This window comes from Nonomuraea sp. NPDC005983, from assembly GCF_040614375.1.
Lineage (GTDB): Bacteria > Actinomycetota > Actinomycetes > Streptosporangiales > Streptosporangiaceae > Nonomuraea.
Map to the genome: position 1 here is coordinate 1 of NZ_JBEXUP010000049.1, position 56,960 is coordinate 56,960.

General features: G+C 71.5%; 48 protein-coding genes and 2 pseudogenes. 21 read left to right on the top strand and 29 right to left on the bottom strand.

Annotated features, from left to right (window positions below; all coding sequences use genetic code 11):
• Positions 1 to 89: 89 nt before the first annotated feature.
• On the bottom strand, positions 90 to 1,676 hold the full coding sequence (locus ABZ297_RS21870) for a peroxidase family protein (RefSeq protein ID WP_355348954.1): 1,587 nt from the start codon (positions 1,674 to 1,676) through the stop codon (positions 90 to 92).
• A 2-nt stretch (positions 1,677 to 1,678) separates the two neighbouring features.
• Positions 1,679 to 2,986 (bottom strand): cytochrome P450, encoded by a 1,308-nt coding sequence (locus tag ABZ297_RS21875; protein WP_355348957.1) that lies wholly within the window; start codon positions 2,984 to 2,986, stop codon positions 1,679 to 1,681.
• A gap of 219 nt (positions 2,987 to 3,205) precedes the next feature.
• Here ABZ297_RS21875 and ABZ297_RS21880 point away from each other — a divergent pair, with 219 nt between their 5' ends.
• Positions 3,206 to 4,162, top strand: a complete 957-nt coding sequence (locus ABZ297_RS21880) for an acyl-CoA desaturase (protein ID WP_355348960.1) — start codon at positions 3,206 to 3,208, stop codon at positions 4,160 to 4,162.
• A gap of 189 nt (positions 4,163 to 4,351) precedes the next feature.
• Here ABZ297_RS21880 and ABZ297_RS21885 read toward each other — a convergent pair whose 3' ends face one another.
• Positions 4,352 to 5,218 carry a neutral zinc metallopeptidase gene (locus ABZ297_RS21885; RefSeq protein ID WP_355348963.1) on the bottom strand — a complete coding sequence of 289 codons (867 nt, stop codon included), beginning with the start codon at positions 5,216 to 5,218 and terminating at the stop codon, positions 4,352 to 4,354.
• 83 nt (positions 5,219 to 5,301) lie between these two features.
• On the opposite strand from ABZ297_RS21885, the pseudogene ABZ297_RS21890 reads away from it, so the two are divergent.
• A pseudogene (locus tag ABZ297_RS21890) lies at positions 5,302 to 5,406 on the top strand (cyclase family protein); the annotation flags it as partial.
• 7 nt (positions 5,407 to 5,413) lie between these two features.
• Here the strand turns inward: ABZ297_RS21890 and ABZ297_RS21895 are convergent.
• Positions 5,414 to 6,277, bottom strand: a complete 864-nt coding sequence (locus tag ABZ297_RS21895) for a LysR family transcriptional regulator (protein ID WP_355348966.1) — start codon at positions 6,275 to 6,277, stop codon at positions 5,414 to 5,416.
• An 80-nt stretch (positions 6,278 to 6,357) separates the two neighbouring features.
• On the opposite strand from ABZ297_RS21895, the gene ABZ297_RS21900 reads away from it, so the two are divergent.
• Positions 6,358 to 7,146, top strand: a complete 789-nt coding sequence (locus ABZ297_RS21900) for an alpha/beta fold hydrolase (protein WP_355348969.1) — start codon at positions 6,358 to 6,360, stop codon at positions 7,144 to 7,146.
• 120 nt (positions 7,147 to 7,266) lie between these two features.
• Complete coding sequence (locus ABZ297_RS21905) at positions 7,267 to 8,667, top strand: FGGY family carbohydrate kinase (RefSeq protein WP_355348972.1); 1,401 nt, start codon at positions 7,267 to 7,269, stop codon at positions 8,665 to 8,667.
• A 39-nt stretch (positions 8,668 to 8,706) separates the two neighbouring features.
• Here the strand turns inward: ABZ297_RS21905 and ABZ297_RS21910 are convergent, their stop codons facing one another.
• The 3 genes from ABZ297_RS21910 to ABZ297_RS21920 form a co-directional block, all read right to left on the bottom strand.
• Positions 8,707 to 9,357 (bottom strand): TIGR04282 family arsenosugar biosynthesis glycosyltransferase, encoded by a 651-nt coding sequence (locus ABZ297_RS21910; protein WP_355348974.1) that lies wholly within the window; start codon positions 9,355 to 9,357, stop codon positions 8,707 to 8,709.
• Positions 9,354 to 10,019: a glycosyltransferase family 2 protein gene (locus ABZ297_RS21915; protein WP_355348977.1), complete on the bottom strand. Its 666-nt coding sequence runs from the start codon at positions 10,017 to 10,019 to the stop codon at positions 9,354 to 9,356. Before ABZ297_RS21915 ends, ABZ297_RS21910 begins: the two co-directional genes overlap by 4 nt.
• Before the next feature lie 89 nt (positions 10,020 to 10,108).
• Positions 10,109 to 11,113, bottom strand: a complete 1,005-nt coding sequence (locus tag ABZ297_RS21920) for an NAD-dependent epimerase/dehydratase family protein (protein ID WP_355348980.1) — start codon at positions 11,111 to 11,113, stop codon at positions 10,109 to 10,111.
• Between the two features lie 246 nt (positions 11,114 to 11,359).
• On the opposite strand from ABZ297_RS21920, the gene ABZ297_RS21925 reads away from it, so the two are divergent.
• From ABZ297_RS21925 to ABZ297_RS21945, 5 genes are all read left to right on the top strand, one after another.
• On the top strand, positions 11,360 to 12,913 hold the full coding sequence (locus ABZ297_RS21925; protein WP_355348983.1) for a glycosyltransferase family 39 protein: 1,554 nt from the start codon (positions 11,360 to 11,362) through the stop codon (positions 12,911 to 12,913).
• Positions 12,914 to 13,038: 125 nt separating this feature from the next.
• Complete coding sequence (locus ABZ297_RS21930; RefSeq protein WP_355348986.1) at positions 13,039 to 14,403, top strand: molybdopterin-dependent oxidoreductase; 1,365 nt, start codon at positions 13,039 to 13,041, stop codon at positions 14,401 to 14,403.
• Positions 14,404 to 14,411: 8 nt separating this feature from the next.
• Positions 14,412 to 14,960, top strand: coding sequence for a hypothetical protein (locus ABZ297_RS21935; RefSeq protein WP_355348989.1), 549 nt, complete (start codon positions 14,412 to 14,414; stop codon positions 14,958 to 14,960).
• 10 nt (positions 14,961 to 14,970) lie between these two features.
• A complete protein-coding gene (locus tag ABZ297_RS21940) occupies positions 14,971 to 16,776 on the top strand; it encodes a glycoside hydrolase family 15 protein (RefSeq protein WP_355348992.1) in 1,806 nt (601 codons plus the stop codon).
• Positions 16,777 to 16,859: 83 nt separating this feature from the next.
• Positions 16,860 to 17,663 carry an alpha/beta hydrolase gene (locus ABZ297_RS21945; RefSeq protein ID WP_355348995.1) on the top strand — a complete coding sequence of 268 codons (804 nt, stop codon included), beginning with the start codon at positions 16,860 to 16,862 and terminating at the stop codon, positions 17,661 to 17,663.
• A 33-nt stretch (positions 17,664 to 17,696) separates the two neighbouring features.
• Here the strand turns inward: ABZ297_RS21945 and ABZ297_RS21950 are convergent, their stop codons facing one another.
• Positions 17,697 to 18,086 carry a VOC family protein gene (locus ABZ297_RS21950; protein ID WP_355348998.1) on the bottom strand — a complete coding sequence of 130 codons (390 nt, stop codon included), beginning with the start codon at positions 18,084 to 18,086 and terminating at the stop codon, positions 17,697 to 17,699.
• A gap of 31 nt (positions 18,087 to 18,117) precedes the next feature.
• Positions 18,118 to 18,303, bottom strand: coding sequence for a hypothetical protein (locus tag ABZ297_RS21955; protein WP_355349001.1), 186 nt, complete (start codon positions 18,301 to 18,303; stop codon positions 18,118 to 18,120).
• 114 nt (positions 18,304 to 18,417) lie between these two features.
• On the opposite strand from ABZ297_RS21955, the gene ABZ297_RS21960 reads away from it, so the two are divergent.
• Together ABZ297_RS21960 and ABZ297_RS21965 are read left to right on the top strand one after the other, a co-directional pair.
• Entirely contained in the window at positions 18,418 to 19,065 is a 648-nt protein-coding gene (locus tag ABZ297_RS21960) for a TetR/AcrR family transcriptional regulator (RefSeq protein WP_355349004.1), read from the top strand.
• Positions 19,066 to 19,416: 351 nt separating this feature from the next.
• Positions 19,417 to 19,911 (top strand): hypothetical protein, encoded by a 495-nt coding sequence (locus tag ABZ297_RS21965; RefSeq protein WP_355349007.1) that lies wholly within the window; start codon positions 19,417 to 19,419, stop codon positions 19,909 to 19,911.
• Between the two features lie 55 nt (positions 19,912 to 19,966).
• On the opposite strand, the gene ABZ297_RS21970 is transcribed toward ABZ297_RS21965, so the two are convergent.
• Complete coding sequence (locus tag ABZ297_RS21970; protein WP_355349010.1) at positions 19,967 to 21,523, bottom strand: protein kinase; 1,557 nt, start codon at positions 21,521 to 21,523, stop codon at positions 19,967 to 19,969.
• Between the two features lie 165 nt (positions 21,524 to 21,688).
• On the opposite strand from ABZ297_RS21970, the gene ABZ297_RS21975 reads away from it, so the two are divergent.
• Complete coding sequence (locus tag ABZ297_RS21975) at positions 21,689 to 22,276, top strand: hypothetical protein (RefSeq protein WP_355349013.1); 588 nt, start codon at positions 21,689 to 21,691, stop codon at positions 22,274 to 22,276.
• A 128-nt stretch (positions 22,277 to 22,404) separates the two neighbouring features.
• The gene (locus ABZ297_RS21980; protein WP_355349016.1) at positions 22,405 to 24,720 is read left to right on the top strand and encodes a LuxR C-terminal-related transcriptional regulator; all 2,316 of its coding nucleotides are present in this window, start codon (positions 22,405 to 22,407) and stop codon (positions 24,718 to 24,720) included.
• A 47-nt stretch (positions 24,721 to 24,767) separates the two neighbouring features.
• Here ABZ297_RS21980 and ABZ297_RS21985 read toward each other — a convergent pair whose 3' ends face one another.
• Positions 24,768 to 26,201, bottom strand: a complete 1,434-nt coding sequence (locus ABZ297_RS21985) for an MFS transporter (protein WP_355349019.1) — start codon at positions 26,199 to 26,201, stop codon at positions 24,768 to 24,770.
• 100 nt (positions 26,202 to 26,301) lie between these two features.
• Between ABZ297_RS21985 and ABZ297_RS21990 the strand changes: the two genes are divergently transcribed.
• Complete coding sequence (locus tag ABZ297_RS21990) at positions 26,302 to 26,799, top strand: helix-turn-helix domain-containing protein (RefSeq protein ID WP_355349022.1); 498 nt, start codon at positions 26,302 to 26,304, stop codon at positions 26,797 to 26,799.
• Between the two features lie 7 nt (positions 26,800 to 26,806).
• Here the strand turns inward: ABZ297_RS21990 and ABZ297_RS21995 are convergent, their stop codons facing one another.
• Positions 26,807 to 27,484, bottom strand: coding sequence for a VC0807 family protein (locus ABZ297_RS21995; RefSeq protein ID WP_355349025.1), 678 nt, complete (start codon positions 27,482 to 27,484; stop codon positions 26,807 to 26,809).
• A 102-nt stretch (positions 27,485 to 27,586) separates the two neighbouring features.
• Here ABZ297_RS21995 and ABZ297_RS22000 point away from each other — a divergent pair, with 102 nt between their 5' ends.
• Entirely contained in the window at positions 27,587 to 28,360 is a 774-nt protein-coding gene (locus ABZ297_RS22000; RefSeq protein WP_355349028.1) for a PaaX family transcriptional regulator C-terminal domain-containing protein, read from the top strand.
• A 70-nt stretch (positions 28,361 to 28,430) separates the two neighbouring features.
• Here the strand turns inward: ABZ297_RS22000 and ABZ297_RS22005 are convergent, their stop codons facing one another.
• A complete protein-coding gene (locus ABZ297_RS22005; RefSeq protein WP_355349031.1) occupies positions 28,431 to 29,396 on the bottom strand; it encodes a glycosyltransferase family 2 protein in 966 nt (321 codons plus the stop codon).
• A 128-nt stretch (positions 29,397 to 29,524) separates the two neighbouring features.
• Between ABZ297_RS22005 and ABZ297_RS22010 the strand changes: the two are divergent.
• Positions 29,525 to 30,702, top strand: a pseudogene (locus ABZ297_RS22010) (transposase); the annotation flags it as partial.
• Positions 30,703 to 30,740: 38 nt separating this feature from the next.
• Here the strand turns inward: ABZ297_RS22010 and ABZ297_RS22015 are convergent.
• The 4 genes from ABZ297_RS22015 to ABZ297_RS22030 are packed head-to-tail and all read right to left on the bottom strand — an operon-like array spanning position 30,741 to position 34,734.
• Positions 30,741 to 31,943, bottom strand: coding sequence for a hypothetical protein (locus ABZ297_RS22015; RefSeq protein ID WP_355349034.1), 1,203 nt, complete (start codon positions 31,941 to 31,943; stop codon positions 30,741 to 30,743).
• Positions 31,940 to 32,749: a hypothetical protein gene (locus ABZ297_RS22020; RefSeq protein WP_355349037.1), complete on the bottom strand. Its 810-nt coding sequence runs from the start codon at positions 32,747 to 32,749 to the stop codon at positions 31,940 to 31,942. The genes ABZ297_RS22015 and ABZ297_RS22020 overlap by 4 nt, the downstream gene beginning before the upstream one ends.
• A 15-nt stretch (positions 32,750 to 32,764) precedes the next feature.
• Positions 32,765 to 33,784: a hypothetical protein gene (locus ABZ297_RS22025; RefSeq protein ID WP_355349040.1), complete on the bottom strand. Its 1,020-nt coding sequence runs from the start codon at positions 33,782 to 33,784 to the stop codon at positions 32,765 to 32,767.
• Positions 33,781 to 34,734 carry a GNAT family N-acetyltransferase gene (locus ABZ297_RS22030; protein WP_355349043.1) on the bottom strand — a complete coding sequence of 318 codons (954 nt, stop codon included), beginning with the start codon at positions 34,732 to 34,734 and terminating at the stop codon, positions 33,781 to 33,783. The genes ABZ297_RS22025 and ABZ297_RS22030 overlap by 4 nt, the downstream gene beginning before the upstream one ends.
• A gap of 228 nt (positions 34,735 to 34,962) precedes the next feature.
• Here ABZ297_RS22030 and ABZ297_RS22035 point away from each other — a divergent pair, with 228 nt between their 5' ends.
• The 5 genes from ABZ297_RS22035 to ABZ297_RS22055 all read left to right on the top strand — a co-directional run bounded on the left by ABZ297_RS22035 (position 34,963) and on the right by ABZ297_RS22055 (position 39,365).
• Entirely contained in the window at positions 34,963 to 35,913 is a 951-nt protein-coding gene (locus ABZ297_RS22035) for an NAD-dependent epimerase/dehydratase family protein (protein WP_355349046.1), read from the top strand.
• A complete protein-coding gene (locus ABZ297_RS22040; RefSeq protein WP_355349049.1) occupies positions 35,910 to 37,112 on the top strand; it encodes an ATP-grasp domain-containing protein in 1,203 nt (400 codons plus the stop codon). Before ABZ297_RS22035 ends, ABZ297_RS22040 begins: the two co-directional genes overlap by 4 nt.
• A complete protein-coding gene (locus ABZ297_RS22045; RefSeq protein ID WP_355349052.1) occupies positions 37,102 to 37,881 on the top strand; it encodes a hypothetical protein in 780 nt (259 codons plus the stop codon). The genes ABZ297_RS22040 and ABZ297_RS22045 overlap by 11 nt, the downstream gene beginning before the upstream one ends.
• A 10-nt stretch (positions 37,882 to 37,891) precedes the next feature.
• Complete coding sequence (locus tag ABZ297_RS22050; RefSeq protein WP_355349055.1) at positions 37,892 to 38,599, top strand: hypothetical protein; 708 nt, start codon at positions 37,892 to 37,894, stop codon at positions 38,597 to 38,599.
• Positions 38,600 to 38,714: 115 nt separating this feature from the next.
• A complete protein-coding gene (locus tag ABZ297_RS22055) occupies positions 38,715 to 39,365 on the top strand; it encodes a class I SAM-dependent methyltransferase (protein ID WP_355349058.1) in 651 nt (216 codons plus the stop codon).
• 48 nt (positions 39,366 to 39,413) lie between these two features.
• On the opposite strand, the gene ABZ297_RS22060 is transcribed toward ABZ297_RS22055, so the two are convergent.
• The 12 genes from ABZ297_RS22060 to ABZ297_RS22115 form a co-directional block, all read right to left on the bottom strand.
• Complete coding sequence (locus tag ABZ297_RS22060) at positions 39,414 to 41,255, bottom strand: APC family permease (RefSeq protein WP_355349061.1); 1,842 nt, start codon at positions 41,253 to 41,255, stop codon at positions 39,414 to 39,416.
• 10 nt (positions 41,256 to 41,265) lie between these two features.
• Complete coding sequence (locus ABZ297_RS22065) at positions 41,266 to 41,934, bottom strand: response regulator (protein ID WP_355349064.1); 669 nt, start codon at positions 41,932 to 41,934, stop codon at positions 41,266 to 41,268.
• Positions 41,931 to 44,489 carry a sensor histidine kinase KdpD gene (locus ABZ297_RS22070; RefSeq protein WP_355349067.1) on the bottom strand — a complete coding sequence of 853 codons (2,559 nt, stop codon included), beginning with the start codon at positions 44,487 to 44,489 and terminating at the stop codon, positions 41,931 to 41,933. Before ABZ297_RS22070 ends, ABZ297_RS22065 begins: the two co-directional genes overlap by 4 nt.
• Entirely contained in the window at positions 44,486 to 45,340 is an 855-nt protein-coding gene (locus ABZ297_RS22075; RefSeq protein WP_355349070.1) for a potassium-transporting ATPase subunit C, read from the bottom strand. Before ABZ297_RS22075 ends, ABZ297_RS22070 begins: the two co-directional genes overlap by 4 nt.
• Positions 45,341 to 47,377: a potassium-transporting ATPase subunit KdpB gene (gene kdpB / locus ABZ297_RS22080; protein ID WP_355349097.1), complete on the bottom strand. Its 2,037-nt coding sequence runs from the start codon at positions 47,375 to 47,377 to the stop codon at positions 45,341 to 45,343. It lies immediately after the preceding gene.
• Positions 47,378 to 47,465: 88 nt separating this feature from the next.
• Entirely contained in the window at positions 47,466 to 49,127 is a 1,662-nt protein-coding gene (kdpA, locus tag ABZ297_RS22085; protein WP_355349073.1) for a potassium-transporting ATPase subunit KdpA, read from the bottom strand.
• On the bottom strand, positions 49,127 to 49,216 hold the full coding sequence (gene kdpF, locus ABZ297_RS22090; RefSeq protein WP_355349076.1) for a K(+)-transporting ATPase subunit F: 90 nt from the start codon (positions 49,214 to 49,216) through the stop codon (positions 49,127 to 49,129). The genes kdpA and kdpF overlap by 1 nt, the downstream gene beginning before the upstream one ends.
• 365 nt (positions 49,217 to 49,581) lie before the next feature.
• The gene (locus ABZ297_RS22095; protein ID WP_355349079.1) at positions 49,582 to 50,448 is read right to left on the bottom strand and encodes a hypothetical protein; all 867 of its coding nucleotides are present in this window, start codon (positions 50,446 to 50,448) and stop codon (positions 49,582 to 49,584) included.
• Positions 50,445 to 50,786 carry a hypothetical protein gene (locus ABZ297_RS22100; RefSeq protein ID WP_355349082.1) on the bottom strand — a complete coding sequence of 114 codons (342 nt, stop codon included), beginning with the start codon at positions 50,784 to 50,786 and terminating at the stop codon, positions 50,445 to 50,447. Before ABZ297_RS22100 ends, ABZ297_RS22095 begins: the two co-directional genes overlap by 4 nt.
• Before the next feature lie 141 nt (positions 50,787 to 50,927).
• A complete protein-coding gene (locus ABZ297_RS22105) occupies positions 50,928 to 52,838 on the bottom strand; it encodes an amino acid transporter (protein WP_355349085.1) in 1,911 nt (636 codons plus the stop codon).
• Positions 52,839 to 53,064: 226 nt separating this feature from the next.
• Positions 53,065 to 54,069, bottom strand: a complete 1,005-nt coding sequence (locus tag ABZ297_RS22110) for a sporulation protein (RefSeq protein WP_355349088.1) — start codon at positions 54,067 to 54,069, stop codon at positions 53,065 to 53,067.
• Between the two features lie 126 nt (positions 54,070 to 54,195).
• Positions 54,196 to 56,505, bottom strand: coding sequence for a LuxR C-terminal-related transcriptional regulator (locus ABZ297_RS22115; protein ID WP_355349091.1), 2,310 nt, complete (start codon positions 56,503 to 56,505; stop codon positions 54,196 to 54,198).
• Between the last annotated feature and the right edge of the window lie 455 nt (positions 56,506 to 56,960).

Below are 56,960 nucleotides of genomic sequence, written 5' to 3' on the forward strand. Positions count from 1 at the left end.
GGCCGCCGCCTCCCGGATCGTGACCCCGATGTCGACCAGCTCGCGGGCCGCGCCGCGCAACTGCCCGGCGGCCTGTCCGCTCTCCCCGCTCACCGGCCCGGCCGGCGCGTCATGCTGACGAAACGGGGGCGCGGATCCTCCGGGACGTTGCGGTGCAGGACGTCCGACAGCGACCGGGTGGTCGCGATGATCCGCAGGCCGTGCGGGGAGAAGGTCGCGGCGTTGAACACCCGCGGGGCCAGCAGCGGGTTGGTCAGCGCCTGGGAGAAGGCGTCGATGGCGATGATCTTCGTGAGGAGCGGCGGCAGTATGGCGTTGGGAGCGCCGGGTTCCTCGGCGAACAGGCCGACGTACAGGTCGAGGTCGTCGACGCTGCGGTACAGCTCGCGCAGCGCGCCGCTGACCCGCTCGTCGCCGGAGACCTGCTCGAAACCGCGTACCCGGGGGAAGCGGCAGTGCTCCCGGTAGCTGTTGTACGGGGCCAGGCCGAGGACGCGTGAGTCGGCGATGCTGGCCACGTCCACCTCCCTCAGGAGGGGGTCGGTGTTGAACAGGCCGATGCGGCCGGCGCGCTGGTGGGAGGCGTCCTCGAAGAGCCGGCCGAGGCCGGGTTCGGGGATCAGCGCGCCGCCGACCAGAGTCTGCGCCATCGGCAGGTCGCGCCCGCCCACCGACAGCCAGGACGGGATCAGGCTGTGCCAGCGGTAGACGAGGTTGAACTCCACCGAGGCCCAGTTCTCGCGGTGCCAGGGCGCGCGGGCCAGCAACGACGGCAGCCGCGGGTCGAGAGTGAAGCGGAAGTGGTAGGGCGTGATGTGGTTGATGTACTCCTCGACCACCAGCTTGATCAGCAGCACGATGAGGATGTTGCGTGCCGTCTGGAACAGGCGCTCGTCGTCCCAGCGCGGGTGGTGCCCGGCGAGCAGGCGGGCCACCCTGTTGTGCTCGCGCAGGAACAGCACCGTGAGCATGGTGAAGCCGATCTGGATGTTGCCCCGGTCGCTTCCGGTGGCGAACAGGGTGTCGCGCTGCGCGTCGGTGAGCTCCGCGAAGCGGATGACGCTCAGCGGGGCGAACTCCGGTTTGATCTTGCCGTTCTCGCACAGGTACGGCGGGAACTCCCCGCCGTTGATGAGCTGGCTCTTGAGCAGCCCGCCGTCGAACGCGCGCAGCGCGGCCGTCGCCGTCTCGTGGAGGCCGTACACCTGGTTCAGGTCGATGTGGTGGTTGGAGCTGTTCTTGCGGGGGTCACGCGGGATGTTGGTGTCGCCGCGCAGGAAGCCGTCGGTGAACCACTGGGCGAAGTACGCGAACAGCACCGTGGAACGAGGGCAGGGAAGCATGGTCTCGCCGCGGGTGAACAGGTCGGCGGCGCGCTCGGGAGTGGGCCGGCAGCCCTCGGCCACAGCGACCGGAGGCACGTGCCTGCCGCTGTAGGTGCGGTCGGTCAGCGACGCCCAGGACGTGTAGTCGGCCATCGTGCTCAGCGGCTCCGGCCGTGGAGGCATCTCGCGGATCGCGTGGTCGATCAGCGAGGCGTTGAGGTGACGCCGTACCGGCTGGATGGCCTGTGCGAGCTCCCATAACGGCCGGCCACTGGTCAGAGCCAGGAACCTGAGCCGGTTGGCGGCCCCGTCGGTGGCGATGCCGCGCGCCTTCGCCCTGCCTGCCGTCATCGTCACCCCTCCTGGCCGTCTGCGCCGAGCCCGAGGACGAACCGGTCGGGGAAGATCCCGTTGGAGCGGACGATCTGCCCTTCCGGCGCCGGGAGCAGGCGCAGGCCGGGGCGCAGCAGCAGGCGGCGGACGACTTCGCAGATGATGACCCTGGCCGGATGCACGCCGAGGCAGGCGTGATGGCCGTGGCCGAAGAACAGCTGATGGTGGCCCGGCCGGTCGAGGCGGAACTCGTGGGGCTCCGTCACCACGTCCGCGTCGAACATGGCCGAGGCCGGCGCGGCGAGGACGAACGTGCCCGCGGGGATCAGCGTGCTGCGCGGGGTGCCGGCGGCCAGGACGTGGTCGCGCTCGCACAGCCGGGGAAGCAGCTTGAAGAACGGGTTGAACCGCAGCGCCTCCCAGACGTAGCGGTCGAAGCCGCGGGGGTCGCGGGCGGCGGCGGCCTGGACGGCCTGTTCCAGCACCTGCGGGCGCAGCAGAAGCTGCTCGACCGCCTCGACCATGGCTCCGGGAGCGCTCTCCACGAACCCCAGAGGCAGCCCGGCCATGTTGATCAGGATGCGCTCGTCGTCGATACCGACCGCGGCGGGCAGGGCGGTGCGGACGAGCCTGGTGAAGACGTCGTCAGGCAGGTCCTGCCCGGCCCGCAGCGCGGCCCTGCGCTCGGCGAGCAGGCCACGCAGGTGGTCCATCATCTCCGCGCCCGCGACGACCGACGCGGCCTGGATCTCCGGATCGCCCGTGAAGTTGGCGAAGCCGTCGGTGACCATGGCCCGTGTCCATCGCGACAGGGTCTGCGGGTCGGGGCCGGAGAAACCGAAGTACTGCGCGCAGACGCCCAGGGCGACGGGGCGGAACAGCTCGTGGACCGCTTCGACGCGGCCGGACGGCCAGGCGGCGTCGAGCAGCTCGTCGGCGAGGCGCCCGGCCAGCTCGCGTACGTCGGCCGCGTCGCGCGGGTCGAGCATGACCTGCATCAGCCCCCGGTCGCGCCAGTTCATCGGGGTGGCGTCGTGGCCCAGCATGAACGGGCCGCCCAGCGCGGCGTCGAGGCGCGGGCCGAACGCGCGGACCGAGAAGACCTCCTCGTGGGAGAGCACCTCGACGACGTCGGGCAGGCGGGTCACGACCGTGAAGGCGGGCGTGACGAAGATGGGGCGTTGCCCGCGGAGCTCGGCGAACAGGGCGCGCCAGTCGGTGCGCATCCACTCTCGGACCATGACGAGCGCGGCCATCGGATCGCGGGCCAGAGCCTCGTCGTATCTCTCCAGATGGCTGCCCGTGGTTGTCTGATCGACGGCACCCATGCGATAGACCCTCCCGCCTGAAGTCGGAACGAACAGAGATCATCACGCTGTGTGGCCACAACAATCTAGGCACGTGACGCACGCTCCCAGATGACTACCGTATGGATTGTTTTGATTCCGCTAAGTGATTGATTCGTTACTCCCAGGCCATTGCCGTGCTCTGGGGACCCGGCCGTTCAATGAGGAGCCGAACGGTCTTCGCCGATCATGGGAGGTAGCGTGAGCTGGTCATCCGTGCCGCGGCCGGGCTCGGGCAGGGCGGAGACGGTGGCGGTCACCACCGGCCGCCGTACCGCCTACCTGGTCGTCCTCGTGGTGCTTCCCGTGCTGCTGCTGGCTCTCGCCGTACCCGCCGCCTGGGGGTGGGGCATCGGCCCGCGCGACGTGCTCATCGCGGTCGTAATGTACCTGGTCAGCATCTTCGGGATCGCCATCGGCTACCACCGGCTCTTCACCCATCGGGCGTTCAGGTGCCGCAGGCCGCTGCGCATCGCGCTCATGCTGGCCGGCGGCATGGCAGTCGAGGGCCCGGTCACGCTGTGGACGGCCGAACACCGCCGTCACCACAAGTACGCCGACCGTGACGGCGACCCGCACTCGCCGTGGCGTTACGGCGACGGTGGCCTGGCCCTGCTGCGCGGCATGATGCACGCCCACGTCGGCTGGTTCTACACCGCGCGCCACCGCTCCAGCCGCCGGCACTGGGTGCCGGACCTGCTGGCCGACCCGGACATCCGGCGGTTCGACGCCGCCTACCCGGCCGTCGTGGCGCTGTCGTTCGCGCTCCCCGCCGCGGTGGGCGGGCTGTGGTCGATGTCGTGGACGGGCGCGTGGACCGCCTTCTTCTGGGGCGGGCTGGTCCGCTACGCCGTGGTGCACCACGTCACGTGGTCGGTGAACTCCATCGCGCACACCTTCGGCGAGCGTCCGTTCCGGACCAGGGACCGGTCGTCGAACGTGAGATGGGTGGCGATGCTGACGTTGGGCGAGGGCTGGCACAACTGGCATCACGTGGAGCCGACCTGTGCCCGGCACGGCGTGCTCAAGGGGCAGCTCGACCCGAGCGCCCGGCTGATCCGCTGGTTCGAGCGGGCAGGCTGGGCCTACGCCGTGCACTGGCCGGACCCCGGCCGCCTGGCCGCCCGCCGTACCGAGGAGCGCGACCCGCGCACGTGACCGGGCGCACACCTGTTCTCCTACAACGACACCTCGTCCGGCGCGATCGAACTCACCCGTGCCCAGGGGGTGAGCGTGCAGGTCTACAAGCTCGACCAGCCGCCCACCACCCGGAGCGGATCGACGGTGACGTCGAACATCGCCGCGAACGAGTACCTCACCGTCCTCGACGTGTCGCTGAGCTGAGCGCTAGGCCACCTTCGAGGAGGCGGCCGCCCAGGTGTTGCACGAACCCGGGTCGCCGGTGGCGAAGCCGCGCTTGGTCCAGGCGACGACGTTGGCCCTCTTGCCGAACCAGCGCTCCGCACCGCGAGCGTCCCCTGAGCGGAGGCTCTGCAGGTACGTCCAGTCCTTCGTGGTCCTGCCTTCGAGCGGCCAGACGCTCTTCAGGAAAGCGGCGCCGAAGCAGCCGAGCTGGAGACTGTTACGCCGTTGCTGCTCCCTGACCTCGGCCTTGCTGTGGGCCGGCGCCGCGTCAAAGGCGTCGTAAATTCCGACGAGCTTCTGGACGTGGTTGGCGTACGTCTCGGCGACCATGGTGAACAGCCAGAGGTCCGAGGGGTCGCTGAGCCAGTCCTTGCCCAGTTGGAAGACCAGCGTGCCGGTTTGTTCGCAGTAAAGGCTCTGCGAATCGTCGTTGTTGATGTTGATGCCGCAGTACTTCTTGGGCAGTTTGTCGATGTACCGCACCTTGGCCTTGCGGTAAGGCAGGCCGGCGCCGGTGAGGTGCTGCTCCCAGGTGGTTTCCAGGCAGCCGACGATTGCGTTGACGTAGGTCCGGGCCGCCTTGCGGTCGTTCTTCTTGAGCGGCGGCTCCGTGCAGGTGGACGTGGGCAGCGCGCCGGCCTCGTAGAGCGGGTTGGCAATGAGCTTCGGGTGTTTGACGGGATATGCCGTCGTCGCGGCGGTGGCCGTACCCGATAAGGACAGCATCGAGGCGGCGGACAGCGCCGTGATCAGAATTTTCTTCACGAGGCGTGACAATAGGGCCGCGCCTGCTTCCAGGCAAAGGGTTTCGCCGCCCGATGTTTTATCGCCGCCAGTCGCAATAAACATCGGTGACGCCTGCTGCGGCCTATGACGTACGCCGCGTAGTACTTGTACGGGCCCGCATCTTTGCCGGAATCCCGCGACGAGGGCTCGACCAACTGCCCCCGTCGGGCTTCCGCTTCCACGCCGCCCCGCCGTGCGTCGAGGGCATGGGCACCTTCCCCGTGCGGGCGTACGCGCTGGTGGACGAGTAGCCGGGAGTCACCGGGTCAGGTGCGCGACGAAGCGCGCCGTGGCCGCCGTGGGAGACGGCAGGGGATTCCAGGCGAGGCCGATGGGGCGCTGCTGCGCCGGCACCAGGGGACGGTAGGCGGGGTCGTCGTGCTCCGGCGTGGCGGGCCGGGGCAGGATGCCCACGCCCAGCCCGGCGCCGATGAGGCCGCGCACGGTGGCGATCTCCTCGCTCTCGAACGCGATGACCGGTTCGAACCCGGCCTCGCGGCACAGCCCGTCGATGACCCGGCGCAGGTCCGTGGTGGGAGGGAGGGCGATGAACGGCTCGTCGCGCACGTCCCGGAGGGTCAGCTCCTCGACGGCGGCGAGCGGGTGGTCGACCGGCAGGGCGATGCAGAGCTGCTGCTCGCGAAGCCGGTGCCAGCGCGCGCCGTCGCCCTGCGGGGGCGGGGTGACCAGGGCGGCGTCGATGTCGCCGCCGTTGAGCCAGGCGAACAGCTCGCGGGCGAACCCCTGGCGCAGTTCGAACCGGATGCCGGGGGTGACGGCCCGGTGGTCGCGCAGGATCTCGGGGACCAGCCAGCGTCCCACGGAGTGCAGGAACCCCAGCCTGATCAGCCCGGTGTCGGGGTTGGCCAGGGCGTCGAGGCGCCGGCGCGCGTCGTCCACTTCGCCTACCGCGCGGGCGGCGTGCTCGCGGAACAGCGCGCCGAACCGGTTGACGGCGAGCCGGCGGCCGTGCCGGTGGAACAGCTCGACACCGAGGTCCGCTTCCAGCCGGGCGAGGGCGCGCGACAGCGTGGACTGGTTGACGCCCTCGATCGCCGCCGTGTCGCGCATGTTCTCCGTGTCGCACAACGACAGGAACCAGCGCAGCGTTTGCACGTCCATCGAGCGATGATGCTTAACAGGCATCAGCTTCGTCAAATGCTGCATTTTGAGCATCAGCGCTGATCAGGCAGGATCGGACCGTGCCAGTAGCCATAAGCCGGGACGGCGTCGCGCTGTCCTACCAGACCCGCGGCCGGGGCGAGGCCCTCGTCCTCCTGGCCGGCCAGGCCAACAACCACCACTGGTGGGACGGCGTCAGGACCGACTTCGAGAACGACCACCTCACGGTCACCCTCGACTACCGCGGCACCGGCGAGAGCGACAAACCCGACATGCCGTACAGCACGCGCGGGTTCGCCTCGGACGTGATCGCCGTCCTCGACGACCTGGGCGTCGAGCGCGCCCACGTCTACGGGACGTCGATGGGCGGGCGCGTCGCCCAGTGGCTGGCCGCCGACCACCCCGCCCGGGTGCGCTCGCTGGTGCTGGGCTGCACCTCGCCGGGAGGCGGGCACGGCCTCGAACGTGACAACGCCGTCAGGAAGTCGCTGGCCCAGCCCGACAGGCGGGCGGCCCTCCAGGCCCTGCTGGAGCTGATGTACACCCCCGGATGGCTGGCCACCCACCCCGGCCCGCACACCACGGTCGGCGATCCCGGGATGCCCGCCTTCGCGCGGCGCCGCCACCTCGCGGCCAGCGCCGGGCACGACGCCTGGGACGCGCTGCCCCGCATCACCGCGCCGACGCTGGTCATCCACGGAACCGACGACCTCCTCAACCCGGCGGCCAACGCGTCCCTGCTCGCCGAACGCGTCCCGGGGGCGAGGATGGTGCTCATCGCCGGCGCCAGGCACGCCTACTTCGAGGAGTTCCGCGACTTCGCCGGCCCCGTCGTCCTGGACTTCCTGGCCGGCCTCATGCACGGGTGACCGGCAGCTCGCCGCCGGCCGGTGAGCGCGGGCCTCGCAAACAATATGAATCTTCGGCCTTTATCTGACCAGCTAAACTGGCAGGTGATCGGGCTCGTACGTCGATGCAGTGAGACAACAATGGCACTCGTCGCGGGCGTCGATTCGTCGACCCAGAACTGCAAGGTCGTGATCCGAGACGCCGTCACCGGAAATCTGGTCCGCTCCGGCAAGGCCGCCCATCCGCCAGGCACCGAGGTGGATCCGGCGCGGTGGTGGGAGGCGCTGCGGGCGGCGGTCGCCCGCGCCGGCGGGCTCGACGAGGTCGCGGCGATCGCGATCGCGGGTCAGCAGCACGGCCTCATCCCGCTCGACGGCGACGGCCGCGTCATCCGTCCGGCGCTGCTCCGGAACGACACCAGATCGGCCGCCGCCGCGCGTGACCTGGTGTCCGAGGTGGGCGCCGAGACCTACGCGCGCAGGACGGGAACCGTCCCGGTGGCCTCCTTCACCGCCGCCAAGCTGCGCTGGCTGCGCGACAACGAGCCGCACAACGCCGCCCAGGTCGCCGCCGTCGCGCTGCCGCACGACTGGCTGACCTGGCGGTTGCGCGGGTACGGCCCGGCCGCTTCGAGCGCGCTCGGGCCGGACCTCGGCGCGCTCGTCACGGACCGGTCGGACGCCAGCGGCACGGCCTACTGGGACCCGGCCACCGGCCGGTACGACCTGGAGCTCTTCGAACGGGCGCTCGGGCACGCGGCGATCGTGCCGCGGGTCCTCGGCCCGTCGGAACGCGCGGGCACGGTCTCCGGGACGTCGGCCGTCGTCGGCGCAGGCGCGGGCGACAACGCGGGAGCGGCGCTCGGCCTCGGCGCGGCCCCCGGCGACGTCGTCGTGTCGATCGGGACGAGCGGCACCGTCTTCGCCGTGACCGACCACCCGACACGCGACGACACGGGCACCGTCGCCGGGTTCGCCGACGCCAGCGGCCTGTTCCTGCCGCTGGTTGCCACGCTGAACGCGGCCCGCGTCCTGGACGCCGTGGCGGGCATCCTCGACGTCGACCACGGCGAACTCGGCGAACTCGCCCTCGAAGCCCCTCCCGGCGCGCACGGCCTCGTGCTGCAGCCGTACTTCGAGGGCGAGCGCACTCCCAACCTGCCCGACGCCACGGCCACGCTCTTCGGGCTGACGCTCGGCTCGGCGACCCGGCCGAGCCTGGCGCGGGCGGCGATCGAGGGCATGCTGTGCGGTCTCGCCGACGGTCTCGAGGCCGTCCACCGGCAGGGGGTCGAGACCGGCCGCATCCTGCTGATCGGCGGGACGGCCCAGAACGCCGCCGTGCAGGAGATCGCCGCGCAGACGTTCGAGCCGCCCGTGGTCGTCCCGCGCCCCGGCGAGTACGTCGCCGACGGGGCCGCGGTCCAGGCGGCATGGGCGCTCACGGGGACGCGTCCGCGCTGGCCGCTGTCGATCGCCGCCGAGCCCGCGCCCGACTACCGGCCGATCATCCGCAAGCAGTACACCCGGTACGCGCGCTGACCTAACCCGGAAACCTACGCGCCTGCCGGGGTTCAGGTGTCAGAGCGTCGCGGTGAACTCGTTCAGCTTGGCGGCGAAGAGGGAGTGCGGGGCGAGCGCGGCCACGGCGAACACGTCCTCGGCGGTGTCCACGTCGGTCAGGCAGGGCATCGAGGCCACGCTCAGCCCGGCGTCCTCGAGCCGCCGCAGCTGCTCCTCGCCGGTGGTCCGCTCCGACATCGGGACTCCGAGCAGCAGCGCCGGATCGGGCGCACGCAGGCCGAGCAGCCAGAAGCCGCCGTCCGTCGCCGGGCCGAACACCGCGTCGTGCGGGCCGAGCAGACAGAGCGCGGTGACCAGCAGGTCCGGCGTGATCTGCGGGGTGTCCATGCCGATGAGCACGACGGGGGCGGGCAGCAGCCGGTGGGCGTCGTCGAAGGCCGCCGCGAGCCGCTCGTCCAGCCCGTCGCCGCGCTGCGGCAGCACCGTGAAGCTCTCGGGGAGCCATGGCCCCGGAGTGCCGTCCAGTGCGATCACGTGGCGGGTGGCGGGCACGCGGGCGACCGTCCGCAGGGTGTCCTGCAGCGCCGCGGCGGCCAGTGCGGCGGCCTCGCGTGGGGTGAAGGGCGGGGTCAGCCGGGTCTTGACCCGGCCCGGCACCGGCTCCTTGGCGAGGACCACGACCTGGGACGCGGCCGTCTCCCCTGTCATGCCCTGCGCTCCCGTCCGGCCATGACCCGGCGCATGTCGCCGATGGCCCGCAGCGTGCCGCGCACGGTGCCGGTCACCTTCGACCGGCCCGCCCGGGGCAGGTAGTCCACGTCGGCCTCGCCGATCCGCCAGCCCGTGGCCGCCGCGCGCAGGACCATCTCCAGGGGGTAGCCGCAGCGGCGGTCGACCAGCCCGAGCGCCAGCAGCCCGGCGCGTCCGCCCGCCCGCATCGGGCCGAGGTCGTGCAGGGGGACGCCGGTCCGGCGGCGCAGCCTCCTGGCCAGCAGGGCGTTTCCCAGCCGGGCGTGCACCGGCCAGGACGCGCCGGGTCGGAGGACGCGACGCCCGAGGACCAGATCCGCCTCGCCGGCCACCACCGGCCCGGTCACCCGTGGCAGCTGCTCGGGGTTCAGCGACGCGTCGGCGTCCATGAAGCACACGACGTCCGTGGTCGCGGCGGTCAGCCCCGCGTGGCAGGCGGCGCCGAACCCGCGCCTGGGCTCGGTCACCACCGTCGCGCCGAGCTCGGCGGCGATCCGCGCCGATCCGTCGGTCGAACCGTTGTCGACCACGATCGGGTGGAAGCCGTCCGGCATCCGTTCGAGCACCCACGGCAGCGCCGCCTCCTCGTCGAGGCAGGGCAGCACCACATCGATCCGCATGGTTCGACGCTAGAGCGGCGGACAGGCTCGACCCGTCCGCGAAGGACGCCTGCTTTCCGAGAAATAACCAGTTCAAGCCCGAAGCCGGGTCATCCGAGTGGCGCCACGGCGAACTCCCGCATCCCCTCGGCGAACCCGATCTCCGCCCGGAACCCGAGCTCACGCGCGGCGCGGCCCGCGGCGGCGACGATGTGCCGCACGTCCCCGAGGCGGTACTCACCGGTCGTGACCGGCTCCGGACCGCCGTGCGCGGCCGCGAGCGCGGCGGCCATCTCGCCGATCGTGTGCGGTTCGCCGCTGGCCACGTTGCAGGTCGTCAGCGCCGCCGGAGGGACGCCGGAGCCGAGGGCCAGGACGTTGGCGCGGGCGACGTCCCGGACGTGCACGAAGTCACGCCGCTGCCGGCCGTCCTCGAACACCCGGGGCGCCCTGCCGGACTCCAGAGCCGACCGGAAGATGGCGGCGACCCCCGAGTACGGCGTGTCCCTGGGCATCCTCGGGCCGTAGACGTTGTGGTAGCGCAGCGCGATCGCCGTGCCGCCCGTCTCCCGCGCCCAGCTGGCGGCCAGGTGCTCCTGGGCGAGCTTGGTGGCGGCGTAGGCGTTGCGGGGCTCGGGGGGCGCGTCCTCGTCGGTCGCGAGGGGGGACGGCTCCGATCCGCAGTACGGGCAGCGGGGTTCGAAGGCGCCGCGGGCGAGATCCGGCTGCGCGCGTGGGCCGGGCCGGACGCGGCCGTGCCGCGGGCAGTCGTAGACGCCCTCGCCGTACACGACCATCGACGAGGCCAGGACCAGGCGGCTCACGCCGTGCTCCGCCATGGCGGCGAGCAGCACGGCGGTGCCGTGCACGTTCACCGACGCGTACTCCGGCATGTCGGCGACGCCGAGCCCGATCCCGACCTTCGCGGCCTGGTGGACCACCGCGTCGACGCCGCGCAGCGACCGGGCGAGCGTCTCCGCATCGCGCACGTCGCCGAGAACGAGACCGGCCCCGGGCCGGCGGTCGAGGCCGGAGACCTCGTGGCCGGCGGCCTCCAGCGCCTCGACCACATGGCTTCCGACGAACCCGGCCGCGCCGGTGACGAGTGTCCTCACCACGCCAACCCTAGGGCGGGAGGCTCCCGTGTTCGGGGAGCGCCGATCCCGCTCCACGGCAGCTTTGACCATATGAAGGACATTTCATGCGGCGGCCCCGACCCGGCCTCCGGGCGTTCGCCGTTAACGTGACCGGTGTGGCCGTGGACGCCTTCCGATGATCTGGGACGAACCGTCGTCTCACGCTCTCGCGGACTTCCGCGCGGCGGGGCACGGCCCGGCCTGGCAGGCGCGGCGCGGCTTCCGGTGCTGCTGGCCGCGGGCGCGGGGCTCGCCGCGATCGCCGTGTGGGCCGGCACCGCCGCGAGCCGGATCGGCTATCCGTACGCCCTGGAATGGCTGGAGGGCAATTCGCTGGTCGAGGTGGAACGGCTGCTCGCCGGGCAGCCGCTGTACACCGCTCCCACGGTCGACTACGTGCCCGACTCCTACCCCCCGCTGTACTTCGCCGCGTCGGCGGCCCTGGCGGAGGCGCTGGGGGTCTCCTATCTCCCGCTCCGGCTGGTCTCGCTGGCCGCCTGCCTCGGTTGCCTCGCCGTCCTCGCCCGGCTGGTCCAGCGCGAGACCGGGGACCTGGCCGCCGGGGTGGCCGCGGCGGGGCTCTACGCCGCGACCTACTTCGCCGCCGCCTCCTGGTTCGACTTCGCCCGGGTGGACTCGCTGTTCCTCCTCTTCAGCCTCGCCGGGCTCTACGTGGCCCGGTGGATGCGCGGGCCGGGCGGCGCGGTGGTCGCCGGCCTGCTGCTCGCAGCCGCCTTCCTCACCAAGCAGAGCGCCCTCGCCGAGGCGGTGGCGATCACCGTGGCGCTGGTGTGCGGCCGTCAACGCCGGCCGGCGGCGGTGCTCGCCGCGACGTTCGCGGGCGTGGTGGGCCTGACCACGCTCCTCTGGGACGTGACAAGCCACGGCTGGTACGTGTTCTACGTCTTCGAGCTGCTCGCCCAGCACCCGGTCGAGCACGCTGCGCTCGCCGGGTTCTGGACCTGGTACCTGCTGCCCACGCTCGGCGTCGCCCTGGGGGCGGCCCTGCTCGCGGCCGGGCGGATCCCGCTGCTCGTCGGCCTGGGCTGCCTCGCGCTGGCCGTCGAGGGCTACGCCGCCCTCCTGCACACGGGCGGCGCGGTGAACAACATGCTCCCGGTGTACGCGGCCGTGGCCGTGCTCGCCGGCATCGGGATGGGCGGCCCGGCACCGAGCCCGCGCCGGCACAGCACGCCGTCCTCACCTGGCGCCCGCCCGCGCCGGCACAGCTCGCCGTCCTCGCCCAGGGCACGCCCGGCGCCGAGCCTGAGCCGGGCGCTGGCCGGCACGCTGGTGCTGGCGCAGCTCGTCGTCCTCGCCGTCACCACCTTCGCGGCCGGCCGGGTGATCCCGGACGCCGCCGACCGCCGCACCGGTGACCGGCTCCGCGCGTGGCTGGCGGGGCTCGGCGGGCCGGTGGCACTCGTCTCCGATCCGGGTCTGCTCGTGCTGGCCGGGCTGCCGCCGGTGGCGCACCTGGCCGCCGCCGGGGACGTCCTGCGGGGCACCGACCGTGCCGCCCGAGCCGAGCTGGAACGGAGCATCGCCCGCGCGGTGGCCGGGCGGCGGTTCGCCGCGATCGTGGTCGCGCAGCAGGCCGATCTCCAGGGATTCCCCCCCGACCTGGCCCGGTACTACCGCCGCTGCCCCCAAAGGTTGCTGGCGGACGTCTCTGACGAGGTGTTCCAGCCGATCGGAGGGGGATCTTCGCGGCCTTCGGCGTTGTGGCTCCCCGTGGGGCGGGGTTCCTGCTCGGAGATCGCCGGCCGGCTCGGCTGACCGCCCGACCTGGCACGTTAGACAACCCCAGAAGAGGGCATTTCCGACAAGTAACGCTGACGACCTGCTTTTCGAACGCGAGCCTGAGCGCTCAACTGCTTTCGCTGAGGTTTCGGGGGGATTCGATGTCGGATCGGCCGTCCCAGGGGGACGCCCAGCGCGGCGACGAGCCCGCCGCGAAGGCGGGCCGCACGCCCGCGCGTCCGGGACGAACCTGGCCGCCAGGCCCGCCACCGGGCCCGTTCCGGCCGGAGTTCTGGCGCAGCCCGCTGCGCGGCCCGTGGCTGACCTCGGTACTCGGCCTCGTGCTGCTGATCGGGATCCCGATCGTCGCGATCACCGGACTGGTGTCGTACGCCGCCTACGAACCGCGGCTGCCCATCAACGACACGACTCCGGAGAGCGGGTGGCTGAGCTTCTACCTGTTCGGCTGGCCGACGCACCCGGCCTGGCTGTACCGGGTCACCCAGGGAGTGCACGTCACCCTCGGGCTCACGCTGGTCGCGGTACTGCTGGCCAAGCTGTGGTCGGTGATCCCTAAGCTGTTCGCCTGGCCTCCGGCCCGCTCGCCCGCCCAGGCTCTGGAACGTGCCAGCCTGCTGCTCCTGGTCGGCGGCGCGGTGTTCGAGTTCGTCACCGGCATCCTGAACATTCAGCTCTTCTACGTCTTCCCGTTCTCCTTCTACCCGGCCCACCTGTACGGGGCGTGGATCTTCCTCGCGGCGTTCGCCGTCCACGTCGCCGTCAAGCTGCCGAAGATGGTCCGGTCGCTGCGGTCGCGCAGCTTCCGCCGTGAGCTGCGGACCGGCCTCGACGGCACCCGGCCGGAGCCGCCCGATCCGGACGGCCTGGCCCCCGTGCGCCCGGCGGACCCCACCATCTCGCGCCGAGGTCTGCTCGCCTTCGTCGGCGGCGCCTCGCTGGTGACGCTCGGCCTGTCCGTCGGCCAGACCCTGGACGGGCCGCTGCGACGCACCGCACTGCTCGCCCCGCACGGACGGGACTACGGCTCGGGCCCCAACGACTTCCAGGTGAACAAGGCCGCCGCCGAGATGGGCATCAATCCGGCCGACACCGGCCCCGGATGGGTGTTGCAGGTGGTCGGCCCGCTCGCGGCACTCCTGAAGCGCGCGGACCTGCTGTCGATGCCGTTGCACACGTACGCGCTGCCGATCGCGTGCGTGGAGGGCTGGTCGACCGAGCAGACGTGGACGGGCGTGCGGCTGGCCGACCTGGCCCGGCTGGTGGGCGTGACGCCAGGCTCGGCGTACGTGTTCGTCGAATCCCTGGAACGCGGGGGCGCCTTCGGCCAGGCGTCGCTGAGCGCGAGCCAGGTGGCCGACCCCCGCTCCCTGCTCGCCCTGCGGGTCAACGGCGCCGACCTGTCTCTCGACCACGGGTTTCCCGCCAGGATGATCGTCCCGAACGCCCCCGGCGTGCACAACACGAAGTGGGTCCGCAAGCTCAGCTTCTACCCCACCGGATCGTGAGCGGCGCCATGGCTGCCCGGATCCGCGCCATGTACCGGTGGATGACCGCCCGCTACGGGGCCGACCCGTTGCACCTGCTGGCGCTGATCGCCTGCTTCGCCCTGGCCGGGTACGCCGCCAGCCGGGTCGTCGCCGCGGGCATCTGGGTCGGCTTCCTGGTGTGGTTCGTCGGCGCCGCGATCGTCCACGACCTGCTGCTGTACCCGTTGTACGCCATCGCCGACGTCGCCGCCCAGCGGCGGCCGTGGCGTCGCCGCCGTCCGCCGTCGCCCCCCGTCGCCTGGGCACCGTCGATCAACTACGTCCGGGTGCCGGCCGCCCTTTCCGGGCTGCTGTTCCTGATCTGGTTCCCGCTCATCCTCCGCTTCTCCGAGGCCAACTACCGCAGGTCGACAGCGCTGGACCTGAGCCCGTACCTCGGCCGATGGCTGCTGATAACCGGCGTGCTCTTCGCCGGATCCGCGCTCGCCTACGCCATCAGGACGCGCCGGCGCAGGGCCCTCACCCGGCCCCGGCCTCGCCCGCCACGAGCCCGGCGCCCCTCGCCGCGCGGTTGACGAGGCATCGTTGAGCACGCGACCGATCAGCGACCACGCCCTGCTGGGGGACTGTCGTTCCGCGGCCCTGGTCACGTCCGACGGTTCGGTGGACTGGCTGTGCATGCCGCGCTTCGACAGCCCGTCCATCTTCGCCCGGCTGCTCGACGAGAACGCCGGCTACTGGTCGATCCGGCCCAGCGGGGCCGCAGAGGTGACCCGCCGGTACCTGGACGGCACTCTGGTACTGGAGACCACCTTCCGCTGCCCCGGCGGAACCGTGGTCCTGGTGGACGCCCTCGCGCTGGGCGGCGGGGAACGCGGGCACGCGATGGGCGCGTCCTCGCCCGGCGTCCTGCTGCGCCAGGCGACCTGCGTCGAAGGGCGCGTCCCCGTGCAGGTCGTGTACGCGCCGCGGCCCGAGTTCGGGCTCGTCAAGCCGCTGATGCGGCCCGTCCGCGGCGGCCTGGTCGCCCACGGCGGGGCGCACCTCCTCACCCTGTCGGCCCCCGTCGACCTGCGGGTGAGCGGTTCGGTCGCCGACGCCACCGTCACGCTGCGGGCCGGAGAACGCCTCGGCCTGGCCCTGCAGGCGGGCTGGGCCTGGGGCGCCGAACCACCGCACCGCAGCCCGCGGCGCATCCGCCGCCACCTCAAGGACACCGTCGCGGGTTGGCGTTCCTGGTCGCGGCTGCACGCCGCGTACCAGGGCCCCTGGCAGGACCAGGTCGCCCTGAGCGGCCGGGTGCTGCGAGCGCTGACGTTCGCCCCCACCGGGGCCATCGTCGCCGCGGCCACCACGTCGCTGCCCGAGAGCGTCGGCGGCGTGCGGAACTGGGACTACCGCTACACCTGGATCCGCGACACCAGCTTCACCCTGCAGGCGCTCGCCACGGCGGCGTGCGAGATGGAGGAGACCGCGTTCTTCACCTTCCTCGCCCGCGCCTCGGCGACCCAGCTCGACCTCGGGATGGACCTGCAGATCATGTACGGCGTGGGTGGCGAACGGGACCTGAGCGAACGGCCGCTGACCCACCTGACCGGCTGGCGGAGCAGCGCTCCGGTACGCGTCGGCAACGACGCGTGGCTGCAGCGCCAGATCGACGTCTACGGGGAGTTGCTGGACGCGGCCCACCAGATCTACCGCGACGCGTGCACGCCCGACGCGCTCACCCGCTCCTTCCTGATCGGCGTGGCCGAGGCGGCCGCCCGCCGCTGGCAGGAACCGGATCAGGGCCTCTGGGAGATCCGGGGGCCGAACCGGCACTACCTCCATTCGAAACTCATGTGCTGGGTGGGTCTGGACCGGGCGATCACCCTGGCTCCCCTGCTCGGGGCCACCGGGCGCGTCGAGCACTGGACGCGCGCCCGCGAGCAGATCCGCGCCGCGATCCTGACCCGCGGGTGGAACCAGGACGTGGGCGCCTTCACCCAGACATTCGCCGACTCCGATCTGGACGCGTCCGTGCTGATGATGCCGATGGTCGGCTTCCTGCCCGGCGACGATCCCCGCGTGCGGGCCACCGTCGACGCCGTGGCCGCACGTCTGACCGACGCCCGCGGCCTGGTGCACCGGTACCGCGCCGCCGACGGGCTCCCCGGGCAGGAGGGCACGTTCCTGCTGTGCACCTTCTGGCTCGCCCACGCCCTGGCGCTCGCGGGCGAAGGCGCCCTGGCCGAACAGGCGTTCAGGACCGCGTCCTCGTACGCCAACGACGTCGGCCTGCTGGCCGAAGAGGTCGACTCCGCGACAGGGGAACCCATCGGAAACTTCCCGCAGGCCTTCAGCCACATCGGCCTGATCAACGCCGCCCGCGCCATCCGCGACGCTGGATGACCACCGATGTCGAGACGCGCGGGACGGCTCCGACTTCACTGTGCGAGGCGGCCCCGCCTTCGCCCACAGCCTCAGGAGGAGACATGACACAGCCCGCCTTCCAGACCGTGACCTCGGCCGACGGCACGCCCATCGCTTTCGAGCAGACCGGCGCCGGGCGCCCGGTGATCCTCGTGGGCGGCGCCTTCAACGACCGCTCCACGGTCGCCGCGCTGGCCGCCGCGCTGGCCCCCGACCTCACCGCGATCACCTACGACCGTCGCGGCCGGGGCGACAGCGGGACGGCCGACGACGGTTACGCCGTCGAGCGTGAGATCGAGGACCTCGCCGCGCTGATCGAGCACGCGGGCGGATCGGCCGCCGTGTTCGGGCACTCCTCGGGTGGGGTCCTGGCCCTGGAGGCGGCCCAGCGCGGCCTGCCGATCGACCGTCTCGCCGTCTACGAGCCGCCGTACGTCGTCGAGGGCACCCGTGCCCGCCCGCCCGTCGACCTGGTCGACCGTTTCCGGACCCTGCTCGGGCAGGGCCGCCGCGACGAGACGGTGGCGCTCTTCCTGACCGAGGCGGTGGACGTGCCCGCCGAGATGGTCGAGGGCATGCGGGCCGAGCCGGTGTGGAAGTGGTTCACCGGGCTCGCGCACACGCTGCCCTACGACGCCGCGCTGTGCGGCCCCGGCAGCGTCCTGCCTGCCGACCGGCTGGAGACCATCACGATGCCGACGCTCGCCATCGGCGGTGGCCTCAGCCCGCAGTGGCTCACTGCCGCCGCCCGCGCCGTCGCCGACGCCGTCCCCGGCGCCCGCTACCTCACCCTCGACGGGCAGGATCACGGCGTGCTCAACCAGCCGGAAGCGCTCCGGCCCGTCCTGGTGGACTTCCTCACCTGACAGCACTAGACGCGCCTTTGTCGTGGGGGCGGGTCAGCGGTGTTCGGGGGCGGCCCATTCGACGAACTGAACGATCACGCCGTTGGGGTCGGTGACCTGGAACAAGGCTTCGCCCCAGGGCTCCTGGCGCAGCGGCATGGTGATCTGCGCCCCGGCGTCGCGCAGCTGCTTTTCCTGCTCGGCCAGGCCGCCGGCGAGGGTGAAGGCGAGGATCAGACCGCCGGCACGCTGGTCGCGCTGCTCGGGCGGCAGCACCTCGATGCCGCGGGCGAGCAGGACGATGTCGACCGCGTCGTCGCGCGACAGGGAGGCGAAGCCGTCGGCGGCCTGCTGGACGGTGTAGCCCAGGTAGGTGGTGAAGAACGCCTGGGAGGCGGCGACGTCGTCGACGGTCAGCGAGACGGTGGAAGCGATGAACTGCACGAGATCTCCTCTGGGGCGGTGGGGGGTGGGGTCAGTAGCTGCGGCGCCGGGGGACGATGCGCATGCCCCGGCCTTTCTGCGACGCGCGGATGCTGTGGTCGGACGGCGGACGACGCAGTTCGGCGCCGTGCAGCGGGGGCCGCTCGGGCTGCTGCGACCGGGGCACACGAGCGAACTCGGCCATGGGCGCGGCGGCGTCGTGGGTGTGCTTGCGCATGGGCGTCCCCTTCGGACTTGGTGTTCCATCGTCATAAACTTACGACGGAGGTAAATTTAGCCCAAGACGTCCAAGGATGTCAACATAAAGATGCTACGAGGGTAAGATTGCGTCATGGCTACCCAGACTCCCGCCCCGGCCGCCGGGCTGCGCGAGACCAAGAAGCACGAGACCCGGCAGCTCATCTCCGACCACGCGACCCGGCTGTTCATCGCCCAGGGCTTCGAGCAGACGACCATCGCCGAGATCGCCGCCGCCGCCCGCGTCGCCAAGAAGACCGTCACCAACTACTTCCCGCGCAAGGAAGACCTGGCCCTGGACCATCAGGAGGAGTTCGCCGCCTCCCTGGCCCATGCCGTCACCGCACGACGCCCAGGGGAATCAGCGCTGGCCGCGCTGCGCCGCGCGTTCGCCGACGCCGTGGCCGCCCAGGACCCGGTCGCCGGATTCTCCGGCCAGGAGTTCGCCCGCATGATCGCCGACAGCCCCACCCTGACCGCCTGCCTGCGCGGCCTGCACGACCAGCGTGAACACCACCTCGCGCAGGTGCTCGCCGACGTCACCGCCGCTCAGTCCGACGACATCACCGCGCAGACCGCCGCCGCCCTGCTGGGCACCGTCCACCGCGTGCTGTTTCACCGCATTCAGACCCTCACCCTCGCCGGACACCCCAACGACCAGATCGCCCACACCATCGCCGCCGAAGCCACCCAAGCCTTCGACCTGCTGGAGCCCGCCCTGGCCGACTACGCCTCCGCCTGATATGAGCCATCGGGCCTGCTGTTCAGGCAGGCTCGGCGCCGGGCAGCCGCTAGCCAGCTTGCGAAGAACTGCCACGCGTACGTCTGTCCACGCCGCGCACGACGTCCCCGCTGGTTACCGGCGCACCCCTACCCGCCGCCACAACCACCGCCGCAACCGCCATCCCCATCGCCGTCCCCACCGCCGCCCCCACCCCCAGAACCTGCGCCGCCGGCGCTGTCCCACTTGTCTTGCCGACCCGCGTCGTCGTCGGCCTTTCGAACTAGCCACCAGATGACAAGAACGCCGAGCCCGATCAGAATTGCCATCTCCATCGATACAGTGAATCCCGCTTCCGGCCGGGAGGTAGGGATGTTCTCGATACGCCGCAGAATCCGCATCGATCGCATGGCCCGGGTCGTCGACGGCTTGGACCTGCCCGATGCCGTCTTCGAGACGTGCCCCTACCAACCTCGCGAGCTTGTCGAGACTGGGCTGCGGCAGTGGCTGCGCTGCTGCGGCGCCGCGATGCGTGACAACCGGATCATTGGCATGCCGTCGCACGCCGTTGACGAGGCGTGGCACGGGTTCATTCTGTGCACCGCGCGGTATGCGGCGTTCTGCTCGGCCGCGTACGGCCGCTACCTGCACCACCATCCTGAGGGCGGTGGCCTGCCGGGCACGGCCGTCGCAGGCTCGATGAGCGATCAGCTGGGCCGCACCATCGTCGCCTGGTCGATGGTGGCTCGGCCCGGCGAGCGATGCGTCCTGTGGGACCTGGACGCGCAGGTCGGCGTGCCCGAACCATGGGGCATCCCGGCCGAGCGGGTCGCCGCGATCGACATACGGCTTCGATCCGCCACCTAACCGGGGGTCTTCTTCTGAGTGAGATCTCCCTTTCCGCCGAGATTCGGGGCGGGCCCTACGGCTTCGTCGGGCACATGGTGAAGCTGACGGACTTGGCCCTGGCGACCGGCGAGGTGAGGCGGAAGGTGACCGTGTGCCTCCCGTCCGACGGGGTGAAGACCTTCTTCGAGGCCACGTAGTCGTCGCGGGCGTAGGACGGCAACCGCGACGAGCCGCTCTCGATGACCGCCCCGTCGAAGATCCATTGGTAGGAGTACGGCGCCCCCATCTTCGTGGCCCCCAGCCCGACCGCGAAGTTCGCCGTTCCGACGTAGCAGGTCACGCCCTCCTGGGTGATCTTGCTACCTCCCTGGACGCGCACGTAGTCGAGGGAGAACGCGGCGCTCCCCGTCGCGGTCCTGCTGGAGGTGGGGGTAGGTCGCGCGGTCGGGCGCTTCTTCGAGGGCGTGGGCGTGGGGCGAGGTTGCGCGGTGGTGCGCTTCACCGAGGGGGTGGACGTCGGCGTGGGGCGCGGCCCGGCGGTGGTGCGCCCCACCGAGGGCGTGGGGGTGGACGTGCGGCGCGCCGAGGGCGTCACCGGCTTATTCGGCTCGGACGTCCTGCTCCTGGACGTCCTGCTCTTCGTCGGAGTCGGTGAGGAGGTCTTCGACCCGCTGGAGTCGGCGGCGAGCACCGCCGAAGCCGCCTCGCCGGTCGAGGCGGACTTCCACACGGCGACGCCCGTCAGGGCCACGCCGACCGCTCCGGCCACGGCGACCGCGCCCACGACGCCGGCGACCAGCGGGAACCGGGTGGACGCCGGCTTCTGGGCGGGCTTCGGCGTCGGCCGTTCCCGCCCTCCGAGGAGCCGCAGGAGCACGTCCCGCATGGCCGGGCGCCGGTGCGGGTCCTTGTCCAGGCAGGCGTGGACGATCGAGCGCAGCGGCTGCGGCAGGTCCCCCAGCTGGGCCTCGTGGTGCAGGACGCGGTTGATGACCGCGGGCACGGTGTCCTGGCCGAACGGCGGCGAGCCGGTGGCCGCGAACACGATGACGGACGCCCAGGCGAAGACGTCCGCCGGCTGCCCGACGACGGCGCCCGCGAGCTGTTCTGGAGCCATGTAGGCGGGGGTGCCGACGATGCTGCTGGTGACGGTGGCCGAGGCGTCGGCGGCGCGGGCGATGCCGAAGTCGATGACGCGCGGCCCGTCCCGCCCGAGCAGCACGTTGGCGGGTTTGAAGTCCCGGTGCACGATGCCCGCCTGGTGGATGGCGGCCAGCGCCGTGGCGGTGCTGACGGCCAGGCGTTGCAGGTCTGCGCCGGCATGCCGACCCGCCTGCTGCAAGGAGGGCCCTTCGACGTACTCGCTGACGATGTACGGCCTGCCGCCCAGGGACGCGTCCAGCACCTGGGCGATGCAGAACGGCTCCACCCGGCGGGCCGCGGCGATCTCCTTGGCGAAGCGGTCGTCGCCGGCGACGACCTCGCGCAGAACCTTCACGGCCACGGGACCGCCGTCGGGGGCCTGCCCGAGGTATACGACACCCTGGCCGCCCGCTCCCAGCCGGCCGATGATCCGGTAGGCGCCCACCGCCGTCGGATCACCGTCTCGCAGCGGTTCGACATTCGGCATGAGGAAGTGACTCCTGAGGCGGCCGGGATCAACCTCATGCACCCTAGCGGGATAAATCCGGATTTGTAGGTGCGTTGCGCCGAAGCCGCCGGGCCGGGGGCGTCAACGCGGTCGATTCAGCACAAAGGGCGATGGAGGCGCCCGCCAAGCACTATCTTCCTGATCATGCTTTCCTGGCACGCATCCGTCGACGACATAGCTCCCACGTTCCCGCACCCCGTCCAGCTGCTCGACCTGGCGTTCCTCGGCAGCCCCTTGCAGCCAGACGTGCAGGCCGACCTCGGGGACTGTCTCAGGGCGCAGTTGCAGGCCGCCGAGAACCTGCTCCGTCCCGGGCAGGGGCAGGCCATGCTCGTCCCCAGCGGCGTGACCATGGACGCCACCGGCGTGCTGGCCACCGCGGCCGACTACGAGGTCGACTACGCCTACGACGACGAGGCCGTGATCACCGCGCTGAACAACATGTCGGGCGAGATCCGTCGGCAGGCGGAGAAGCTGCGGTGCTTCGCCCTCGGCTACTACGTGCGGATGAGGCCGGAAGGCGGGCCACGGGAGGTCAGCCTGCGCAGGTCGACCGAGTGGCAGCAGAAGGGCTGGACGCCGCCCCACGGCACCCTCGACGCGGTCGCCGTCGACCTGGAGCACCGGGCGGGAGTCGCGATCACCGTCTTTATGCCTTACGGGTGGCAGGAGTCGACTCTCTTCGTCGGCCGTCCGCTCGCCATCCCGTCCCGGCGGCGCATCTGGGCCTGACCGGCGTCAGCAGCTCCCCTGCCCTGGCGGAGGAGACCTCGCCCCGAGACGCCGGGAGACGGGCCCGGAACCCCGGGTGACCTGGTGAAACATTTGACCGGGTTTGCGGCTGAAACCTACTGTTAGCCATGGCAGTAGCGACGCGAAAACGGCCCGCTGGCAACCTGCCCGCCGACCTGACGGGGTTCGTAGGCCGCCGCAGGGAGGTGTCGGAGGCCCGGAGGCTGCTGGGCGACACGCGCATGCTGACGTTGACCGGCCTCGGCGGGGTGGGCAAGACCCGGCTGGCGTTGCGCGCGGCGGCCGAGGCCCGGCTGGCCTTCCCCGACGGCGTGTGGCTGGTCGACCTGGCCCCGCTCCGGAACGGGGAGCTACTCGCGCGGTCCGTGGCCGACGCCCTGGGCCTGCGTGACGAGTCCTCCCGGCGTCCGCTGTCGGGCCTGGTGGAGTTCCTGGAGGACAAGCGGCTGCTGCTGGTCTTCGACGGCTGCGAGCACCTGACGTACGCGTCGGCCATGCTCGCCAGCAAACTGCTGGGCGCGGCCCCCGGGCTGCGGATCCTGGCGACCAGCCGGGAGACACTGGGCGTCGAAGGGGAGCACGTGCTGGCCGTGCCTCCGCTGGCCGTCCCGGAGCCGGGCCTGCCGCTGGCGGCCCTGAAGCAGTCCGACGCGGTCAGCCTGTTCGCCGAGCGGGGCGCGTACGTGCTGAACGGTTTCACGGTCACGGAGGTCAACGGGGAGGCGGTGGCCGCGCTCTGCCGGCGGCTCGAGGGCATCCCGCTGGCCATCGAGCTGGCCGCGGCCCGGCTGCGGGCGCTGTCCGTGACGCAGATCCTCGACCGGCTCGACGAGCGCACCCCGGGGTACCGCAAGCGGGCCTCGGTGCCCCGCCACCAGACGATGCGGACGGCGATCGACTGGAGCTACGACCTGTGCACCCCGCAGGAGCGGACCCTGTGGGCCCGGCTGTCGGTCTTCTCCGGCGAGTTCGACCTGGAGGCCGTCGAACACGTGTGCGCGGGCGACGGCCTGCCGCAGGAGCAGATCTTCGACCTGGTGGCGGCCCTGCTGGACAAGTCGATCCTGGTGCGCGGCGAGTACGTCACGCACGCCCGGTACCGGCTGCTGGAGACCATCCGCCAGTACGGCCACGACGTCCTGGCCGAGTCCGGGGACGAGATGGCGTTGCGCCGCCGGCACCGCGACCACTTCCGCGGCCTGGCCGAACGGGCGGAGGCCGACTGGTTCGGCCCGCGCCAGGCGGAGTGGATCGCCCGGCTGCGGCACGAGCACGCCAACCTGCGGGCCGCGCTGGGCTTCTGCCTCCGCGAGCCCGGCGAGGCGCGGTACGTCCTGGAGATCGTGGCGGCGTTGTGGAACTACTGGGTGTTCTTCGCCGGCTCCTTCGGGGAGGGCCGCCACTGGCTGGAGCGGGCGCTGGGGCTGGACACGGAGCCCACCGCCGCCCGGGTCAAGGCGCTGTGGGCGAACGCCTGGTTCGCCCTCAGGCAGGCCGACCTGACCGCGGCCCCGCCGCTGCTGGACGAGTGCCGCGAGCTGGCGCGGCGGCTCGACGACCCGGTCGCCCTCGCGTTCGTCGCGCACTTCTCCGGGCTGACCGCCTACCTCCGGGGCGACACGGCCGGCGGGATCCGGCTCCTGCGCGAGGCGCGGGACCTCCACGCGGCCAACGGCGACCAGGACGGCGTGTGGATGACCCTGTTCCACCTGGTCATCGCCTACTCCAGCGCCGGAGACGGCGACCGCGCCGACGCGCTCGCCGCCGAGTGCCTGTCGATGTGCGAGGCCAGGAGCGCCTACCTGTCGAAGTCCAACGCGCTGTGGGTCGTCGGCCTCGCGCGGTGGTTCAGGGGCGAGCAGGACCGGGCCGCCACCCTGGTCAGGAACGGCCTGAGGATCATGCGGTCGCTGGACGACCGGTGGGGCGTCGCCGCCTGCCTCGAAGTGCTGGCCTGGGTCGAGGCGGCCGACGGCCGGGACGAGCGCGCAGCTCGGCTGTTCGGCGCCGCCGGCATGGTCTGGCAGGCGATGGGCACGTCACTGCCGGCGTTCCAGCCGTTCGCCGAGTTCCACAACCTGTGCGAGACGCAGCTGCGCATGTCCCTGGGCCATGCCGGCTACACGGCCGCCTTCCAGCGCGGCGTCGAGCTCACCGCCGACCAGGCCGTCGACTACGCGCTGGACACCGGGGCGCGGGTCCCCGCACCCCGCCGGGAGGCGGAGCCCGGGGAGGCGGCCGTGCTCACCCCCAGGCAGCGGGAGGTGGCCGACCTCATCGCCGAGGGGATGAGCAACAAGGACATCGCCGCGAAGCTGGTCATCGCGCAGCGCACCGCCGAAGGTCACGTCGAGAGCATCCTGACCAGGCTGGGCTTCACGTCCAGGGTGCAGATCGCGACCTGGGTCAGCAGCCATCGGTGACGCGCGCGGACGTCGTCAGGCCCGCCCGCGCGACGTCACCGAGAGCACTATCGAGCCGATACGCCCGCGGGGTCGGGGGCGGGGTCGGGGGCGGCCTCGGCGGTTGTGCGGGCGCGGAGGCCGAACGCGATGATGACCGCGCCGAGCACCGCGGCGGCGATCGGGACGGCCAGGGCGGCCTGGATGGCGTCGAGCCCCGCCTCGCGCGAGTCGCCGGCGAGCGCCGCGACGTTGACGGCGGTCACCGCCGACAGGCCGATCGCCGTGCCGAACTGCATCGCGGTGTACAGCAGGCCGCTGGCCAGCCCCTGCTCGTGCTCGGCGACGCCCTCGGTGGCGGCCATGGTCAGCGGGCCGTAGGCCAGGGAGAACGCCAGGCCGAGCAGCAGCATGGTCGGCAGCATGGCGGTGTAGGCCCAGTCCAGTCCGAGGGGCAGGAACAGCACGTACGCCAGGGCCGCCAGCACCACCCCGGCGAACAGCACCGGGACGTTGCCGAACCGGTTGACCAGCCGCGGCGTCAGGGTCGGGGCGAGCACGGTGTCGAGGCCGATCAGCAGCATGGCCAGGCCCGTCTGCATGGTGCTCCAGCCGCGCAGCTCCTGCAGGTACAGGGTGGCCAGGAACTGGAAGCCGGCGAAGGAGCCGACGAACAGCAGCGCCCCGAGGTTGGCGCGGACGAGCGGGCCCGAACGCAGGATGCCCAGCCGCAGGAGGGGGTTGGCCGAGCGCCGCTCGATCGCGACGAAGACGGCGAGCAGCGCCAGCCCGGCGGCGAACACCCCGGCCGTGCCGGCCCAGCCGTCGCCGGGGTGCTCCAGGCGGACCACCCCGTACACCAGCAGCAGCATCGCCCCGGTGACGCTGAACGCGCCGGCCAGGTCGAAGCCGCCCGCCGGGCGCTCCGGAGCCGCCACGTCCCTGATGAGGAGGACGGCGGCCGCGAGGATCAGCGCCGACAGGACGACCGGGGCGAAGAACACCCACCGCCAGCCGAGCGAGGTCAGCAGCCCACCGGCGACCAGGCCGAGCGAGAACCCGCCTGCCGCCGTTCCCGCGTAGACGCCCAGCGCCTTGGTGCGCTGCGGCCCCTCGGGGAAGGCGCCGGTGACCAGCGACAGCCCGGCGGGGGCCATGAACGCGGCGGCGACCCCGGTGACGAACCGGGCGACCAGCAGCATCCAGCCCTCGGTCGCGAACCCGCCCAGGCCGGAGAAGACCAGGAAGACGGCCAGCCAGAACAGGAACATCCGGCGGCGTCCGAGCAGGTCGGCGGCGCGTCCGCCCAGCAGCATGAACCCGCCGTAGCCGAGGACGTAGGCGCTGACCACCCCGCTCAGCATCCCGGTCGACAGGCCCAGGTCGGCCCGGATCGACGGCAGCGCCACGTTCAGCATCGCTATGTCGATCCCCTCCAGGAAGATCGCGGCGCACAACACCAGCAGCACGCTCCAGGCGCGCCCGCTCATGTGCGTGGACATGGGTCGGCTCCTCTCGGGAAACGGAACCGGCCCATGGTTCCCTAGATGACTGCCGGTTCCCTCTTGTAACCAGCAGCATCTTTCGGCACCATCGGTGAGCATGGAAGACGGAACTTCAAAGTCCCCCGATTACTGCGCGGATACCACCGTCGACTACGACATCTCCCAGTGGGACACGCGCGAGGACTGCGAGGTCCGGCAGATCCTCGACCGGATCGCCGACAAGTGGTCACTCCTGGTCATCGCCCTGCTCGACCGGCGCAAGCTGCGCTTCACCGAACTACGCAGACAGATCGACGGGATCAGCCAGCGGATGCTCGCCAGGACCCTGCGCCACCTGGAGCGCGACGGCCTGGTGGTGCGCACCGTGCACCCGTCCGTGCCGCCGCGCGTCGACTACGAGCTCACGCCCCTGGGCGCGACCCTGCACCACACCATCCGCGCCCTGGTCACCTGGACCGAGGAGCACCAGGAGCAGATCGCCGCCTCCCGCACGGCGTACGACCTCCGGGTGGCGGCCGAGCAGGAGGCGGCGGAGAAGGAGGCCGCCGAGCGCGACGCCCTCGCCCGCGACGTCCTCGCCTCCCACCACCGCTGACGGCGGGCTAGTGATCGGCGGGGGCCGCGCCCTGGGTCGTCGCCATGCGGGCGCGCCCCCGCTTGCCGACGGAGACCGTCCAGGTGACCAGGGCCGCCACCACGACGAGCGGGAGCACGTTGTTCACCAGGACCATCGCCGCGGTCGGCAGCAGGTACGTGAGCACCACCCGGACGACGGCCTCCAGCAGGAAGGCGGTGCCCCACACCACGGTCAGCTGGTACTGGACGCGACGGAAGCCCGGGTACTGCCACAGGCCGTTCCAGTCGGCCAGGCCCTGCGGGGTGCCGTCGGTGCCGAACTTGCGCCCCAGGTAGAACATCAGCGGCCGGCGCAGCGCCAGGCTGCCGAGGAACGCCAGCCCGAGCAGGCCGATGATCGCCGAGTCCTTGATGAACACCAGCCTGGTGGTGTTGTAGGCGACCGCGCTCAGCGCGCCGAGGAGCAGCAGCACGAGCATCATCAGGCCGAACTCGTCCACGCGGCGCTTGATCGCGAGGTACAGGACGTTCTCGGCGGCGGGCCACAGCGAGATCAGCAGCAGCGCGTGCACCTCGCTCACCCCGCGGTCGGTGAGCAGCCCGTACGTGACGAACGGCAGGACGACGCCGAACAGGATCGCGGGCCCCCAGTTCAGCAACTGCGCCCTGGTCCTGCCGCCGTTCCGCTCCTGTGTCGTTTCCATCTCCAAGCCCTTCATGTATCGCATATCCTCACGATCGTGAGCAAAACAGTAACAGGACGGCCTGACGCCGTAAACGTCTCGCGAGGGGTGAATGTCACTCTGGTGCCGTTTCTGTACGGGGTCGCGGGCCGCGAGGAGATGCCCGGCGCCGCGCTGGTGCGGCTGCTGACCGTCCTCGGGCTCACCACGGGGGCGGCGCGTTCGCTCATCGCCCGCATGCGCCGCGACGGGCTCATCGCCGCGACCCCGCGAGGCCGCGGCGCCGACTACCGGCTCTCGGGCCCCTTCCTGCGGTCGTTCAGGCAGATCCGCGACGGCCGCCCGGAGCCTCCCGCCTGGGACGGCCTCTTCCACGCGATCTTCTACACGGTCCCCGAGGCCCAGCGGGCCTACCGCGACCAGCTGCGCCGGGCCGCGACGCTGGCCGGATACGGCCTGATGCAGCCGGGCGTGCTCATCTCGCCGACCGACCGCCGGGACCGCCTGGCAGCCGAACTCGGCTCCGCCCCCCGCCCGGGGACGGTGTACTTCGGCCGCGTCGAACTGCCCCTGGCGGACGCCGCGACCGTCGCCTTTCGCGCGTGGGAGCTGGATGAGCTGGACCGCCGCTACCGCGAGCACGCCGCACGGCTGCGCGCCGCCGTCCGGAACCGGCCGGTCCCGCCGCCCAGCGCGACCGCGCTGCTGGACTACGTCCAGCTCTTCGACGGGGCGCTGACCGACACCTTGCGCACACCGCTGGCGCTGCCGCCCGAGCTGCTGCCCGGCGACTGGTCACTGCCCGCGCTGCTGGCCGCGACCGGCGAGGTCTACGCGCACTTCGGCCCGCCGGCGACCGAGTACGTCCAGAGCGTGCTCGCCGAACACGGCGCCTGAACCGACGCGTGAACCGACGCGCGAACCGACGCGTGAACCAGCACCGGAACCGGCGCCTGAACCGGCGGCGTCAGGCGTTCGCCGCCGTGCGGCCAGGCGGAGGCGGGCATGGCCGGCCGCCGGTCAGCGTGTCCTCGGGAAGCAGGGGCAGGTTCGAGTCCCGGACGAAGTAGGGGCGCAGGCGTCCCGAGTCGCGCAGGAGCCGGTGCAGGTAGCGTCCCACCAGGGCGACCGCCGCGAGGGCCAGCCCGGTGAGCAGAAGCTGGGTCGCCCCCAGGGCGGCCCCGTCCGCCAGCCCCAGGTAGCCGAGCACCGCGAGCGCCAGCGCCAGGACGCCGCCCAGGGCGCCTGCCGCGTACACCATCGTGAGCGGCCGCCAGGAGAAGCCGAAGAACAGCTCGAAAGCGTGCCCCGCCAGCCTGACCAGGCGCAGCTTGGAACGACCCGCCGTGCGCGGCCTGTGCGCGACCGGCGCGACGGCGTACCTGGCGCCGACGAGGGGCACCGCCGGAATGAACCAGGGCAGCCGCAGATCGGTGATCGTGCGGGCCACACCGGTGCTCACCAGCCTGAAGGTGGACGCGCCCCTGGGCATGTCGATGCCGAAGACCCGCCGGGCCGCCCAGTGCAGCCCCGCCGAGCCGCCCTTGCGCACCAGCGGGTCGCGACGGCCCTGCCGCTCACCGAACACCACGTCGTAGCCCTCTTCGGCCTTGGCGAGCAGGGTCCAGATCTCCTCGGGCGGCACCTGGAGGTCCGCGTCGCACTGGACCGTCCACGGCTGGCCGGCGTAGCGGAACCCGGCCGCCATGACCGCGTCGATTCCGAAGTTGCGGGTGAAGGAGAGGTAGCGCACCCGCGGGTCCGTCTCCGCCAGGCGGCGGATCCGGTCGAGGGAGTCGTCGGTGCTGCCGTCGTCGACGAAGAGGATCTCCAGGTCGCCGATCTCCTTCAGCGCCTCGACCAGCTCGCCGTGGGCGACCTCCACCTGCGCTCCTTCGTTGTAGCAGGGAACCAGCACGGTCAACCCGGTCACCGTGTACCTACAGCCTGGATGCCTCGCCCTTCAGGGCGGGGAGGAAAGCCGGAATGGTCGGACACTGCGGTCTCCTGGTTTTGTCGGTGGTGGTCGGTAGGTTGATCGGCGTGTCCCGCTACCGGCTCCAGCCGACGCCTGCCCAGGAGCAGGTGCTGGTGGAGCATTGCGGGCATGCCCGATATGTGTGGAATCTTGCTGTGGAGCAGCATGCGCATTGGCGGCTGGGGCGTAAGAGTGCGCCTGGTTTCGCTGAGCAGTGCAGGCAGTTGACCGAGGCGCGGGCGGAGTTCGCGTGGCTGCGGGCCGGGTCGGTCGTGGTGCAGCAGCAGGCGCTGAAGGACTTCGCGCAGGCGGTGGCGAACTTCTTCGGCGGGACGCATCGGCGGCCCACCTTCCGCAGGCGCGGGCGGGGTGAAGGGTTCCGGATCGTCGCGGTGAAGCCCGGTGACGTGCGCCGTGTCTCCCGGAATGTGGGCGAGGTGAGGGTTGCGAAGGTGGGGTGGGTGCGGTTTCGCTGGTCTCGTCCGGTGCCCGATGGGGTGAAGTCCTTCCGGGTCACCCGTGATGCGGCGGGCCGCTGGCATGTCGCGTTCGCCGCCATTCCCGACCCGATCCCTGCCCCTGGTACGGGCGAGGCGGTGGGCGTGGATCGAGGGGTGGTCGCATCGGCAGCCCTGTCGACGGGGCAGATCCTTAACGCGCCGACGCTGCGCGAGACGGAGAAGGCGCGGCTGAAGCGGCTCCTGCGCAAGCTCGCCCGGGCAAGCGCGGATCTCACCGGCGCGGCAAGGTCAAGACCGCCATCGCGCGTCTGAAGGTGCGTGAGACAGACCGGCGCAAGGACTGGGTGGAGAAGACCAGCACCGATCTGGCCCGCCGGTTCGATGTGATCGCCGTCGAAGACCTCAACGTTCGCGGCATGACCCGGTCGGCCAAGGGCACGCTCGCCGAGCCGGGGCGTAACATCCGGCAGAAGGCGGGGCTTAACCGGGGCATCCTCGCGAGCGGGTGGGGGCTGCTGGTGGCCCGGTTGGAGCACAAGGCTGCCGGCCGGGTCGTCAAGGTCGACCCGCGTTACACGTCGCAGACCTGCAACGCCTGCGGGAACATCGCGGCCGGATCGAGAGAGAGCCAATCTCGGTTCGGCTGTGTCGCCTGTGGGTGGCAGGACAACGCCGACGTCAACGCGGCCCGGAACATCCGGGATACGGCCGCAGGGCATGCGGTTGCTGCGCGGGGAGGCCTGCCGCTGGGCGAGCCTGTGAACCGTGAACCTCAACGCGACCTCCTCCTCGTGAGGTAGTTGCTGTTGAAATCCCCTGCCTTCAGGCGGGGAGGATGTCAAATCCGCCTCCTCAGTACGAGTCCCAGCACGAACCCCTGCGCGCCCAGCGCGTACACCGCCCCGGCGGCCCCCGCGGACGGGATCACCAACGCGCCCAGCGCGCTCACCACGGCCCAGGAGAGGACGACCGCCTTCGCGCTGCCGCGCAGCCCGCTCTCGCCGGTGTTCTCCAGCACGAACATCCCGAAGCTCGCCAGCGCGGTGGCGGGGAGCAGCGACACCAGCAGGCCACCGAGCACGACCAGGGAGCGGGTCCCGGCCAGTCCGCCGACCAGCGCGGCTCCCGCGACGGCCAGCCAGAGGGCGCTCACCCAGACCGACAGCCGCACCACCCGCCGGGCCAGCGCGCGGACCTGCGCGGCGCCCTCCGACACCATCCGCAGCGCCAGCCGGGGCTGGTAGATCCGCTGCAACGTGTAGATGACGGAGGCGGCGAACCCCCATCCGAGGGTCATCACGTACAGGTCGCCGCTCTGGCCTGCGTGGGAGGTGAGCGACAGTTCCACGAAGAGCGTGCCGACCATCGCGTTGGCCAGCACGTCGGCCGCGCCCATCAGCGCCACCGTGCGGGCCAGGATGCCGCGCAGCGCCCGGCGCGGCGGCCAGACACCGCGCGGCAGCCCCCGCAACAGCGCCAGGTTCAGCGCGGTGACCAGCGCGAGCAGCCCGGCCAGGTAGCCGGCGGGCCGGATGTGGACGGTGAACGCCAGCCCTGCCATGCCGAGCATCCCCAGGCCGAGCAGCGAGAAGTGCACGGTGTCGCGGCTGTAGCGGCCGAGGGCCCGGTGGAGTGCCACGCCGAGCATGCCGCAGCCGAGGGAGATGTAGTAGGCGATGGCCAGCAGGTAGATGGTGACGGCCGAGCCGGGCGCGAGGACGAGACCGGCCACGGCGGCCACGGTGAAGGGCAGCGGCACGTGCGCGACGACCGCGCGCAGCATGCCGGCGATCTCGTCCCGGGTGCGGCGGGCACGCGGGATGAGCGTGAGCGCCGCCTTCTCCGGCCCGGACTGGACCGCCATGCACAGCCAGGCCGCCGCGCCGACCGCGGCCGCGTACCTGTTGAAGTCCTCGCGGCTCCACGCGGCGACCAGGACGGCCGCGGAGCCGTACAACAGGAGGCGGAAGGTGGCGCGCCCGCCCAGCAGCGTCAGCAGGCGGCGCGGGCCGATGCGGTGCGACGTGGCGGCGGCCGTCATGGCGCGTCCAGCTCGCCCGACAGCTCGTCCGACAGGTCGTCCGACAGTTCCTTGGACACGGCCTCGCGCAGCGGGCGGGCGCCGGTCTCCAGGTAGGCGAGCAGGGCCTGGCGGATGCGCTCGTCGCCGAACCGGTCGCGCACCCCTGGGACGGACGGCCCCTTGTCGACGCCGAACAGCGCGGTGAACAGGGTTCTCACCTGGTCGGCGGTGAACGAGTCCGGCAGTGTCAGCAACTCCTCGACCGCCGCGGCGGCGGGCGCCGGGGCCGGTGGGGCCTCCAGCCAGGTGGTGGACCGGCCCGCGGTGGCGAGCCAGTGCCGTAACCGGCTGACCCGTTCGGCCACGAAGGCGGAGTCCTGCCCGCCCAGCCTGGACGCGGCGAGCCCGGCGTCGTAGCAGGTGGCGTGCAGCGCGGCGCACACCTTGTTGAACGCGGGAGGTTTGCCGGGCAGCTGGTCCAGGGGGAGCTCGCTGACCCGTTCGACCACCGCACGCGCGTCGGGCGAGGTCCTGGCGTCGGCGACGAGTGCGTCGAACTCCTTGTACCAGCGCGCGAGGGTCGCCCGGTCGGGCTCGTCGGCGATGGCGGCCTGTCCGGCCTCCTCGCGCACCCAGCGGACCATGCGGTCGGGCATGAACGCCGACAGCGGGTCGCCGGCCGCCGGCGCGGGCCGCTCCTGGTCGGGGTCAGGAGGCGGGCCGGGTCTGAAGAGCGCGCCGCAGGACCGGCAGGAGTAGCGCGCCGGGCGCAGCCGTCTTCTGATCAGCGCGGGGTGCGGGTGCCCGCATTGCACGCAGGTCATGGGCCTGTCCACAGGTCAGAGGGGTACGGCGAGAGCGGAGGAGGGGACCAGGTCCGCGCCGAGGTCGCGTTTGGCCTCCGCCTGCCCCTTGCCGAGGACCAGTCCGGCTTTGCCCGAACTGATGGACCACTCCACCATGCGGACGTAGCCGTCGAAGTACAGGTGCTTGCGCCCGCCGTCCTCGGGCAGCAGGGCGCCCCAGCTCAGGCAGACGGGCCACGTGGGGTGGTCCAGGATCAGGGAGAGCCCGAGCAGCCGCCGCCCCGGTCTGTCGCGGTAGGCGATCGCCATGACCTCGTCGCCGCCGACCAGGGCTTCGAGGTAGGGCAGCGGGAGCGGGGCGAGCGGGAAGAGCCTGCTGCGGTGCTTGAGGTCGTTCTCGGCGCGCAGCGCGGCCGCCTCGGCCGCCGTCACGAGCTCGCGTGCCGGTCCGACCTCGACCGACAGGCTGGGATCGGCGGTGAAGCTCCTGGCCCGCCGCCTGAGCGAGTCTCTGCGGGCGCGGTCGAGGAGGGCGTACCAGTCCTCGACGCCGGTCCAGGGGGTGGCCAGCTTGGCCAGCGGCGCCGTGGGGAGGCGGACCTTGACCGTGCCGGGCAGCAGCGCGGGTTCTCCGGGCGACACCTCCCGCCACACGACGCCGCGCCAGCCGGCGCCCAGCTCCCGGCGGATGCCGCGCACGTAGCCGCGCAGCAGGTCCCGCTGCCGCTGCGGCTCGGGGTCGCCGGTGAACCACCATCCCTTCTGGGAGCGGTTTCCCGGCGCGTGGACGTCCACGAGGCCCGCGGGGTCGCGGCCGGAGGCGTAGACGCCCCGGTGCGGTCGTACGCCGCGTAAGGACGCCGACACCGCGCCGACCGCGACGCCTTCCTCCCTGAGCACGGCGAGCAGGACAGGCGCCTGGGCGGCCCAGGCGTAGGCGCGCAGCAGGTCGTAGCGCCAGGTCACGCACTGGCCCGCGGCGGTGCGCAGCCGCTCCCAGTCGGAGGGCTCCGGGTCGTGGAGGGGGTCCAGTATCTGGAGGGTGAGACTCATCCCATCGCCCACCGGGGGACGACGACGAACTTCATCGGGACGTACTCGAAACCCAGTGACAGCTTGATGTCCACCCTGCCTCTGCCGAAGAGCACCTGCTTGACGCCCACCTCGATCGCCCGCCGGATGATGCGCACGTAGCTGTCGAAGTAGAGGTCCTTGCGTCCGCCCTCCTCCGGCCGCAGTGCCGCCCACGGGCCGCTCACCGGCGAGGTCGGATGCTCGTACACGATGGAGAAGGCCAGCAGCCGGTCAGCCTCGTGATAGGAGATCACCCGCACGTCGTCGCGTCGGAGCAGGTCGCGGAAGTAGGCGGCGGGCAGCGGCGCGCGGGGGTCGAAGCGGCTCGCCAGCCGGTCGGTGTGCCTGCGGTTCAGCTCGGCCAGTTCCGCCGGGTCGAGGTCGAGCCGGACCCTTCCCTCTCCCTCCCGCACGGTCAGGTCCGCGGCCTCGTCGACCCTCCTGGTCTGGCGGCGCAGCGACTTCCTGCGGTCCCTGCTGAGCGAGCCGATCCAGCCCTCGACCGAGGGCCAGCTCAGCGGCAGCAGCGTGCTGCCCGGGGAGTCGCGGACGATCGCGCCGCGGCGGGCCACCAGGGGCAGGTGGGGTTCGGCGACCATGCGGTAGACAGTGCCGACGAGCCCCCAGCCGAGCAGGCGGGCCGCGGCACGCTCGAACCGCAGGAGCAGGCTCCGGCGGGCCTCGGGCGGCACATCGGCGCTGAAGTGCCAGGTCGGCCCGTTGGAGTGGCCGGGCAGGCGGACGTCGAGGATGATCGGCTCCCGTCGGGGGCGTGGGGCTCGGTCGGAACCCGGCCATCGTAGGCCGACGTAGACAGCGCCGACCGCCCCGATGATGCGGTCGCCGTCGCGGAACACCGCCAGCAGCGGACGGGCCCACGATCCTTCGGACGACGCGGCGATGACGTCGTAGGCCCAGATGGCGGTCAAGCCCTCGCCCTGCCGGAAGTCCTCCCAGTCTGGCGGCTCCGGATCACGGCAGGGATCTAGTACTTCCAGGTGCACTCGATTGCCCTCGATGGCGAAATGATCACAACATGGCTACAACTGCTGATTCGTGAAGATTGTCGCAGAATATGTCTGCTGTGATCACCCCGTGCGTGTTCTGCACCCACGACGCGCGACCATTCATCGTGCGGCTCACACTCAAGAGGTGGCATGAAGGTTGGAGTAACCGGCGGAAACGGATTCATCGGCCGCTACGTTTGCGAGGAACTCGCATCCCGTGGCCACGTTCCGCTCGTGTTCGATCACAGAGGGCGCGCAGAAAGCGACCTCCCCTGGGAGGTCATGCGAGGCGACATTCGGGACGCTACCGTAATGACAGAACTCGCTGCGCATTGTGACGCAATCATCCATTTGGCGGCAGTTCTCGGCACTCAGGAAACCATCACCAATCCGCGCCCCGCGGCTGAGACCAATCTCATGGGCGGTCTCAACTTCTTGGAGGCCGTCGCCCAATACGACCTGCCGGGTGTCTACATTTGCGTGGGCAATCACTGGATGGACAACAGCTACTCCATCTCCAAAACGGCCGTGGAGCGCTTCGTCCGGATGTTCAACGCCCACCGCGGGACCACGGTGAACAACGTCCGGGTCGTCAACGCCTACGGCCCCCGCCAGCAGGCCGCGCCGCCCTTCGCACCCGGCAAGGTGCGGAAGATCACCCCTGCGGTCATCTGCCGCGCGCTCGCCGGGATGCCGGTCGAGCTGTACGGCGGAGGCACCCAGGTCTCCGACATGGTCTGGGTCGGGGACGTGGCGCGCGCGCTCGTGGCGTCCCTGGAGACGGCCGCCGCGGGAGAGGTCCTCGACCACGTCGTCGAGGTCGGGCCGACCACCTCGTCCACCATCCGCGAGGTCGCCGAGCTCGTCATCGACCTCTGCGTGGCCCGCGGCTACGAGCGGGTGCCCATCGCGGACCTGCCGATGCGGCCGGGCGAGACGCCCGACACCGCGGTCACGGCGCAGACCAAGACCCTGCTCTCGGTGGGCATCCAGCCCAGTTCGCTGGTGTCGCTCGAAGAGGGTATGGCCAGGACCGTGGACTGGTTCATCGAGAACCGCGGCGTCCACTGGAACCTGCCGGACGCGGCGGCCGGCGCGTGAAGCACCTGGTGGTCCTGGGTGGCTCGGACGGCACGATCAGCTCGTTCCGGGCCGCCCGGCGGCTCGGGCTGGGCACGATCTGCGTCGACATGCGCGCCGACGCTCCCGGCGTGCTGGAGGCGGACGAGTTCCTGCACCTCAGCACCCGTGACGTGGACGCCGTGACGGCGGCGCTGCGCGACCGGGACGACGTGGTGGGGCTGCTCGCCCCCGGAACCGACATCAACCTCCCATCCCTCGTCGAGGTGACGAGGCGGCTCGGGCTGCCCTGCGGGCTGTCGGATCGCGCCCTGCGGGTGTCGGTGGACAAGGCGTACTTCCGCGAGGTCTGCGACCGGCTGGGGCTGGGCGGGCCCGCCTACGTCAGCGGCGCCGCCGGCGAGGTCCTGCGCGACGCCGGACGGCTGGGCTTCCCCGTCATCGTCAAACCCGTCGACTCGGGCAGCTCCCGGGGCATCACGATCTGCGCCGCCCCGCCGGAGCTGGACACCGCCGTCGAGGCCGCGGCCGCCGCCTCCCCCTCGGCGACCGTGATCGTCGAGGAGCTGGTGACCGGCCGGGACCTGTGCGGGGAGGCGTTCCTCCAGGACGGCCGGGTGGCGCTGCTCGGGCTGAGCGACCGGGTGGTGGCGGCTCCCCAGGTCGTCGCGATCGGGCACGACATGGCCCCGCGCGACGACCGGCTGACCAAGGAGGTCGTCCGGCAGCTCGAACTGGTCTGCGCCGAGGTCGGCTACACCGACGGCCCGCTCAACCTCGACCTGTTCGTCACCGGCGACACCGGCGACACTGGCGACACTGTCGTGCTGATCGAGATGGGCGCGAGGATCGGCGGCAACGGCATGGGCGAGGCGCTCGGCCTCATGTACGGGGTCGACACCGTGGCCACCGCCGTCCAACTCGCCATCGGCGAACGCCCCGACCTGTCACCCCGGTGGGCCAGGCACGCCTCCGTACGCATGCTGCGCTCCGACTCCGCGGGCACGCTCGTGGCGCTCGACGGCCTGGCCGACGCGCTGGCGCTGCCCGGAGTGGCCGACGTGGTGGTCACCGCCTCGCCCGGCGCGCACGTCGTCCCCTACACCGAGTGCCGGGCGAAGCTCGGCTACGTGCTGGCCTCCGGGACCTCGGCCGACGAGGTCGCGCAGGTTCTGGCGGCCGTCGAGGATCTGGTCCGGGTCGACGTCGATGCCGGCTGAGTTCTCGCCGAAGCGCTGGGAGCGGGCCTACCGCCGGGTCGTCGCGACGGCCTTCCTGCGGGTGCCGTTCTACCGCGACCAGTGGGTGGCGGCGGGCCGGGCCCTCGACGAGCCGGAGCCCACTCCCTCCGCCGCGCTGGCCGGGCAGCTCCACCGCCTGTGTCCGTTCGCGCGGCCCTTCGACGCCTCCCAGGAGCCGTCGCTGTGGATCGGCGACGGGCGGGACCTGCTGGACGCGCTCACCCTGGTGGGCGCGCCACGCCGGACCCCCGTCCTGGAGGTGCGGCGCGCCGTGCTCGACCGGCGCGCTCTCGGGACGCCCTGGGCCGGCCCCCGGTACGGGGTGCTGCTCGCGCCGGACGCGAAGGTCGTCGACGAGCGGTGTCGCCGGGCGCTGAACGCCGTCGCGCTCGGGCTCGCGACCGACGCCGGGCGGGCGATCGTGGTGGGCGAGCGGCCTGCCCTCGACGCGATCCTGCCGGAGCTCGACGGCGTCCGGGTGAGCGCCGTCGAACGCGTGACCGCCGCGCAGGCCGGAGACGTCGCCTACGACCCGCACCTCGGCTACCTGGGCGGGCGCGTCCCGGCCTGCGGCAGGACCCACCTGCTGTGGCGGCGCTTCCACGCCCGCCCGGCCGGGCGGGCGCTGGCCGTGACGGCGCTGCGCCGCGCAAGACCCGTGCTGGTCGACGTGGTCCCGGACGGTTCCGGGACGCTGACGACGGCCCTCTGCCCAGAGCACGGCACACCGACAGTCTCGACGCACTGACTGGGATTCCATGCTGTCCTCTTCGTCCACCCGGCAGTCCGCCTCGTCGTTCTGGCGGGACAACCGGGTCGCGCTGCTGATGGGAGCCCTGGCGGTGGCACTGGCCGCCATGGTCCGTTTCGTCATCCCCTACGAGCGGGAGATCACCTCGGCCTGGATGCTGCTGGCCAAGCTGACCCCCCAGATCGCCGCCTGCTTCGCCGTCGCCTGGCTGGACGTCGCGTGGGCGCGGCGGCTGCGGCTGCACCTGGTCGCGCTGCCCGCGATCTTCCTGGCCTTCCTGCTCTACTTCGTCCCCAAGACGTTCATGACCGCGCTCGACATGGTGGACAAATCGGCCGCGTTCGAGGATCTCTACCTGCACGTGGTCGTGTTCGTGCCGTTCCTCATCGTCGCGCTCGCCCTGTCCTACCGGCTCGGCGGCGGCTCCCGCGAGGGCGTGCTGCGCATCGGCGCGGCCATGACGATCCTGCAGATGTCGGGTCTGGAGGACCTGGTGGCGGTCCTCATGAACAGGCGGCTGGACGGGGTCCCCGAGGTCTGGGACTGGGCGCACCACATGACGGTCCGGCTGGGGCACGTGGCGACGCGGAACGAGGCGTACGCCTTCATCGCGGTGCACGTCGTGCTCGCCGTGCTGGCCCTGGCGCTTCCCCGGCGGCTGTTCACCGCGCTCGGCCGCCGGCTACGTCCCGGCCGGGCCCGTTCCGAAGGCTGACCGGGTCGCATCAAGGGAGCGTGGCGATTACGGCCGGAGCCGTAGCGGTTCCGTATGGATCGCCGCAGGCGGACCGGCGGGTGCCTGAGGCTGGAGGCAGTTCTCAGGAGGAGCCGTGGCCGTGCACATCCCGCAACCGAGCATCCCCCCAGCCGCCGTGGACGGCGTGGGCTGGGGGATGGAGCAGTTCCAGCATCCCCGTCCCGTCCGCAACCGCCGAGAGGCGTCCCCGCAGCGGAAACAGCTGATGGAGGGCCTTTCAGGGCGGGTTCTCGAACTCGGCGCGGGCGACGGCGTCAAGCTGACCTGCTACCCCGCCGCCGTCGGCGAGATCGTCCTGGCGGAGGCGGACCCCTTCCTGCGCGCCGCCGCCCGGCGGGTGGCGGACGACGTCGCCGCGACGGTGCGCGTCCTCGACGGGGACGCCTCGCGCCTCCCCGTGGAGGACGCGTCCTGCGACGCGGTGGTCTGCTCGCTGGTGCTGTGCTGCGCGCCCCGGCTCGACCAGGCGCTGGACGAGGTGCGCCGGGTGCTGCGGCCCGGCGGCGAGCTGCGGTTCTACGAGCACCAGCGGTCCGGCAACCGGGCCGTGGCGTTGGCCGAGGAGATGGTGACGCCGCTCTGGTCGCGGGTGTGCGGCGGCTGCCACCCCGCGCGGGACGTGGTCGCCGCGATCGAGCGGGCCGGTCTCGTCCTCGACCGGGTCGAGCGGTTCACCCTCTGGCGGGTCTCCCACGTGAGCGGCAGGGCCGGGCTTGCGCCGTGACGTCCCGGTCGGGGCGGGTGGGGCTGATCTCTGCACGAGGCCACGCCTTCATGGCGTGCCCTCACGGATCGCCGGCGCGGGATCGCGCGGCGCCGGGAACTGGCCGACGCGGAAGCGCATCCGGCAGACCACCGCGTCGGTGCGGCGGCGCAGCGCCCTGGCCAGGACGGCGCCACGCTGGTTCTGCAGCATGCGCTGCCAGACGTGCTCCGGCTCGACCTCGGCGATGAGGACGAACACGTGCGCCTCTGGCACCCTCCTGAGGAACTCGAGCAGCGGCACGTCCAGCCGTCGATGGGCGTCGTAGAGCTGCACCAGTTCGACCTCTGGGTGCCAGCGTTCCCACTCGTCGACGAAGCGGCGCGCGTCCTCCTCGTCCTCCGGGTGGGTGATGTTGACGGCCACCACCCGGTGGCCGAGCGAGAGGGCGGCCGACAGGGCGTCGTGGGTCAGCCGGTTGACCGCGTGCACCGGGACGATCACCAGGGCGCGGCGCGGCCTGGGCGGCGCCGGGGTCCTGCCAAGTTCGAGCCGCTCGCCGATGCGGGCGTAGGAGCGGTTCACCCACTCCATGGCCAGCACCATCAGCGGCAGCGCGATCACGATCAGCCAGCCGCCCTCGGCGAACTTCGAGATCGTCACCACGATGGCGGCCACGAACGTGAGCAGGGCGCCGAAGCCGTTGAGCGCCGCCCGCCACCGCCAGCCGGCCGGGCGGTCGGCCGTCCAGTGCCTGACCATGCCGGCCTGGGAGAGGGTGAAGCCGACGAACACCCCGATCGCGAACAGCGGCACCAGCAGGTTCATGTCCCCGCGCGCGGCCAGGAGCAGCGCGCCCGAGACGATCGCCAGGAAGGCGATGCCGTAGCGGTGCACGTGGTGGTCGGCGCGCAGCGCGAACAGGTGCGGCAGGTTGTTGTCCCTGGCCAGCAGCTGGGCCAGCACGGGCAGGCCGCCGAAGGACGTGTTGGCCGCCAGCGCCAGCAGCACGACGGTGGAGAACTGGACGAGGTAGAACAGCGGCCCGTCGCCGAGCGCGGCCTGGGTGACCTGGGCGAGCACGGTCACGCCCGCGGTGGGGGCGATCCCGAACTTCTCGATCAGCACGGCGATGCCGATCAGCATGACGGCCAGCAGGCCGCCCAGGGCCATCTCGGCGTTCTGCGCCCGCCTGACCCGTGGCCTCCTGAACGACGGGACGGCGTTGGCGATGGCCTCGACCCCGGTCAGCGAGGCGCAGCCGTTGGCGAACGCCTTGAGCAGGAGCAGAACCCCTACCGTCTGCAGGCTCCGCGCCGTGTGCGCGACGTCGATGGCGGGCGAACTCCTGAACAGCCCCACCACGATCACCAGCACGATCGCGCCGACGTAGATCATCGTGGGGACGATGAACGCGCGGGCGCTGTGCGCGATGCCCTTGAGGTTGACGGCGGTGACCAGGGCCAGCACGCCGAGGCAGAGCCAGACGGTGTACGGCAGGAGCTCGGGGAAGGCCGAGGTGAGCGCCGCGACCCCGGCAGCCACCGAGACGGCCACGTTGAGGACGTAGTCGATGACCAGCGAGGCCCCGGCGACCAGGCTCGCCTGCCGGCCGAGGTACGTCCTGGCCACGCCGTAGGCGCCGCCGCCCTCCGGGAAGGCGGCGATGACCTGCCGGTAGGAGAGGGTCAGCACCGCCAGCAGCGTGGCGATGGTCAGCGTGACAGGGAGGGTGAAGCCGAGCCCTGCCCCGCCCGCCAGGGCCAGGACCAGCACGATCGCCTCGGGACCGTACGCCACGGACGCCATGGCGTCGAGGGAGAGGGCGGCCAGACCGCCGGCGACCGTCAGGCGGTGCTTGTCGCCGGTGTCGAGGGGCTCTCTCGCGCCGGTTTTCACGGATGCTGCCATGGATGTGCTCTCAGGGGTTGAAGCGGTAGCCCATGCCGGGCTCGGTGATCAGGTGGACGGGGCGGCCTGGGTCGCGTTCGAGCTTCTTGCGCAGTTGCGCCAGGTACTGGCGCAGGTAGTGCGTCTCCTTCAGATGCTTGTCGCCCCACACCTCGACGAGCAGCTGGCGCTGGCTGATGAGCTTGCCGGGGTTGCGCAGCAGGATCTCCAGGAGGTGCCACTCGGTGGGGGTCAGCCGGACGCCTCCCGAGATGGTCTTGCTGGTCAGGTCCACCACGTGCTCGCCGACCTGGACCCGCGCGAGCTCGGCCTCGCGGACGGCGGCGCGCCGGGAGACGGCGCGGACGCGGGCGAGCAGCTCCTCGATCCCGAACGGCTTGGTGACGTAGTCGTCGGCTCCGGCGTCCAGCGCGTCGATCTTGTCGTAGTTGCTCACCCTGCCGGACAGGACGATGATCGGAACCTGGGACCAGCCGCGCAGGCCGTGGATCACGTCCACGCCGTCGAGGTCCGGCAGCCCGAGATCCAGGATGACGAGGTCGGGCGACCAGTCGGCGGCCTGCTTGAGCGCGGAGCTGCCGTCGGCGGCCACGGCCACCTCGTAGTGGCGGGCGACCAGGTTGATCCGCAGGGCGCGCAGGATCTGCGGTTCGTCGTCGACGATGAGGACGCGGGTCATGCGCTCTCCTCCACGGGCCGGGACCGCGCCGGGGTGGCGAGCGGCAGCGTGAGTGTCATGGTGAGTCCTCCCCCTGGGGTCTCGTCCGGGACGAGGGTGCCGCCCATGGCCTCGGCCAGCCCGCGGGACAGCGCGAGGCCGAGCCCGACACCCGAGTGGTTGTCGCGGTCGCCCAACCGCTGGAACGGCATGAAGACCCGGTCGTGCGCCTCCGGCGGGATGCCGGGGCCACGGTCGATCACGCGGACCTCGACGTTCTCCCCGTGCCAGCTGGCGGCGACCACGACCTGCTGGTTCGGCGGGCTGTAGCGGACGGCGTTGGACATCAGGTTGACCAGCACCCGTTCCAGCAGGGCCGGGTCGGCGACGACCTCGGGCAGGTCGACGGGGATGTCGCCGTCGATGCGGTCGCAGAACGGGCCGAGGTCGTCGACCGCCCGGGGCACGACGTCCTCGAGCGCGACCGGCTGCAGCGCGAGCCCCAGCACGCCGGCCTGCAGGCGGCTCATGTCGAGCAGGTTCGCGACCAGGCGGTCGAGCTTGGCCAGCGACTCGTCGGCGGTCTCCAGCAGTTCGGCGCGGTCCTCGTCGGACCAGTCGACCTCGGTGTTGGCCAGGCTCTCGACGGCCGCCTTGGCCGAGGCGAGCGGGGTGCGCAGGTCGTGGCTGACGGCGGCGAGCAGCGCGGTGCGCATCCTGTCAGCTTCGGCGAGCGGCTTGGCCAGCTCGGCCTCCTCCTCCAGCCGCTGCTGTCGCAGCGCGATGGCCGTCTCGGCGGCGAACGCCTCCAGCACCCTGCGGTCGGAGGCGTCGAGCAGCCGGCCCCGCACGGCCAGGACCAGGGTGTCGTCGATGGTCACGTCCGTGTCCCCGCTGGACGGGCTCGTGCACGGCGCTCCCCCGGACGTGGCGACGATCCGCCAGGACTCCGGCTGGGTCTGGTCCTCCGGGCCCGGCTTGCCGACGTGTTCGAGCAGCGTGACCGACGACAGCCCGAACGTCTCGCGCAGCCGCGACAGCAGCGACGGCACGGCCGCCTCGCCGCGCAGGACGTGCCCGGCCAGCGTGGAGAGCACCTCGGCGTCGGCGTGGGCTCGTGCCGCCTCTCTCGTCCGGCGGGCCGCGATGTCCACGATGGTGCTGACCGCGACCGCGACCACGACGAAGACGACGAGCGCGAAGAGGTTCTCCGGGTCGGAGATGGTGAACTCGCCGATCGGCGGCGTGAAGTACCAGTTGAGCAGGAGCGACCCGCCGACGGCCGCCGTGATGGCCGGCCACATGCCGCCGGCCAGTGCCACGCCGACCGTCATGACCAGGAAGAACAGGATCTCGCTCGGCAGGCTGAGCTCGTCCCTGAAGACGCTCAGGACCGCGGTGAGCAGCGGCATCCCCGCCACCGCCATCGCCCAGCCGGTCAGCCGCCGCTTGCGGGTGAGCGCGGCGCGTGAGCGGGACGGGCGGCGGCGGCCCTTCTTGGCCTCGGCATGGGTGATCATGTGGACGTCGATCGAGCCGGACCGGGCCGTCGTCTCCACCCCCACGCCCCGGGAGAGGATCTGCGCGAACCGCCCGCGCCTCGACGCCCCGAGCACCAGCTGGGTGGCGTTGACCCCGCGGGCGAACTCCAGCAGCGCCCCGGGGATGTCGTCGCCGACGACCTGGTGGTAGGTGCCGCCCAGGTCCTCGACCAGCGTCCGCTGCCGGGCCAGGGTGGCCGGGTCGCCTCCGGCCAGCCCGTCGGAGCTGGTCACGTGGACGGCCAGCAGGTCGGCGCCCTTGCTGCGGGCGGCGACGCGCGCGGCGCGCCGCACCAGCGTGTCGCCCTCCGGCCCGCCGGTCAGGGCGACCACGACCCGTTCACGCGCCTCCCAGGTGGCGGCGATGCCGTGGTCGGCGCGGTAGCGGTCGAGCTGGTCGTCGACCTTGCCCGCGACCCACAGCAGGGCGAGCTCGCGCAGCGCGGTCAGGTTGCCGACCCGGAAGTAGTTCGACAGGGCCGCGTCGACCTTCTCCGGCGCGTACACGTTGCCGTGCGCCATACGGCGGCGCAGCGCCTCCGGCGACATGTCCACCAGCTCGACCTGGTCGGCCCGCCGGACCACCTCGTCCGGGACGGTCTCCCGCTGCGGCACGCCGGTGATCTCCTGGACGACGTCGTTGACCGACTCCAGGTGCTGGATGTTGACCGTGGAGATGACGTCGATGCCGGCGTCGAGGATCTCGTCGATGTCCTGCCAGCGCTTGACGTTCTTCGAGCCGGGCACGTTGGTGTGGGCCAGCTCGTCGATCAGCGCCACCTTGGGCGCGCGGGCGATGACCGCGTCCACGTCCAGCTCGGTGAAGGTGCTCCCCCGGTAGAGCATGCTCTTGCGCGGGATCACCTCCACCCCGTCGAGCAGGACCGCGGTGCGGGCGCGGCCGTGGGTCTCGACGAAGCCCACGACCACGTCCCTGCCGCGCTCCAGCCCCCTGCGGCCCTCGCACAGCATCGCGTACGTCTTGCCGACCCCGGGCGCGGACCCGAGGTAGACCCGCAGGCGGCCCCTGGTCATGGCCGGTCGAGGGCCAGGTTGAGTTCGAGCACGTTCACCACCGGGTCGCCCATGAAGCCGAGCGCCCTGCCGGTGGTGTTCGCCGCGATCAGGCTCCGCACCCGCTCGACGGGGAGCCCGCGCTCCTTGGCCACGCGGGGAGCCTGGAGGTCGGCGTAGGCGACGGAGATGTGCGGGTCCAGGCCCGAGCCGCTCGCCGTCACCGCGTCGGCGGGGACGGCCGGCTTGCCCGCGCCGCCCCTGACCGGGACGGTCCTGCCCGCCGCGTAGTCCTCGCCCGGCTTGCCGCACTCCACCTTGAGGCCCTTGTAGGTGGCGACGAACGGGGTCGCGGGGCAGGCCTGGTTGACGCTGACGGCCCGGTCGGGGAAGACCTTCAGCACCGCGCCCACGCCGTCGGCGGTGCAGTACGGACGGGCGCCGCTGACGCCTTCCAGCTCGCCGACCGCCTTGGAGCGGGCGCAGACCTGCGTGAGCAGCGACTGCTTGCCCTCCTTCGCGGCGGCGTCGGCGCCCTGGGGGTTCGGCAGGACGTCCAGGACGTCCTCGGGGCCCAGGTTGCTGGCGGCGCTGGACAGCGGGTCGTAGCCGTCGCCGGCGGCAGACGGGCGGGACTGGAAGTACTTCTTGACCGGGTCGCCGTCCTTGTCGGTGAACTTCTGGCCGATGATCGCGCTGCCGACGGTCTTGCCGTCACGCTCGACCAGCGAGCCGTTGGCCTCGCCGTTGAACACCGCCTGGGCCACTCCGGTGGCCGCCAACGGGTAGATGACGCCGGTCACCACGGTCAGGACGAGCAGCGCGCGGAGCGCGGCCACGTGCTGACGGATCCAGCTAGGTAGACGGTCCATTTATGACATCCCCGGAAGGAACTGAATGAAGAGGTCGATGATCTTGATGCCGATGAACGGGACGACGATCCCGCCCAGGCCGTAGAGGTAGAGGTTGCGGCTGAGCAGCTTGGACGCGCTGGACGGCCGGTAGCGGACGCCCCGCAGGGCGAGCGGGATCAACGCGATGATCACCAGGGCGTTGAACACGACCGCCGACAGGACCGCCGACTGCGGACTGCTCAGGCGCATGATGTTGAGCGCGTCCAGGCCGGGGTAGACCGCCGCGAACATGGCCGGGATGATCGCGAAGTACTTGGCGATGTCGTTGGCGATCGAGAACGTGGTCAGCGCGCCCCGCGTGATCAGCAGCTGCTTGCCGATCTCGACGATCTCGATGAGCTTGGTCGGGTTGGAGTCGAGGTCGACCATGTTGCCCGCCTCCTTGGCGGCGGACGTGCCGGTGTTCATGGCCACGCCGACGTCGGACTGCGCGAGCGCGGGGGCGTCGTTGGTGCCGTCGCCGGTCATCGCGACCAGGCGGCCGCCTTCCTGCTCCTTCCTGATGAGCGCGAGCTTGTCCTCGGGGGTGGCCTCGGCCAGGAAGTCGTCCACCCCGGCCTCGTCCGCGATGGCCTTGGCGGTCAGCGGGTTGTCACCGGTGATCATCACCGTGCGGATGCCCATCCGGCGCATCTCGTCGAAGCGCTCGCGCATGCCCTGCTTGACGACGTCCTTGAGGTGGATGACGCCGAGCACGCGGCCCTTCTCCGCCACCACCAGCGGGGTGCCACCGGAGCCGGAGATGCCGTCCACGAGGTGGCCGACCTCGTCGGTCGGGTGGCCGCCGCTGTCGCGCACCCACTTCATCACCGCGGTGGCCGCGCCCTTGCGCACCTCGCGGCTGTCCAGGTTCACCCCGGACATGCGGGTCTGCGCGGTGAACGGCACCCACTCGGCGTGCGCCAGCTCGCCCGGCTGGCGCTCGCGCAGACCGTAGCGCTGCTTGGCGAAGACCACGATCGAGCGGCCCTCCGGCGTCTCGTCGGCGAGGCTGGACAGCTGCGCCGCCGCGGCCAACTCCTCCTCGGTGACACCGTCGACCGGGACGAACTCCGACGCCTGCCGGTTGCCCAGCGTGATGGTGCCGGTCTTGTCCAGCAGCAGCGTGGACACGTCACCGGCGGCCTCGACCGCCCGCCCGCTCATCGCCAGCACGTTGCGCTGGACGAGCCGGTCCATCCCGGCGATGCCGATGGCCGACAGCAGCGCGCCGATCGTGGTCGGGATGAGGCAGACGATCAGCGAGACCAGCACGATCCCGGTGACGCCGTCGGAGGTGAGCGCGATCGAATCGGGCACGCCCGGGTTGATCGACTTGGAGAAGATCGCCAGCGGCTGCATCGTCGCGGTGGCGGCCAGGAAGATGATCGTCAGCGCGGCGAGCAGGATGTTGAGCGCGATCTCGTTCGGCGTCTTCTGCCGGTTGGCACCTTCGACGAGGGCGATCATGCGGTCGATGAAGCTCTCGCCGGGCTTCTGGGTGATCTGGACGATGATCCGGTCCGACAGCACCTTGGTGCCGCCGGTCACCGCGGACCGGTCGCCGCCGGACTCGCGGATCACCGGCGCGGACTCGCCCGTGATGGCCGACTCGTCCACGGACGCGATGCCCTCCACCACGTCACCGTCGCCCGGGATGATCTCCCCGGCCTCGACGACGACGACGTCGCCCTGCCGCAGCTCGGGCGCGCCGACCAGGTCCCACTCACCGGGCTTGTCCCGGTTCTTCAGCCGCCTGGCCTGGGTGTCGGTCTTGGCCTTACGCAGCGTGGCCGCCTGCGCCTTGCCGCGCCCCTCGGCCACCGCCTCGGCCAGGTTGGCGAAGACCACGGTCAGCCACAGCCACACCACGATGGCCCAGGCGAAGAACGACGGCCGCAGGATCGCGAGGACGGTGCTGAAGACCGCACCGACCTCCACGATGAACATGACCGGGTTGCGCCACAGGGTGGCCGGATTCAGCTTCTTCAGCGCGTCCGGCAGCGACCTGACCATCTGCCTGGGGTCGAGCAGGCCGCCGCCGACCCTGCCGTTCTTCGGCGCGGACGCCTTGCCCGGCGCTTCGAGCACTGGGGATGACATGTCAGAGCAGTCCTTCTGCGAGGGGGCCGAGCGCGAGCGCCGGGAGGAACGTCAGGGCGACCAGGATGAGCGTCACGCCGACGACCATGCCGACGAACTGCGGCCGGTGGGTGGGCAGCGTGCCCGCGGAGACCGGAACCGGCGCCTGCCTGGCCAGCGACCCTGCCAGCGCCAGGACGAGCACGATCGGCAGGAACCGGCCGAACGCCATGCACAGGCCGAGCGTGGTGTTGTGGAAGGGGGTGTTCACGCTGACACCCGCGAACGCGGAGCCGTTGTTGTTCGATGCGCTCGTGTAGGCGTAGAGGATCTCCGACAGCCCGTGCGGCCCGGCGTTCAGGATCGCCGCGCGGCCCGTCTGCGTGGCCATCGCCACGGAGGTGCCGACCAGCACCAGCATCGGGGTGACCAGGAAGTACAGGGAGGCCAGCTTGATCTCGCGGGCGCCGATCTTCTTGCCCAGGTACTCCGGCGTGCGACCGACCATCAGGCCCGCCACGAACACCGTGATCACGGCGAGGATCAGGATTCCGTACAGACCCGATCCGACGCCGCCCGGCGCGACCTCGCCGAGCAGCATGTTGAAGATCAGCATGCCGCCGCCGATGGCCGTGTAGGAGTCGTGGAAGGAGTCGACGGCGCCTGTGGACGTCAGCGTGGTGGCGGTGGCGAACGTGCCCGAGTTCGACACCCCGAAGCGGGCCTCCCTGCCCTCCATGGCCTGGCCGATCGCCTGCGGCACGGTGCCGTTCGCGCTCAGCTCCGACCAGTTCGTCACGCCGAGGCTGATGAGGGCGATGACCGCCATGACCGAGACGATCGCGTATCCCTGCCGGTTGTCGCCGACCATCCGGCCGAACGTGCGCGGCATGCAGAACGCGATCACCACCAGCAGGAAGATGGTCAGCCAGTTCGTCCAGGACGTCGGATTCTCGAACGGATGGGCGGAGTTGGCGTTGAAGATGCCGCCGCCGTTGGTGCCCAGGTCCTTGATGGCCTCCTGGCTGGCCGCGGCGGCCGGGGTGAACGTCTGCTCGCCTCCGGTCAGCGTGGCCCAGGTGAAGTGGTCACCGAAGTTCTGGATGGCGCCGCCGGCCACCAGCAGGAGCGCGCCGACGAACGCGATCGGCAGCAGGATGCGGAGCGTGCCGCGGACCAGGTCGACCCAGAAGTTGCCCAGGGTGTCGGACTTCTTGCGGGCGAAGCCGCGCACCAGCGCCATGGCCACCGACATGCCGACGGCCGCCGACACGAAGTTCTGCACGGCCAGGCCCGCGGTCTGCACCACGTGCCCCATGGTCGACTCGCCCGAGTACGCCTGCCAGTTGGTATTGGTGACGAAGCTGACGGCGGTGTTCCAGGCCATCGCGGGCTCGACGGGCTTCATGCCGAGGCTCAGGAACAGGTGGTCCTGGATGCGCTGCAGGCCGTACAGGAACAGGATCGACAGCACCGAGAAGGCCAGCACGCCGCGCGCGTAGACGCCCCAGCGCTGCTCGGTGTCGGGCTTGACGCCGAGCAGCCGGTAGATCACCCGCTCGACGGCGCTGTGCCGGGCGCCGGTGTAGACGCGGTACATGTAGTCGCCCAGCGGCCGGTAGCACAGGGCCAGGGCGAGGATGAGGGACCCCATGAAGAGGATCCCGGCCATCGTCGGGGGCATCAGAAACGCTCCGGGAAGAGAAGGGCCACGACGATGAAGATCACCAGGCCGACGACCACGGCGAGACCGATGGCGTTGACGGCGCTCACAGGTCTTCCTCCGTCAGACCTGCGAGCGCGGCGCTGCTGTGTCCGATGGTTCGCTCGCTGCGCTCCCTCACAGGTCCTCCTCCGTCAGACCTGCGAGCGCGGCGCTGCTGTGTCCGATGGTTCGCTCGCTCACAGCCGTTCCACCGCCTTGACGACCAGCCCGAGGATCACGAAGACCGCGATCGTCAGGGCGACGAAGATGACGTCTGCCATCCCCACTCCTCAGTTCCGGAAAGGACTTTCTCGACCACCGGACAGGTGGTCACAAGGAAAGCAAATCCCGGAATTTGGGGGATTTTGCACTTCTTGACGGCTTTCATACGCCATGAGGCGGATTGTTGACACGATCCCTACGAGCGAGCGGCTCACTCCCACGGAACGGCGTAGGAGCCGTCCTCGTCCTGCTCCGGGACGTGCCGACCGGTGACGGTCTGACTGCCGCTCGCGACGTCGTTGACGGCCTTGGCACCCGCCGCCTGCGCGAAGCCCGCGCGCAGCGGCATCTCGCCGCCCAGGCCCTGGGCGGTCAGGTCACGCTCGAACCGGTTCGCGGAGCCCCAGACGAGAAGGGGGCCCTGCGCGAGGGTGCCCGCGGCGAGGTCGCCAATCGTGCTGAAGTCCCCGTCGACCGCCTCGACCAGGATGTCGCCCGCGATCGTGACGCCCAGCGCCCCGGCGGCGACGTGGAGCACGGTGTCCACCCCGGACTCCACCATCTGGTAGACGGCGTACATGTCCGCCAGCACGTTGTGCGCCAGGACGCGGGCGCCCACGAGGCTGATGGGGGTGACGGTCGCGAGGAGCACCCAGGCGGCGACGGCCGCCATCGCCGTGGCCACCAGCCACTGGAACATGACCATCGCGAGCAGGGCGGCAGCCACCACGTAGAGCACGGCGGCGGTGACGCGGGCCCGGATATGGATGCTCGCCAGGTCCCCGAGATAGCGGTCCATCCGGTGTTGGAAGGCCCTGCCGTCCTCGCTCCGCCAGCCCTTTACTGAGACCCCGCCGACGAGTTCCCCGATGCGACGCCTGGCCTCGCCCACGTCGTCCGCGATCTTGAGCCAGGTTCCGGCGGCGTCGAAGAACGCCTTGGGGTCGTACTGGTGGATGTACATCCTGCCGACGAACGGCCAGCCGAGGGGCACGCCCAGCGCCGACAGCGTCAGCGCCGCGCCCGCCCCGACCTCGAGGCTCAGCTTCGCCAGCCGGGCTCCGCCGTCGAGCGTCACGCCGTTCTCAGCGTGCTGGCGTGCTCCGCGGCCACCCAGGTGGCGAGGGACGCACCGAGCCCGTCGTGCACCTGGACCGTGTCCTCGGCCTTGTGCCTGAGCTCCTGGGCGGTGCACGCCTCGACCTCGTTGTAGGCGAGGGCCAGTGAGTAGGTGAAGGAGGTGAACGCCGACTCCGCCACGGTCAGGCCGACGAGGGCAGCGAGCGCGTCGTCGAGCGGCGCGGCCGCGTCCGCGAGCCCGGACCTGATCTCGCGGAGCCGGTCGCGCTCGATCTCGATCTCGTACGGGCTCGCGGGCTCGGGCACCGGGAAGGGCGGCCAGCCGTACTGGTCCATGAACAAATCCCCCTTTTTGCGCATTCGTTCATCGACTCTGCCCCGCCCCGGCACGGCTCGTGGTCGTCCTGACGCAACCGCTACGCGGATACCCCGAACCCTTGCGGAGTCTTGACGCGCAAAAAGACCAAGGGGGGCGCCTCACCCGACGTGGACGTGCGGCCTGCGCTCGAGGTCGGGCTCCGCCTTGCGGAGCACCTCGCGGGTGAGAGGGGGCACGTCGCCACCGCCGAAGACGAGGTAACGCAGCATCGCCACGATCGGGTTGCCCTCGGCCCAGTGGAAGTAGATGTGCGGCGGGCGGCCGGTGCGGTCGCGCAGGTAGAGCAGCAGCGCCGCGAGCGAGTTCGGCACCGCAGAGCTCTCGATGCGCAGGATCTTGTGCCCGTATCGCTCCTCGCCCATGACGTGCAGCTCGGTCTCGAACTCCGAGGCGTCGGGCACGGAGACCTCCACGAACATGACCGGCTCGGAGCTGCGCAGCCGATGGTTGATCCACTGCTCGCGCAGCTTGTCGTTGTACTCGCGCTGGTCGCGCTCGTGCGGCTCGTTGGCGATCAGGTGGATCTCGCCGGCCGCCCCGTTGACGAACTCCTCCGCCAGCGGATCAAGACGTACCTCGGTGACGCGCAGCTCCGTGGAGCGGGTCGCCCGCGAGACCAGCGAGGTGACGATGATGGCCGCGATGAAGAACGAGGCGATCTTGACCCCGTCGGGACGCTCGAAGACGTTGTCCACCAGCGTGTACGCCAGGACCGCCGCGATCAGGCCGAACCCGGCCGTCGCCCCGCGCTGACGCTTCCGGTACGCCGACAGCGTCACCGCGACCGCCGCCGACAGCATCAGCACCAGCACGCCGGTCGCGTACGCGCCGCCCTGCGCGTCCACGTCCGCGTCGAAGATGATCGTGATCGCGCACCCGATGACCGAGAACACCAGCACGAGCGGGCGCACCGCGCCCGTCCACTCCGGCGCCATGCCGTACCGGGGCAGGTACCGCGGCACCAGGTTGATCAGGCCCGCCATCGCCGAGGCCCCGGCGAACCAGAGGATCGCGATCGTGCTCACGTCGTACGCGGTGCCGAACCAGTCGCCGAGGTAGCCGTGGGCCAGGTACGCCAGGGCGCGCCCGTTCGCCCTGCCGCCCTCCAGGAACTCCTGGTGCGGGATGAGCACGGTGGTCAGGAAGCTGGTGAAGATCAGGAAGACGCTCATGATCACCGCGGCCGTGGTGAGCAGCCGTCTCGTGCCCTGGATCCGCTGCTGGACGTCGCCCTTGACCACCGGCATCACGGCCACGCCGGTCTCGAACCCGGACATGCCCAGCGCGAGCTTGGGCATCACCAGGAGCGACAGCCCGATCATCGCCAGCGGGCTGCTGTAGTTCACGCTCAGCGCCTGTTTCCAGTCGACGACCAGGTGGGGGGCTTCCAGCAGGTGGACGATCGCGGCGGCCACCACCACCGCGTTGAGTCCGAGGTAGACGAAGACGAGCACGACCGCGATGCCGATCGCCTCGGTGAACCCCATCAGGAACACCCCGCCGAGCAGCGCCAGCAGGACGAGCGTGACCAGCACCCGCTGCCCCTGCAGGAAATCGGGGACGAACGGGTTCTCCAGGATGTGCGCGGTGGCGTCGGCCGCCGACAGCGTCATCGTGATCACGAAGTCCGTGGCCGCGAACCCGAGCAGGGCCAGCACGAAGAACTTGCCCCACCACTGCGGCGCGAGCTTCTCCAGCATCGCGATCGAGCCCTGCCCGTACGGGCTCTCCGCGGCCACCCGCCGGTAGACCGGCAGCGCGCCCAGCAACGTCAGCGCCACCAGGAGCAGGGTGGCCAGCGGCGACAGCAGCCCGGCCGCCAGCGCGGCGATCCCCGGCTGGTAGCCCAGCGTGGAGAAGTAGTCGACGCCGGTCAGGCACATCACCCGCCACCACGGGTGCTTCACGTGCGGGCCGTGCTCGATCTGCTTACGGTCGGTCTGCAGGCCCTCCAACAGCCACGATCGCAGCGTCCTCTCCGTCGGCCCTGGCCGTTCCGCCAGCACCATTCCGGCCACCCCCACATCAAGACCACGTAAAGCCGGATTGCACACTACTCACGGCAAAGGGGCGTTTTACCAGGTGAAGGCGTCAAGAAAACGTCAATACGATGTGTCGATCACTCACGGAGAGTGACGCGGCAAGGCCGTCCCCTGGAGGCGACGGTGGCACGTGAAACAGCCCGCCACCGAACCGGTGACGGGCTGCCGACTCATGGGCCCCTGCGGGCGAGGCCTACCAGTCGCTGTCTCCGCCCTCGTCCTCGTCGCCTTCGAAGATCTCCTCGACGATCTCGCCCGCCACGAGACCGCCTACCACACCGGCGGCGCCGGCCGCGGCCACCGCGCCCCAGCCGGGCCCGCTGCGGTGCTGCTCGTAGTGCGGCTCGTGGTGGCCGTAGTGCTGCGGGTTGCCGTAGTCGCCGTGGTGGCCGCCGTGGCCATACCCGGGGTGGCCGTAGCCGCCGTGGGCGTACTGGCTCAGCCCGGCCAGCCAGCGGTCGATCTCGCTGGGCCAGTCGGTGCGCAGGGCGTCCTCGTGGCTGACGTGGAAGCGGCCGATGGCGTCGCCGGAGGAGTAGCGGCCCGCGCGCTTGTCAGCCTCCAGGACGACCTCCAGCCCCGACGGGCTCGCCACGAAGGTGAGCTCGACCTCGCCCACGACCCCGGCGTGCTGGCTGGGCGGGTAGAACTCGATCTCCTGGTAGAACGGCAGCTCCTGGTGCACCCCGTACAGGTGCCCGGCCTCCAGGTCGGCGGAGTTGAAGTAGAAGCCGAGCTGCAGGAACGCGTCCAGGATGCGCAGCTGCGACGGCAGCGGCTCGACCGCGATCATGTCGAGATCGCCCTTGTCGACGGCCTTGGCGATGGCCAGCTCGGTGCGGACGCCGAGCGCCATGCCCGCCAGCGGCCGGCCGCCGATCTCGCTGATCGGCGTCTCCCACGGCACCGGGACCTGGAAGTCGATGGTGCGGTTCTCGCCCTTGCGCAGCGTGAACGGGCCGGAGACCTGGACGCGGGAGAACTCGCCGAGCCCGGCCTGCTCGCCGTCGCCGTGCTCGATCTCCACCCGTGCGACCAGGCCGAGGGTGATGTGCTCGATGTCGGCGTCGAAGTCCCCGCCGGAGAGCCGGACCTCGCCGGACAGCAGCCCGCCCGGCTGGATCCGCGAGGTGGCCAGGACGGTGTCCACCGAGGGGGCGCCGACGCCGAAAGCACCCAGCATCCGTTTGAAGACCACGGCTTGTTCTCCCTGTCGAAGGTTGTTTGTGTCAGCCGCACGCCTAAACGATCAACACGGGGGCGGGGTTCCGCCGGAAAGCAGATCGCAGCCTGGCCGCCACACCCGGCGGGAGGGCCACCGGCGCTAGTCCTGGCCGCCGACCCAGGCGGCGATCTGGACGCGCGAGTTGAACCCGAGCTTGGACAGGATGTGCTCGACGTGCCCCTCTGCGGTCCGCTGGGCGATCACCAGCGCGGCCGCGATCTCCTTGTTGCTCATCCCCTCGGCGACGAGCCTGGCGATCTCCATCTCCCTGCGGGTCAGCTGCGAGGGCTCTCGCGAGCGCCGCTGATCCGACATCCTGTCGACCATGGCGCACTCGAACGCCTCCTCGTGGGTGAGCCCGGTGCCCCGCTGGATGGCGGCGTCGAACCTCCTGTCGCCGAGCATCTCCCGTGCCGCCGTCTCGCACTCGTCGTGGTACCCGCCGAGGTAGCCGAACAGCGGGCCGCCGAAGGAGCGCCAGATCTCCCGCAGGGCTCCCAGCAGGACGGCGGCGCGCTCGCCGTCGCCACTGCCGGCGGCCATCCAGGCCAGCGCCTCGGTGCACAGGGCCTGGCCCAGGCGGTCGTCGAAGGGCTCCTTGAGCCGCATGGCCTGGCGCTCCATCTCCACGCCTCGCCGCGTGTCGCCCTGCCTCCACACCTCGATGCCGAACATCCACAGCGCGTACGACCTGAACCAGTGCTCGCGTTGCGCCTCGCAGATGGTCAGACACTCCTCGAACAGCGCGACGGCCTCCTCGGAGTCGCCGAGGAGCGAGTGCGCGGTGGCGAGGTAGATCAGCGAGTTCACGATGCCCATCGGGTCGTCGGTCCGGCGGTGACCTTCGAGCGCCTCGCCGAGGAGGGTCAGCGCTCCTGTGAGGTCCCGCCTGACCAGGGCCGCGAGGCCGGAGACGTACGCGGCTCCCGCCATGACCGCCGGGTCGTCGAACCTGCGGCCCAGCTCGCGGGCCTCGTCCAGCATGACCGCCGCGACCGCGAAGTCGCTCTGCAGGACGGCGAGCCGCGCGTTGAGGCACAGAGCCCGGGCGCGGGTGGGGGTCGGCTCCGTGTCGATGGCGAGCAGGTGGCCGAGCCGGTTGCGCCCCTCGTGCAGGGAGCCGGCGGCGATCCAGTAGTACCGTAGCGCCGTCGCGATGACCAGGCCGGGCTCGATCTCGCCGGGTGTGGACAGGCAGAAGTCCAGGGCCGTGCGGAGGTTGCCGTGCTCGGTGCGCAGCCGCGCGAACCAGGCGACCTGGTCGGGCCCGTACCAGCCGTGCTGCGCGCGGAGCACGAGGTCCTGGCACCAGTCGCGGTGCCGGCGCCGCACCTCGGTCTCCCTGCCGGACTCGCGCAGCCGGTCGCGTCCGTACTGGCGGATGGTCTCCAGCAGCCGGTACCGCACCGACGAGTCATGCTCTTCCCGGACGAGGATGGACTTGTCCACCAAGCCGATCATCAGGCCGGCGATCTCCTCGGGGGTGATGCCGTCGCCGGTGCACACCTGCTCGGCCGCTTCCAGGTCCAGACCGCCGGTGAACACGGACAGCCGCTCCCAGAGCAGGCGCTCGTGCTCGGTGCACAGGGTGTAGCTCCAGTCGATCAGCGCCCGCAGCGTCTGCTGCCGGGGCAGCGCGGCCCGTGACCCCACCGTGAGCAGCCGGAACCGGTCCTCCAGCCGTGTCAGCAGCTGGTCGACGGAGATGGCCCGCAACCGGACGGCCGCCAGCTCGATCGCGAGCGGGATGCCGTCGAGGCCCCGGCAGAGCCGCGCCACGGTCTCCCTGTTGGCGTCGGTGACGGCGAAGCCGGGCAGCACGGCCTTGGCGCGCTCGGCGAGCAGCCGTACCGCGTCCAGTTGCGCCAGTGCATCGGTGGAGAGCATGGCGCTCTCGCGGTCCGGCATCGGCAGTGCCGGCACGGGCATCGTCTGCTCGCCCGGCACGCCGAGCGCCTGCCGGCTGGTCGCCAGGATTCGGAGCTCGGGCGCGGCGCGGACCAGTATCTCCGCCAGGACGGCGGACGCGTCGAGCAGGTGCTCGCAGTTGTCGAGGACCAGGAGCAGCTGCTTGTCGCGCAGGTGGTCGGTGAGAACCTCCATCGTGGGCCGCACGGAGCGGTCATGGATGTCCAGGGTTTCGGCCACCATCTGGGGGAGCAGCTCGGGGTTCTCCAATGCCGCGAGCTCGACCAGCCACACGCCGTCGCGGAACGCGCGCCGCAGGTCGACCGCGACCCGCAGGGCCAGCCGGGTCTTGCCGACGCCCCCCACGCCGACGAGCGTCACCAGCCTGGAATCGGCCAGCAACCGCTTGACCTCGGCTGTTTCGTGCCGGCGCCCCACGAAGCTGGTCAGCTCGGCGGGCAGCCTGGACGTCCTCGCGCTGTTCGATGCCACCTCAGTCATGGATGCTCCACCCGCTCAGCCCTCGGGTCACCAGGTCGTCAGGGCTGAGCCGACATAATCCAGATTACGCCCGGACCGATTCCCCCGCGCGTCCTCCACCAGCGGCCCTGGCGACCGCAGACCGGTCATCCGCCCAGGTCAGGCCGGCACGCCCCCGTGGGAGTGATCCCGCGGCCCCTGTCACGGAACTTAGCAAACTTGATGTGAACGTAACATGCATGATAACGCGAGGTGAGCGGCTCAGCGTCCGGCTCTTACCGGGAGGATCACCGGCACATCGGCGAGAGTCGCTCGCTGCGCTCCCCTGGGCGGGAGTGCCACCGACGGGATGTGCCGAGATTTTAACGCTGGACAGCGTGAGGATCACATGCCAATGTGAAGGCCGCGTTACGACACGCTCCCCTCCGCCTCCCCTGCCGTCCCGCCGCGGCGCAGGTCATCCCCCCACTGGAGCC

Bases quoted from the DNA above. Each gene is read 5' to 3' on its own strand.
- ABZ297_RS21870 (WP_355348954.1), bottom strand. From the start codon at position 1,676: ATGACGGCAGGCAGGGCGAAGGCGCGCGGCATCGCCACCGACGGGGCC.
- ABZ297_RS21875 (WP_355348957.1), bottom strand. From the start codon at position 2,986: ATGGGTGCCGTCGATCAGACAACCACGGGCAGCCATCTGGAGAGATAC.
- ABZ297_RS21885 (WP_355348963.1), bottom strand. From the start codon at position 5,218: ATGTTTATTGCGACTGGCGGCGATAAAACATCGGGCGGCGAAACCCTT.
- ABZ297_RS21895 (WP_355348966.1), bottom strand. From the start codon at position 6,277: ATGGACGTGCAAACGCTGCGCTGGTTCCTGTCGTTGTGCGACACGGAG.
- ABZ297_RS21905 (WP_355348972.1), top strand. From the start codon at position 7,267: ATGGCACTCGTCGCGGGCGTCGATTCGTCGACCCAGAACTGCAAGGTC.
- ABZ297_RS21910 (WP_355348974.1), bottom strand. From the start codon at position 9,357: ATGACAGGGGAGACGGCCGCGTCCCAGGTCGTGGTCCTCGCCAAGGAG.
- ABZ297_RS21915 (WP_355348977.1), bottom strand. From the start codon at position 10,019: ATGCGGATCGATGTGGTGCTGCCCTGCCTCGACGAGGAGGCGGCGCTG.
- ABZ297_RS21930 (WP_355348986.1), top strand. From the start codon at position 13,039: ATGTCGGATCGGCCGTCCCAGGGGGACGCCCAGCGCGGCGACGAGCCC.
- ABZ297_RS21935 (WP_355348989.1), top strand. From the start codon at position 14,412: ATGGCTGCCCGGATCCGCGCCATGTACCGGTGGATGACCGCCCGCTAC.
- ABZ297_RS21945 (WP_355348995.1), top strand. From the start codon at position 16,860: ATGACACAGCCCGCCTTCCAGACCGTGACCTCGGCCGACGGCACGCCC.
- ABZ297_RS21955 (WP_355349001.1), bottom strand. From the start codon at position 18,303: ATGCGCAAGCACACCCACGACGCCGCCGCGCCCATGGCCGAGTTCGCT.
- ABZ297_RS21960 (WP_355349004.1), top strand. From the start codon at position 18,418: ATGGCTACCCAGACTCCCGCCCCGGCCGCCGGGCTGCGCGAGACCAAG.
- ABZ297_RS21965 (WP_355349007.1), top strand. From the start codon at position 19,417: ATGTTCTCGATACGCCGCAGAATCCGCATCGATCGCATGGCCCGGGTC.
- ABZ297_RS21970 (WP_355349010.1), bottom strand. From the start codon at position 21,523: ATGCCGAATGTCGAACCGCTGCGAGACGGTGATCCGACGGCGGTGGGC.
- ABZ297_RS21975 (WP_355349013.1), top strand. From the start codon at position 21,689: ATGCTTTCCTGGCACGCATCCGTCGACGACATAGCTCCCACGTTCCCG.
- ABZ297_RS21980 (WP_355349016.1), top strand. From the start codon at position 22,405: ATGGCAGTAGCGACGCGAAAACGGCCCGCTGGCAACCTGCCCGCCGAC.
- ABZ297_RS21985 (WP_355349019.1), bottom strand. From the start codon at position 26,201: ATGTCCACGCACATGAGCGGGCGCGCCTGGAGCGTGCTGCTGGTGTTG.
- ABZ297_RS21990 (WP_355349022.1), top strand. From the start codon at position 26,302: ATGGAAGACGGAACTTCAAAGTCCCCCGATTACTGCGCGGATACCACC.
- ABZ297_RS21995 (WP_355349025.1), bottom strand. From the start codon at position 27,484: ATGGAAACGACACAGGAGCGGAACGGCGGCAGGACCAGGGCGCAGTTG.
- ABZ297_RS22015 (WP_355349034.1), bottom strand. From the start codon at position 31,943: ATGACGGCCGCCGCCACGTCGCACCGCATCGGCCCGCGCCGCCTGCTG.
- ABZ297_RS22020 (WP_355349037.1), bottom strand. From the start codon at position 32,749: ATGACCTGCGTGCAATGCGGGCACCCGCACCCCGCGCTGATCAGAAGA.
- ABZ297_RS22025 (WP_355349040.1), bottom strand. From the start codon at position 33,784: ATGAGTCTCACCCTCCAGATACTGGACCCCCTCCACGACCCGGAGCCC.
- ABZ297_RS22035 (WP_355349046.1), top strand. From the start codon at position 34,963: ATGAAGGTTGGAGTAACCGGCGGAAACGGATTCATCGGCCGCTACGTT.
- ABZ297_RS22045 (WP_355349052.1), top strand. From the start codon at position 37,102: ATGCCGGCTGAGTTCTCGCCGAAGCGCTGGGAGCGGGCCTACCGCCGG.
- ABZ297_RS22050 (WP_355349055.1), top strand. From the start codon at position 37,892: ATGCTGTCCTCTTCGTCCACCCGGCAGTCCGCCTCGTCGTTCTGGCGG.
- ABZ297_RS22060 (WP_355349061.1), bottom strand. From the start codon at position 41,255: ATGGCAGCATCCGTGAAAACCGGCGCGAGAGAGCCCCTCGACACCGGC.
- ABZ297_RS22065 (WP_355349064.1), bottom strand. From the start codon at position 41,934: ATGACCCGCGTCCTCATCGTCGACGACGAACCGCAGATCCTGCGCGCC.
- ABZ297_RS22070 (WP_355349067.1), bottom strand. From the start codon at position 44,489: ATGACCAGGGGCCGCCTGCGGGTCTACCTCGGGTCCGCGCCCGGGGTC.
- ABZ297_RS22075 (WP_355349070.1), bottom strand. From the start codon at position 45,340: ATGGACCGTCTACCTAGCTGGATCCGTCAGCACGTGGCCGCGCTCCGC.
- kdpB (WP_355349097.1), bottom strand. From the start codon at position 47,377: ATGGTCAGGTCGCTGCCGGACGCGCTGAAGAAGCTGAATCCGGCCACC.
- kdpA (WP_355349073.1), bottom strand. From the start codon at position 49,127: ATGCCCCCGACGATGGCCGGGATCCTCTTCATGGGGTCCCTCATCCTC.
- ABZ297_RS22100 (WP_355349082.1), bottom strand. From the start codon at position 50,786: ATGGACCAGTACGGCTGGCCGCCCTTCCCGGTGCCCGAGCCCGCGAGC.
- ABZ297_RS22105 (WP_355349085.1), bottom strand. From the start codon at position 52,838: ATGGTGCTGGCGGAACGGCCAGGGCCGACGGAGAGGACGCTGCGATCG.
- ABZ297_RS22115 (WP_355349091.1), bottom strand. From the start codon at position 56,505: ATGACTGAGGTGGCATCGAACAGCGCGAGGACGTCCAGGCTGCCCGCC.